Annotated in this window: 48 protein-coding genes; 46 read left to right on the top strand and 2 right to left on the bottom strand. The window is 50.8% G+C overall.

Going from position 1 to position 44,694, the window contains the following annotated elements:
• The first annotated feature begins 123 nt into the window (after positions 1-123).
• From ETA_RS00540 to ETA_RS00550, 5 genes are all read left to right on the top strand, one after another.
• Positions 124-954, top strand: coding sequence for a DUF932 domain-containing protein (locus ETA_RS00540; RefSeq protein ID WP_012443462.1), 831 nt, complete (start codon positions 124-126; stop codon positions 952-954).
• A gap of 77 nt (positions 955-1,031) precedes the next feature.
• Positions 1,032-1,343 (top strand): hypothetical protein, encoded by a 312-nt coding sequence (locus ETA_RS00545; RefSeq protein ID WP_012443463.1) that lies wholly within the window; start codon positions 1,032-1,034, stop codon positions 1,341-1,343.
• 62 nt (positions 1,344-1,405) lie between these two features.
• Positions 1,406-1,531 carry an antirestriction protein ArdA gene (locus ETA_RS20250; protein WP_162012980.1) on the top strand — a complete coding sequence of 42 codons (126 nt, stop codon included), beginning with the start codon at positions 1,406-1,408 and terminating at the stop codon, positions 1,529-1,531.
• Positions 1,532-1,590: 59 nt separating this feature from the next.
• A complete protein-coding gene (locus ETA_RS19575; RefSeq protein ID WP_012443465.1) occupies positions 1,591-1,797 on the top strand; it encodes a hypothetical protein in 207 nt (68 codons plus the stop codon).
• A gap of 9 nt (positions 1,798-1,806) precedes the next feature.
• Positions 1,807-2,058, top strand: a complete 252-nt coding sequence (locus ETA_RS00550; RefSeq protein ID WP_012443466.1) for a hypothetical protein — start codon at positions 1,807-1,809, stop codon at positions 2,056-2,058.
• A gap of 33 nt (positions 2,059-2,091) precedes the next feature.
• Here the strand turns inward: ETA_RS00550 and ETA_RS00555 are convergent, their stop codons facing one another.
• Positions 2,092-2,613 carry a lytic transglycosylase domain-containing protein gene (locus ETA_RS00555; protein WP_012443467.1) on the bottom strand — a complete coding sequence of 174 codons (522 nt, stop codon included), beginning with the start codon at positions 2,611-2,613 and terminating at the stop codon, positions 2,092-2,094.
• A 762-nt stretch (positions 2,614-3,375) separates the two neighbouring features.
• Between ETA_RS00555 and ETA_RS00560 the strand changes: the two genes are divergently transcribed.
• Positions 3,376-3,762: a hypothetical protein gene (locus ETA_RS00560; protein WP_012443468.1), complete on the top strand. Its 387-nt coding sequence runs from the start codon at positions 3,376-3,378 to the stop codon at positions 3,760-3,762.
• A gap of 49 nt (positions 3,763-3,811) precedes the next feature.
• Here the strand turns inward: ETA_RS00560 and ETA_RS00565 are convergent, their stop codons facing one another.
• A complete protein-coding gene (locus tag ETA_RS00565) occupies positions 3,812-4,432 on the bottom strand; it encodes a hypothetical protein (RefSeq protein ID WP_012443469.1) in 621 nt (206 codons plus the stop codon).
• 304 nt (positions 4,433-4,736) lie between these two features.
• Between ETA_RS00565 and ETA_RS00570 the strand changes: the two genes are divergently transcribed.
• The 40 genes from ETA_RS00570 (at position 4,737) to ETA_RS00750 (ending at position 44,200) form a co-directional block, all read left to right on the top strand.
• The gene (locus ETA_RS00570; protein WP_012443470.1) at positions 4,737-5,054 is read left to right on the top strand and encodes a type IV conjugative transfer system pilin TraA; all 318 of its coding nucleotides are present in this window, start codon (positions 4,737-4,739) and stop codon (positions 5,052-5,054) included.
• Positions 5,055-5,060: 6 nt separating this feature from the next.
• Entirely contained in the window at positions 5,061-5,363 is a 303-nt protein-coding gene (gene traL, locus ETA_RS18940; protein WP_012443471.1) for a type IV conjugative transfer system protein TraL, read from the top strand.
• Between the two features lie 3 nt (positions 5,364-5,366).
• On the top strand, positions 5,367-5,933 hold the full coding sequence (locus ETA_RS00575; protein ID WP_012443472.1) for a TraE/TraK family type IV conjugative transfer system protein: 567 nt from the start codon (positions 5,367-5,369) through the stop codon (positions 5,931-5,933).
• A gap of 11 nt (positions 5,934-5,944) precedes the next feature.
• Positions 5,945-6,691: a type-F conjugative transfer system secretin TraK gene (gene traK / locus ETA_RS00580; RefSeq protein ID WP_012443473.1), complete on the top strand. Its 747-nt coding sequence runs from the start codon at positions 5,945-5,947 to the stop codon at positions 6,689-6,691.
• Positions 6,684-8,057, top strand: a complete 1,374-nt coding sequence (gene traB, locus ETA_RS00585; RefSeq protein ID WP_012443474.1) for an F-type conjugal transfer pilus assembly protein TraB — start codon at positions 6,684-6,686, stop codon at positions 8,055-8,057. Before traK ends, traB begins: the two co-directional genes overlap by 8 nt.
• Positions 8,058-8,076: 19 nt before the next feature.
• Positions 8,077-8,610, top strand: coding sequence for a type IV conjugative transfer system lipoprotein TraV (gene traV / locus ETA_RS00590; RefSeq protein ID WP_012443475.1), 534 nt, complete (start codon positions 8,077-8,079; stop codon positions 8,608-8,610).
• A gap of 63 nt (positions 8,611-8,673) precedes the next feature.
• Positions 8,674-11,322, top strand: coding sequence for a type IV secretion system protein TraC (traC, locus tag ETA_RS00595; RefSeq protein ID WP_012443476.1), 2,649 nt, complete (start codon positions 8,674-8,676; stop codon positions 11,320-11,322).
• Complete coding sequence (locus ETA_RS00600) at positions 11,301-11,714, top strand: TrbI F-type domain-containing protein (RefSeq protein ID WP_012443477.1); 414 nt, start codon at positions 11,301-11,303, stop codon at positions 11,712-11,714. The genes traC and ETA_RS00600 overlap by 22 nt, the downstream gene beginning before the upstream one ends.
• Positions 11,711-12,322, top strand: coding sequence for a type-F conjugative transfer system protein TraW (gene traW / locus ETA_RS00605; protein WP_012443478.1), 612 nt, complete (start codon positions 11,711-11,713; stop codon positions 12,320-12,322). The genes ETA_RS00600 and traW overlap by 4 nt, the downstream gene beginning before the upstream one ends.
• Complete coding sequence (gene traU / locus ETA_RS00610) at positions 12,319-13,344, top strand: conjugal transfer pilus assembly protein TraU (protein WP_012443479.1); 1,026 nt, start codon at positions 12,319-12,321, stop codon at positions 13,342-13,344. Before traW ends, traU begins: the two co-directional genes overlap by 4 nt.
• Complete coding sequence (trbC, locus tag ETA_RS00615) at positions 13,329-13,922, top strand: type-F conjugative transfer system pilin assembly protein TrbC (RefSeq protein ID WP_042958429.1); 594 nt, start codon at positions 13,329-13,331, stop codon at positions 13,920-13,922. Before traU ends, trbC begins: the two co-directional genes overlap by 16 nt.
• A complete protein-coding gene (gene traN, locus ETA_RS18740) occupies positions 13,885-15,777 on the top strand; it encodes a type-F conjugative transfer system mating-pair stabilization protein TraN (RefSeq protein WP_157861764.1) in 1,893 nt (630 codons plus the stop codon). Before trbC ends, traN begins: the two co-directional genes overlap by 38 nt.
• Positions 15,777-16,565 (top strand): type-F conjugative transfer system pilin assembly protein TraF, encoded by a 789-nt coding sequence (gene traF, locus ETA_RS00625; RefSeq protein WP_012443482.1) that lies wholly within the window; start codon positions 15,777-15,779, stop codon positions 16,563-16,565. Before traN ends, traF begins: the two co-directional genes overlap by 1 nt.
• A 7-nt stretch (positions 16,566-16,572) precedes the next feature.
• Positions 16,573-17,205: a type-F conjugative transfer system pilin assembly thiol-disulfide isomerase TrbB gene (locus tag ETA_RS00630; protein WP_012443483.1), complete on the top strand. Its 633-nt coding sequence runs from the start codon at positions 16,573-16,575 to the stop codon at positions 17,203-17,205.
• A gap of 6 nt (positions 17,206-17,211) precedes the next feature.
• Positions 17,212-18,582, top strand: coding sequence for a conjugal transfer pilus assembly protein TraH (traH, locus tag ETA_RS00635; RefSeq protein ID WP_012443484.1), 1,371 nt, complete (start codon positions 17,212-17,214; stop codon positions 18,580-18,582).
• A gap of 3 nt (positions 18,583-18,585) precedes the next feature.
• Complete coding sequence (gene traG, locus ETA_RS00640) at positions 18,586-21,606, top strand: conjugal transfer mating-pair stabilization protein TraG (protein WP_012443485.1); 3,021 nt, start codon at positions 18,586-18,588, stop codon at positions 21,604-21,606.
• Positions 21,575-22,048, top strand: coding sequence for a hypothetical protein (locus ETA_RS00645; RefSeq protein WP_042958431.1), 474 nt, complete (start codon positions 21,575-21,577; stop codon positions 22,046-22,048). The genes traG and ETA_RS00645 overlap by 32 nt, the downstream gene beginning before the upstream one ends.
• A gap of 130 nt (positions 22,049-22,178) precedes the next feature.
• Complete coding sequence (traT, locus tag ETA_RS00650) at positions 22,179-22,910, top strand: complement resistance protein TraT (protein WP_042958456.1); 732 nt, start codon at positions 22,179-22,181, stop codon at positions 22,908-22,910.
• A 45-nt stretch (positions 22,911-22,955) separates the two neighbouring features.
• A complete protein-coding gene (gene traD, locus ETA_RS00655) occupies positions 22,956-25,322 on the top strand; it encodes a type IV conjugative transfer system coupling protein TraD (RefSeq protein WP_012443488.1) in 2,367 nt (788 codons plus the stop codon).
• On the top strand, positions 25,319-31,261 hold the full coding sequence (gene mobF / locus ETA_RS00660) for a MobF family relaxase (protein ID WP_042958435.1): 5,943 nt from the start codon (positions 25,319-25,321) through the stop codon (positions 31,259-31,261). The genes traD and mobF overlap by 4 nt, the downstream gene beginning before the upstream one ends.
• A 1-nt stretch (position 31,262) precedes the next feature.
• Entirely contained in the window at positions 31,263-32,042 is a 780-nt protein-coding gene (locus ETA_RS00665) for a DsbA family protein (protein WP_012443490.1), read from the top strand.
• Between the two features lie 430 nt (positions 32,043-32,472).
• A complete protein-coding gene (gene repA, locus ETA_RS00670; RefSeq protein ID WP_012443491.1) occupies positions 32,473-33,369 on the top strand; it encodes a plasmid replication initiator RepA in 897 nt (298 codons plus the stop codon).
• A 933-nt stretch (positions 33,370-34,302) separates the two neighbouring features.
• Positions 34,303-34,581, top strand: a complete 279-nt coding sequence (locus ETA_RS00675) for a type II toxin-antitoxin system RelE/ParE family toxin (protein WP_012443492.1) — start codon at positions 34,303-34,305, stop codon at positions 34,579-34,581.
• On the top strand, positions 34,581-34,892 hold the full coding sequence (locus ETA_RS00680) for a HigA family addiction module antitoxin (RefSeq protein ID WP_012443493.1): 312 nt from the start codon (positions 34,581-34,583) through the stop codon (positions 34,890-34,892). The genes ETA_RS00675 and ETA_RS00680 overlap by 1 nt, the downstream gene beginning before the upstream one ends.
• A 330-nt stretch (positions 34,893-35,222) precedes the next feature.
• Positions 35,223-35,492, top strand: coding sequence for a hypothetical protein (locus tag ETA_RS00685; RefSeq protein WP_157861767.1), 270 nt, complete (start codon positions 35,223-35,225; stop codon positions 35,490-35,492).
• Between the two features lie 161 nt (positions 35,493-35,653).
• The gene (locus ETA_RS00690) at positions 35,654-36,007 is read left to right on the top strand and encodes a hypothetical protein (RefSeq protein ID WP_012443495.1); all 354 of its coding nucleotides are present in this window, start codon (positions 35,654-35,656) and stop codon (positions 36,005-36,007) included.
• Between the two features lie 152 nt (positions 36,008-36,159).
• A complete protein-coding gene (locus ETA_RS00695; protein WP_042958441.1) occupies positions 36,160-36,348 on the top strand; it encodes a hypothetical protein in 189 nt (62 codons plus the stop codon).
• A gap of 67 nt (positions 36,349-36,415) precedes the next feature.
• Positions 36,416-36,613 (top strand): hypothetical protein, encoded by a 198-nt coding sequence (locus ETA_RS00700; protein WP_042958443.1) that lies wholly within the window; start codon positions 36,416-36,418, stop codon positions 36,611-36,613.
• Positions 36,614-36,813: 200 nt separating this feature from the next.
• Positions 36,814-37,098: a hypothetical protein gene (locus tag ETA_RS18945; protein WP_231853268.1), complete on the top strand. Its 285-nt coding sequence runs from the start codon at positions 36,814-36,816 to the stop codon at positions 37,096-37,098.
• Positions 37,099-37,216: 118 nt separating this feature from the next.
• Complete coding sequence (locus ETA_RS19775; RefSeq protein WP_157861768.1) at positions 37,217-37,363, top strand: hypothetical protein; 147 nt, start codon at positions 37,217-37,219, stop codon at positions 37,361-37,363.
• A gap of 38 nt (positions 37,364-37,401) precedes the next feature.
• Positions 37,402-37,812 carry an H-NS family histone-like protein gene (locus ETA_RS00710; protein ID WP_012443499.1) on the top strand — a complete coding sequence of 137 codons (411 nt, stop codon included), beginning with the start codon at positions 37,402-37,404 and terminating at the stop codon, positions 37,810-37,812.
• Between the two features lie 179 nt (positions 37,813-37,991).
• Positions 37,992-38,921: a tyrosine-type recombinase/integrase gene (locus tag ETA_RS18630; protein ID WP_012443500.1), complete on the top strand. Its 930-nt coding sequence runs from the start codon at positions 37,992-37,994 to the stop codon at positions 38,919-38,921.
• A gap of 482 nt (positions 38,922-39,403) precedes the next feature.
• Positions 39,404-40,372, top strand: coding sequence for a plasmid segregation protein ParM domain-containing protein (gene parM, locus ETA_RS00720; RefSeq protein ID WP_012443501.1), 969 nt, complete (start codon positions 39,404-39,406; stop codon positions 40,370-40,372).
• A 3-nt stretch (positions 40,373-40,375) separates the two neighbouring features.
• Positions 40,376-40,750, top strand: coding sequence for a plasmid partitioning/stability family protein (locus tag ETA_RS00725; RefSeq protein ID WP_012443502.1), 375 nt, complete (start codon positions 40,376-40,378; stop codon positions 40,748-40,750).
• A 66-nt stretch (positions 40,751-40,816) separates the two neighbouring features.
• Positions 40,817-41,290 carry a helix-turn-helix domain-containing protein gene (locus ETA_RS00730; protein ID WP_042958447.1) on the top strand — a complete coding sequence of 158 codons (474 nt, stop codon included), beginning with the start codon at positions 40,817-40,819 and terminating at the stop codon, positions 41,288-41,290.
• A gap of 263 nt (positions 41,291-41,553) precedes the next feature.
• Positions 41,554-41,937, top strand: coding sequence for a hypothetical protein (locus ETA_RS00735; protein ID WP_042958449.1), 384 nt, complete (start codon positions 41,554-41,556; stop codon positions 41,935-41,937).
• An 80-nt stretch (positions 41,938-42,017) separates the two neighbouring features.
• Positions 42,018-42,182, top strand: coding sequence for a succinate dehydrogenase flavoprotein subunit (locus ETA_RS19780; RefSeq protein WP_157861769.1), 165 nt, complete (start codon positions 42,018-42,020; stop codon positions 42,180-42,182).
• A gap of 43 nt (positions 42,183-42,225) precedes the next feature.
• Positions 42,226-42,912: a hypothetical protein gene (locus ETA_RS00740; RefSeq protein ID WP_012443505.1), complete on the top strand. Its 687-nt coding sequence runs from the start codon at positions 42,226-42,228 to the stop codon at positions 42,910-42,912.
• 32 nt (positions 42,913-42,944) lie between these two features.
• Positions 42,945-43,814 (top strand): ParB/RepB/Spo0J family partition protein, encoded by an 870-nt coding sequence (locus tag ETA_RS00745; RefSeq protein ID WP_012443506.1) that lies wholly within the window; start codon positions 42,945-42,947, stop codon positions 43,812-43,814.
• An 8-nt stretch (positions 43,815-43,822) separates the two neighbouring features.
• Positions 43,823-44,200, top strand: a complete 378-nt coding sequence (locus ETA_RS00750) for a hypothetical protein (protein WP_012443507.1) — start codon at positions 43,823-43,825, stop codon at positions 44,198-44,200.
• The last annotated feature ends 494 nt before the right edge of the window (positions 44,201-44,694 follow it).

The following is a 44,694-nucleotide window of genomic DNA, read 5'->3' on the forward strand; positions in this document are numbered from 1 at the left end:
GAAAAAGTCCAAATAAAGTAACGAAATGGCTTGCATGAAGTCACGAAATGGCGTATTATTTAATACATGGAAGGGCGCGGTGCCCGACCAACAAGGCCGGAAACGGCGATTTCAGGAGACTTTATGAACTATTCACGCCTTGCCACCAAGTTTGCCAGCGGTAATTCACTGCGTTCTGACGTGCCGCTGACCGACTCGCAGATCATGCGCGTTGCCCCTTCGATTTTCGCAGAAAGTGAGCACGAAAGCCGCTCTGAGCAGTATACCTTTATCCCGACTAACCTGATTCTAGACAAGCTGCGCCAGGAAGGTTTTCAGCCCTTCATGGTGTGCCAGACTCGTTCCCGCATCGAGGGGATGCGCGATTTTACCAAGCACATGATCCGCCTGCGCCACGCCAACCAGATCACGGGCAAGCAAGCAAATGAAATCATCCTGATTAACTCGCACAACGGCGCGAGCAGCTATCAGATGAAAGCGGGTGTGTTTCGCTTCGTCTGCCAGAATGGTTTGGTTGTGGGCGAGGATATCGCTGATATTCGCGTGAAGCACAAGGGAGACATTACCGGGAACGTCATTGAAGGCGCTTATGAGGTGCTGGATACTTTCGATCGCGTGGATGAATCCCGCGAGGCGATGCAGGCGGTGGCCCTATCTGACGAAGCGCGGCACGCCTTTGCGAGCGCCGCCCTCACGCTGCGCTGGGATGAAAACAAGCCCGCACCCGTGTCTCCTACGCAGATTCTGCGTGCGAACCGCACGGAGGACGTGAGCAATGACATGTGGACAACGTTGAACTGCGTACAGGAGAACTTGATCCGTGGTGGCCTGCGCGGACGCGATGCCAAAGGCAAGCGCACCACGACACGAGCCGTCACCGGAATGGATCAGGATGTAAAACTTAACCGTGCATTGTGGGTACTTTCCGAAGAAATGCGAAAAATTATCGCCTGATGAAATAACCCGCCACGCTGTGGAGTAACAGCGTGGCGATCACAAACAAAAAGGCACTGTAACAGCGGGGGTAGTAGATGGCTCTTGACCACGGTATTTTAAATGTTCCGCTTGATAAGCGCGGCAACTTTCACAAAGAACTTGATGACTATTTAGCAACAGAGAAGCGCCGTAAAGAAGATGAAATCTTCTTGAGAAAGACAGCTTTTAATGAGGCCAAGTCTCTGGCGAAAAATCTGTATCTTCAGATGAATACAGACCTGATCAGAGCCGAAGCAAAGCGCAGGGGAATGAAGCTCAGCGAACTGCGAGAATGTCTCAAGGACATACGAGATTGCAGGCCAAAGCAGGCACCGATAGTTTTTGCACAATTCATTAAACCCGCGTAGTGCGGGTTTTTACAGCCACCACAGGGGAAGGTATACGGGCCGCGCTGACGCGCCGCCCGTATATGGATGCATTGCTAGAACCTCTGCCGGAAGGTTTGCGCGGCTATTTTGACTTTGAGGCTTACGCCCGCGATATCTTCCTGAATGAGTACGATCTCTTTAACGGGTTTGTTTACCGTAAAGTATGAATTATGGAGTCCCGGTATAAAAGCCGGGTATTACTAGTTGCATTGCGTGGGGATGAATTATGGGACTTTTTGCAAGTAACACTCAGGAAATGAAAGAAAAGCTGGCAGCAATCAAAAAGGCCGTGAATGATAAACGGGCTGGGGCGGGGCTGAGAACCATCACGAACGAACATCTTATTTTTGAATTAGTCTGCGCAGCATTTCATCGTGCATCGAATGGCAGCGGCACAGGGCTTTATATCAGCAATATGTTCATTAAGGTCTGAGGGGGCAGCGTGATTGTCAGACTATTAACTCTGGAAGACATGCGCGGAATTTTCGAAGAAGGCTGGCTATTCAACTGCCACTTGAACATGACACGCGCTGAATATTTTAAGAAATACGGGTATGGGGACGATTTAGGCGGCTATGGTTTCCCGCTGGCGGAAACGGTCGGCAGCGCTGGAGAACTGATAAAAATTACCGACAGCTCTGATCTTCGCATAAGGGAAGGTATTGCGCTGCAATTTTCGGACGCCGATTTTTGAAAGCTGATTACCGCAATGGATCGGCTTTAAAATTTACTTATGCGTTTTATTATCATTAAAAAGGGCGAGTGATTTTTCACCGCCTTCCTTTTTTTCCATTTTGATAACCGTATAAATCCCCCGGATAGACCTGGCGTAGTTCGCCCGATTTCGGTTTGGTACTGGGGAATTTTTCACGCCCGCGTTATACATCCCGACAGTGTTCCAGCTCCTGCCGTATCGCTGAAAAAACTTTGCAAGAACCCACGTGCCGGAATATATACAGGTACAGGGCTGATGCGTCAGCTCCTTCAGGTTGATTCCAAAATCTTTTAATTCGTCTGTGTGAATCTGATTGACCTGCATCTGGCAGTAATCATAACTGCCTTTGTTGATCGCTTTATTATTTAGGCGCGATTCTTGAATCCCGATAGACAATAACAGGTCGGGATCAATACCGTAATCCCTGCCAGCGCGTTCGTAGCACGCGGAAACCTCAACGGGCGCTGCAAATACAGTCTGCGCCATTGAGGCTGTTAAAACGGCCACCAATACCCCCACCACCTGATATTTCATATCGCGCACCCGTTCAATCTCTTTCCTGATTAGCAGCACTCTGATTTATATACTACAGGGCAACTACCCTCCTGTCCACGTCCAATTCAAACCACACACCTTACGCAAGATTGTTCCTTTCAGGAAAATCATGCAAGAACAACAAGATAGGAGTAAATAGAAGATGCAATGTTTTTTTCGATTTGAAAGAAAAAAAATAGGAATGCTATTACGAAACCATAGGAATGCTAGTGCTAAACTATAGCATTTCTATGGTTTATTCATAGAAATGCTATGTCAAAATCATGGTTTATCTATGATTAAACCATAGACATTTCATGAATGAGTAATAGTAATCCTATGCCTAATCAATGGTTTTACTATTATTTTATCATAGGATTGACATAGAAAAGCCATTGTAAAACTATTGCTTGTGCAAAAAGGGACTATGGTTTTCTATGTCAGAATCTATTGTTTGCTATGACTTATTCTATTGTTTGCTATGAGCATTCCTATGGTTTATGATTAGTCTTAACGAGTGCCATGAGGGATTTTCTACCTTTGGGTGTAAAGTTTTGAGGCATTCCCTTGACCATTTATTGTTCAGTTTTGCAGAGGGGCGGAGCTGTGCCAAGAGCGTAATTTTAAAGATCAAATTCGATACTATTGTGCATTAATAGTTTTTTTAGAATAGCTAAAGCCTATAGATTTCATATTTTAATAGATTTTACCTATCAGTTCTTTTCGTGTTGAAGTTGGGTTTTAATAAAAAAAGGTTTTTATATGAGTTCAAATCTCAATGTGTGGATCTCTGATGAAGCAAAGTCGAAACTTGATGAGTTGCTTTCAAATAATAAAAATGGATACCAAGACGAATTCCTTTCTAATGACAGGATAACTAGGTTTCGCCAAATTCTTATGCGTACAACTATGTCAGGACTTGCGGGAGAGTTACTGTTGCTGGGTTTGATGGTTCTTGAGAATAATATGAAAGATTCTGCCGGGAAACACAAAGTGGATATGATCGAATATTATGAAAAGCTTTTATTTGATATCTCTGTTTGCAGGAAATTGCTTGAATCGGCAGTGGAAAGCGGTGAAATTAATCATGATGAAATTGAAAAGAAAATGAACCGGATATTCCGTGGTAGTGCGGATAAATACGAGTAGGAAACAGAAAGGGGCGGATTTCTCCAGCCCTTTTCATCTGCTGATGCGATCAAATTTTTCTCATTTTATGCTGTATGTAAGACTCGCTGAGTAACAGAAGTAACTGCAATTTCGTTATCTTTTCAACCTCATTCTTATCGGGGTAATCAAGATTTAAACTGCGAGCGAGTCTGGAGATAATTTCAGCATTCACGGATCGTTTGTGCAATTGTGCCGTCAGTTTAATATCATTGAAGACGATGGTATCTATATGTAGGTTCCCAACCGTCACATTTTCATCTGATTTCTGAAAGCTAACATTATACATAGAAGCAGTCATGAATTTTATCAGGGAATTTTCATTTTCTTGAGTCAAGGTTTTTTTATATTCATCCACTGAAATTATAAAATCTTTAGCCATTTCATCTATGATATTATACTTGTTTATCTCAGGTTCGACTTCCCGTTTTTTGATAAAATATACACAAAGCCTTCTGATTACTTCATCTCTAAAATCGAGTTTTAGCGTATTGGCGCTGTTTTTTATTCTCATCGTGATTTCTTCTGGAATTCTATAACGAACCAGCTCAGACCCAAAATCCCCGTAACCACTTCCGGCTAATTGCTCTTGTAACTTGCTTTTTACAGGATGTACTAACTTACCTTTTCTCATATTTTTATATAATTCCATTATTAATTAACTGCTGTTGTACACGGTACGCTGCACCTCTTAACAATGCATCCTAGTGCCGTGTATACAGCACATCAATCTAAACCCTGCCTGTGAGAAGAAAAAAATTATTTTAGCGTCTTTTTGAGATAAATCTTGAAGGATCGTGTGATATGCATTAAATTATTCAGTGTCACTATTTTGTGTAATTACCTACAGTAAGTTTACGTTAAGTTACCTAACTATATGTGTTTTTTGGATATGTACAGTGTACATAAGTCAAATCACATAATCAGGGCTTTCACACATCCTCAAAGGAATCAACATGAAACGCGCTTTAAAAAGTATTTTGAACTTTTCAAGGGCCAACAAAAAGAAATTGTCGATTGTTATGGCGGCTGTAACAGTTTGTATGCTGCCTGAAATTGCGTTTTCCGCCGATAGCTCAACTGATTTGCTTCAGGCTCAGCAAGCAACGATAAACAGTACTTTTGGGCATGGTAGTTCTCTGGAGAAATATTTCTATATTGCGGAAGTATTTATGTCGCTAATAGCGTATTTCCGTGCGCGAACCCCAATGGTATTCATTGGGCTGATTATGGTAATTATTTTTACCCGCATTGCCTTCGGGATTATTGGTTGATTTGCTATGTCCGGGACATTTGATAAATATACTTTCCCGGAGACGATAAACGAACAAAACCGCATTTTCGGCTTGCCAGTCGATGAAGTCGCAGTGATTGCAACGCCAGTTATCTGTGGCGTTGCCTATTCTTGTGCAGGCGCTATGTGTTTGCTGGCTGCCTTATTGTGGGTGCTTCTTCGTTATCTGAAGAAAGGGAAAGGTTCTCAGTTTATGGCTGATTTTCTGTACTGGAATCTTCCCTACTTTTTATTTAGACCATTCTTCAGAAAAATCCCGTCTTCTGGAAATAGGCATTGGGTGAATTAATAAATGAAACTTTCAACGAAAAAGGACATTGATAAAAGAACCGCCGTAGCATTTCTTGCTATGGCAGGTCTACTGAGTGCGTCTCTCTTAACCAGCGTCGGAGCAATCGGGCTTGCATGGAAATTCCACAACACCCAAGAGCGTATCACCGTCCCTATGGGTTTTGATAAGCCTTTTGTCTCATCCAATCAGCGCGGGGATGCAAATCTGAATTCGATGCTGGTACGTGCTTTAGTTAGCTTGCGTCTAAACGTGACCCCCGAAACCATAGACCCGCAGCAGAAAGAACTTCTTTCTTATACCGACTCCGAAAACCGTGCCGAGCTAAAACGTGCTCTGGAAGTGGAAGCTGATTACATCCATAAAAATGATGTTAGTGCCCAGTTCCTCATTGAAAAGTTCGATTACAACCCGGAGACAAATGATACGGAAGTGGCTGGCCAGCAGTTAGCCTCGACTTCGGGCGGGAAACTCAAGCTGCCTGATTCATCGAAACATTACATAGTCAATGTTTCTTACGTTAATGGCATGGTGAAGCTCAACAAATTCACTGAAGTTCTGCCTAACTGAGTGGATGCACAATGATAAACAAAAAGTATTTCTTATCGCCCGCTTTACTCATCGCCGCTGCTTTTCAGACTCATGCCGCAGTGGTGCCCGGTGTGAAGGAAATTAGTTTCGGGCCAAACGCTCAGGTTAATGCGGCATTTAGTCAGGTCAGCCCAAACCGAATTATCGTCCAAGGTGAGAAAATCACCGACATTTCCGGGCCGGGGGGCGCTTTCGATTCTCAGAAGCAGCCTGATGGCGGCGCATTAATCAGTCTTGCGCCGGGCGTTAGCCAGTCTTTCACCCTCTTTGTTGTAACGGACAAAAATTCTGCGCTTTCCATCGAGATTATCCCCAAGAGCATTCCAGGGAAAACGCTCAGCTTTGTCCCTCAGACTGCGCCTATGAAGGTGAAACCTGAAGAAAAGAGCTGGGAAGAAGGTCAGTCATACGAAAAGACGTTAGTAGACATTTCAAAATCGATCATCAACGGCGTTATCCCGCAGGATTTCTCAGAGTACCCGGTCAGTCGTGTGCAGGCGTACAGCCCCGCAGTGGGCGTCACGCTGAGGGCCGATAAACATTTCATCGGCCCTCACATGCGCATTGTCCGCTACATTATGAACAATCCATCGTATCTGAATCAGGATCTGACTGAAAAACAGTTTTATGCGCCTGGCGTTCGTGCGGTGATGCTCAGCACCCGTAACCTCTATTCACACGGCGAAGGCTACGCATACGTCATCTTTGACGATGCGCAGGGGGGTGCGCATGGGTAACATTAATATGCTGACGAAGCGTAAGCAACTCGCCACGCTAATCGGTGTACTTATCGCGGGCAGCGTTGGTGCGGGCATAGTCTATCTCACGGCAGGTGATAGTAAACCCGCCGCGCAGGCGATAAAACCCCAAAGCGCGCCCGTTTCCGGCGTGGTTACTAATGCCTTCACAGAGCAAGTTCAGAAAAGCGTTTTGCAGCAGCAGCAGGAGAGAACCGCGGTACTGGAAAAAGAGTTGGATGATCTCAAAAAGCAGGTGAGCAATCAGCCATCAGGTGAATCAGCAGATGTTCAGGTGCTTAAAGCCACGGTAGATGCTTTGTTAAAAAACCAGAAGGCGAGTGCTGAGCAGAACAATGGCGCTCATGCTGTTGGTGAGCCAGAAGTTAAGTGGAACGTCCAGGGTTCAAATAGTTATTCCAGTCCCCCGGTGTTCCCAGTAGGCCAGGGTGGCAATAATTACGTCCCACCCAAAAATGATCCACGTCCTCAGATTGGCGGCATACAGCATACCTCTTTCTCATGGGAGCACCCAAAAGTAAAGGGTAATCCACTGCCGTGGATTTCGTCCGGTTCATTCATCAATGCCAGTATGATCGAAGGTGCAGATGCGAACGCCAGCGTCACCGGGCAGCAGTCATCTACACCAGTTGTGTTTACGTTACTCGGCAACGCCTCGCTACCAAACGGACATAAATACAACCTCGATCAATGCCGTGTAACGGGTGAAATCTACGGCGATATTTCAAGCGAGCGCGGCGAAGTCCGCACCGACCATATTTCCTGCAACATTTCGGGGGATCGCCACGTTGATATGCCATTCAAAGGGCACGTCAGCTATCAGGGCAAGGAAGGCATTCGCGGGAAGCCAGTGATGCGTAACGGAAAAATCATTGCTTACGCAGGAGCCGCAGGCGTGCTGTCAGGGCTAGGTTCAGGTATCTCTGAATCGGGTACGACGTCAGTAGGCATCGGTGCTACGGCAACGCCTGCCGCAGGTGAAATTGCCCGGCAGGCATTTGGCGGCGGTGCATCTAAAGCAGCAGATACGTTATCGCAGTACTGGATAAAACGTGCCGAACAATATCACCCAGTCATTGATATTGGCGCAGGTAATGCCGTTACCGTTGTCTTCCAGGAAGGCTTCCAGCTCACTACGATTGAAGATGAAATTGCCCGCAAATCGGAATCAGCGGCAGGGCAAGTCGTTGATAAAGTAGCAGGTAACATGTCGGCAGATGATGGTGCCCGTACACTCAGCAGCCTTCCTCCTTCCGGTCAACAACACGGAGCCATCATTAATCCCGACGATGTAATCCGTAAAGCTAAAGACCTCGATTTGGGCAGCACCGTAACAAGTCAGTAATTTCAATTAGGACACGAATATGAAAAAAATTATTTTTTTACTTAGCACCACTGCACTACTTTCTGGCTGCGCAGGCATGAACGACGATTTCGACTGTAATAAAACCGCGACTGACCAGTGTCTTACGATGGAGCAGGCACAAGGTCTAGCTTCGCAAGGTAAATCACTTGACGATCTGGATGCGTCTAAAGGTGGTTCCGAAAAAAAGGTTGTTTCTGAAACGGTAGCAACTAAACCGCTTTCAAACAATAAGCCCGTTATCAATTCCTATATTAATCCTGTTGAATCAGGAAGTACTGTTAAAAGCAGTTTATTCCCGCAGCAGAATGTACACCCAGTGATTTCAACCACTCCAATGCGTGTAATTGAAAAAGTTAATCCTAATTCGGCGGGTAGCGTAAATTCGGTTCGATACCAGGATGTTACCCAAAGAATTTGGATTAGCCCGTGGGTTGATAAAGATGACAGTTTTCATCAGCCTTCTATTGTGGAGTTTGTGACTGAGCATTCATCATGGAAGAAAGAATTTAATTCCATCGGTAATGGCGGTTAAAAATAAAGCACCCCTGACCCGCAATGTGCAGATATATTTCAATTAATCCAAAAGGTTATCACAATGGGATTGCTTAATACCGTCTCGAAAATTATCAGTGGTCTGTCCGGCGTTGAAGATTATAAAGCTGCAAATAAATTATTGCAGACTACCGCAGGTTATCCATCGCTCACTGCGCTTTTGCCGTATCGTTATTATGATGATGAGACAAAGATGTTTATCAACGCTAATAGTGTGGGGTATATCCTTGAGCTTGCGCCGCTCTCTGGCGCGAATCAAGATATTATGGCGAGCCTGGATGAAGCATTCAGAAAACGACTGGAAAGAAACGTTCCGGTTACGTTTTACATGATGGCAAGCAAATGCGTATCAAATATTCTTGACGCAAACATGAATTCAAAAATGTGGCAGGGTGAACTTGCACCTGGCCTGAATAAGATAACAAAAGCCTATTATGAGCGCGCTGCGCTCAAAGGTTTTGAAACAACCGAGGAAGTGGACTATCCGCTGTACCTGAGAAACTACCGCGTGTTTGCGGTGGTGGGAAAAAGAAGAATGCGCAGCGACAAGGGATCGCTTAATATCTTAGCCGCTTCCCGTGAAAGTTTTGTCTCTGCATTGCGCGGGGCGAAAATAGGAAGTCGCGTAGTAAACGTAACGGAATTTCTCTCTGCCTTTCGTGAAACGGCAAATTATCGTCCCGGACAGGTTGTGCCCTCCGATGGTGATTATGATGATTTTGAAAATATCAGTCGCCAGTTACTAGAAACCACTAACGAAATAGAAGTACATGAAGATTATTTGCGTCAGCGTATGCGTATGCGCGATCATGATAAAATTGTTGACGTGCCCGGTGAAGATAAAGAAAATGGCATTGTTACCAGCAGAATAGTTAACCTGAATATTAATAAAAATCCGAAAGCCTTCGCGCTCTGGCAGTCAGCAGATAACCTGCATAACTTAGTTAACCCTGCATTCGGTATCAGTTGTCCTTTTGTTATTACGTTCACAATTGAAATTGAAGACCAGGTGAAAACGCAGAATGAAGCGTTCCGCAAGGAAACAGACCTGGCGAAGAAGGCCAATTCTGCTTACGCCAAACTGATCCCTTCTACAATACGCGCTTACAATGAATGGCGGGGTATTCGTGAAGAATTATCTAAAAATGAAGGTTCACTGTGTAAGTATTATTTTAACGTTACGCTCTTTACGCCGGATGATGATATTGCCCTGCAAACCTGCGAGCAGGAGGCAATCACACTGTACCGTAAAAACGGTATTCAGATTCAGCCTGCTAAATACCAACAGATGCGCAACTATCTCACCACGTTACCGTTTATGATTCAGGAAGACCTGTGGGATGATCTGAAGAAGACCGGGGCTGCGCTGCGTTCTACGGCATTCTCGGCGCTGAATCTGCTTCCTGTTGTCAGCGAGAGCACGCTGTCGGGATCGGGTTCCCCTATACCGTCCTATCGTGGACAGGCCGCGTTCCTGGATATTTTTGATGACAATAGTGAAGCATCAAACTTCAACGTCGCGGTAACGGGGACATCAGGGGCGGGCAAATCCTTTATGATTCAGGAAATGCTGCGTCAGGTTCTTAACAGCGGCGGTTTTGGTGTCGTTATTGACATTGGCGAAAGCTATAAAAACTACTGCCTGCAAGCGGGGGGGGTATATCTGCAAGGTGACACGCTCAGGTTTAATCCCTGGGCTGATGTGGAAAATATAAAAGATGAAAGTGAAAGTATTGGACGCCTTATGGCGGTTCTTGCTAGTCCATCAGGTGAAATAGATGATGTAAGCCAGGAAATTCTTAATAAAGCAGTGGTTTATTCCTGGGAGAAAGGCAATGGTAAAGGTAAAGTGGATTATGTAGTTGAATATCTCTCGAATAAAGACGTATTGGAAAACTACAAGGATAAGCCAACTATTCTTTCCCGTATGGCAGAGTTGTGCGAATTATTAGAACGTTACTGCACATGGGGAAGTGACGGCGAGTTTTTTAACTCAGATAATCCTACCTTAAGCCATGATACTAAATTTGCGGTGCTTGAACTGGGGACGCTGGAAAGCCGACCGAAATTAATGTCAGCCGTTCTGTTTTCCATCATTCTTGCCGTGCAGCATAAGATGTACAGAACATCTCGTAATTTTAAAAAGATTTGCATCATTGATGAAGCCTGGAAATTACTTGCAGGTGATAATGAAGCGGCCTCAAAATTTATAGAACAAGGCTATCGTACCGTGCGCCGTCACAATGGTTGCTTTGTGACGATTACTCAGGGTATCAGTGACTTTGTGGGTGTGAAAGATAAGGCACCGTCTCCGGCAGCGAGTGCCGCATGGATGAATTCAGGGACGAAAATTACTCTTTTACAAAGCAAAGAAACATTTGTTGAATTTCTTAAAGACAATCCTGATTTTTACACTGAACAGGAAAAATCTGTTATTGAAGGATTCAGAAAGGCGAAACTTCGTGGCTTCAGTTCGGTGCTAATCCAGTCGGGCGGACACTCCAGCTTCCATCGGTTGTTTGTCGATCCTGTAACACGCGCCATGTTTTCATCTGCGGCGAAAGACTTTGCTTTTATGTCAGAGAAGCAGGAAGCCGGGGCCAGCTCCGAAGAAGCAGCACTGATGTTGGCAGAAAAGATTTTTGGGCGAGAATTAAAGGAACTTGAAAGATGGGCGAATATCAACAACTGAGCAATAACGGCGAAGAACAAGAAAAAGGCATTTATTTTTTTATAAAAGGATACTGGATTCTAATTCTCTCAGCTGTATTTTTTATCTTCATTATCAGCTTCGTTACTGCGACCGTTATAGTAAGAGTGAATCAGCCGAAAATTGTCACCTTTGATTTAAAAAGCACCACGGATGATTTTGTACAAAAGACGGCTATGCTGGGAAAAAAAGCAACACCAAAAGACGTAGAGGAATTGACTGCTATTTTTAAACAGTCTATGCAGGACACGCTCGACATGTATGAAAGACAGGGATATATCGTGATGGTTAAACCCGCCGTAATGAAAGGTGCAAAAGATATTACCGATGAAGTACGGGAAAATATATACCGGAACATCAGAGGCGAACAGTGAAGCTTAAAATTCTCATCCTGTTAACGACCGTTTCGATATCCGTGATGGCTAAAGATATGGGCACCTTCGGTCAATTATTTCCGATTGACGAGCCGGACATGATGGATTTAATCAACGGTCGCTTGAAACACATGGATGAAAATGGCGAAATGGCCCGCATCCATGAAAAAGCTGAAAAGGACGTTAAAGCCCACGCGGTACGTCCTCCGCCAGTCTCAGGTGTTTCTGAAGCACGCCAGGATAAAACCTGGCTTTTCGACCCGTCATTTGTTGCAGACCGGGATATTACGGACGGTCGCGGTCATTATATTACGCATAAAGGAGACAGGAAAAACCCGCTGGACTTTATCCCGTTCAAATCCACGCTGTACTTCATCAACGGGGATAACCCGGCAGAACTTCAGTGGGTGAAAAACAAGATTAAATACTCAATCAATTTCAAGATTATTTTGGTTAAGGGGAGCGTCCCGGAAACGAGTGAAAAGCTCGATGAACAGATTTTCTTTGACCAATACGGCGTGATGGTGACGCGTTTTGGTATCACGCATACCCCTGCTGAAGTTTTTCAGGAGGGCGATATGCTCAGAGTCAAGGAGCAGAAACTATGAATCGCTTTATCAGAGCAGCGGGCGCAGTGATGGCGTTTTGCTTCATGTTGATGTTCTCTATGCAAAGCCAGGCTGCTTCGGTGGATAAAGCTGGCGCTGAGGGACGATGGGTAAACCCGATCACAGATACATGCTGGCGCTGTATTTTTCCTCTTTCAATTGGGAGTATCCAGGTAGGGAAAGGCGGTAATGGCCTGAGTGACACAAATAACCCGTCTTCACCGATTCAGCTTTGCCCTGTAGGCATTCTTTACCGCATTGGGCTTGCCATCGGTTATTGGGAACCTTTCGCCGTCACAGATGTTACCCGTGTTCCGGGCAACATGGTGAACATGGGAGGGATACAGATCAATTTAGGCAAAGTTGGCATGGGCAAAGGCGGCCAATCCGATCAGGGCGCTGAAGGGGCTGGCGCGTTCTATCACGTTCACTGGTACAAATACCCGCTTATCGAATGGCTGAACATTATTATGTCAGCGGGTTGTCTTCAGGGCGGTGACATGGATATCGCGTATATGTCGGAAGTCGATCCGATGTGGTCTGACAGCACCCTTTCACTGTTAATTAATCCTGAAGCTGCGTTGTTTGGGAATCTGATCGCGCAGTCAGCTTGCGCACTCGATGCAGTATCCAGTAGCGTTGCGGGTTATCCTCTAGCCCCGCTTTTCTGGTGTGCTGGCGCACAGGGCAGCATGTATCCCTTTACTGGTTTTGTGAGTAACGAATTCTCACCGCTTGAAGCCAGCGTGCTGCTGTCTGAACGAATGGACGCCAAGCTGCACCGAGAAGGAATTGTCTGGGACTCCATCGGAGTTAATACATCCGTCTGCTACGAATATCCATCGCCAATTATTCCGAAAGACCGCTATCGCTATCAGATGGTCAATATGATCCCCGATGCGCACCAGTGCCATGCATTCGGAAGCACAACTCAGTTGTGGGGTAGTTATCATAATCTGCCTACAAGCAAAAAAAACTTTGGTTATCTGATTTGGAGAAAAAGAAATTGCGCATATCTCTGATAATTTTTTCACTTTTATTTTCAACGGCAACCTCTGCGGCAGACTTAACGAAAAATGATATGGATTTTATGAAGCAAAAGCAGGCAGAACTAAAAGATTTTAAAGAAAAACTGTCGGGTATGAATATCAATATTCCACAGAGTCAGCAGTCTCTGGTAGACAAAAACAGCGCGGAGATCACCAGCCAGCAGAAGCAGGCTGTTGAGGAAAACCAAGAGCCAAAATTCATATACTTTCTGAGTTTTTCCATACCCAATGTAGGCTTGCTAAGTATGGTTAATGATGCAAAGAAATATGGAATTACGCCGACAATGCGGGGGCTTGTTAATAACGATTTCCGTGAAACGGCAAAAAAATCTTTTGAGTTGAGTAAAGAAGATAAAGACTTTGGATTTATAATTGACCCCTTTTTGTTCCGTGATTATGGCATAAATGCCGTGCCAGCAATGGTTATTACCTGTGGCGAAAAACATGATTTAGTGTATGGGAGCCTTCCGGTTAAGGAAGCGCTGGGGAAAGTTGCCAGAGAAGGTGATTGTAGTGAAATTGCTAAAAAAATTCTTGCCGCAGATAAGTAAAAAAAAATTGTTCCTCGCTTCTATTATTGCCTTTGCAGGTATAGCAATTCATGCTGATGCTGATGATATGGATGCTGCATTCAGTGCAGGGAGTAGTATATCTGGCAACTCTAAAGACCAGGGGAATAACGCCCTCTCTCAGAGTGGAGTAACGAATACCGTACCTTCAGCAACATCTAACCCGGCAGAAGCCGGATACTATGGAGGTGTTAAGGGAAGTAGTAGTTCGCTCGATTCGGCTAAAGGATCAGTACCGTCAACAAATGAGGCTTATCAATCAGTCTCCAATGCCGATAGAAGTAATCCGCCACCTACTATCGATCCAAATGCTGACTTTATTCAAAATGGTGTTAAAAATGAAGCTGGTAGCGCTTCGATAGTTGGCAGCACCAACAGTCACTGCACAACGAACGTAGTATCTAAGTCTGTTTTCCAGAATTACACCTGTGAAAAAGATCTTGCCGAGTTGCAGACTTGCGCCCGTACAGGCAGCATTACTTTCACGGGGTCGAGTCATACGGAAACTCGAACGCTGAAATTGCAGCTTAAAAACGCATATCGTGATGGAAACCAAGTGAAGGTAGATTTCACTTTCCCTGATACGGCAACTTTTATTAGTGGCTCTACACAACTTGTCTATACGCCAGCCCCGTATTACTCAATACCATTTGACTATTACACGAAAATTCTAGGTAGCAGTGTGACACTTCAGTACGGAAAGAGTGCTGATTCTTTGAGTATCGCAGGCGTACATGCAGATGCTGGGCAAACATACTCAGCGGTTATCACGATGAGCACTACTTCAGGAAGTAACAGCGAAGCGGCGTATAACACGCTGATTAAATATATTAACGATGGCACGACTGTATTTCATCTTGACGTGACATATCAGATTACCGTTTCAGACAAACAGGCCGCAACGACCTGGGCGGAAACCTGCAACTTCGACAAATCTACTGCTACTGCATCCGCCGATTCAGTCTGCACCGATCCGGGGGGGACTCGCACTGTGACTTCAGAAGGTCAGACCTATTCGCAGACGCAGAGCTGCTGGCAATACTCGGATTCATACGTTGTACCCGTTACATCAACGGGTAATTGTAGTTCGTTGATTGCAGATAAGAACTGCACGGTCGCGGGACGCAGTTGTACTGATTCACAGAATGGAACCTGTATGCACGAGCAGGATACCTACCAGTGTCAGAAAACATACACTTCCGAGGGGCAGATTTGCGGTGGCAACTACTTCTGTCAGTCTGGTGACTGTGGTAACACGCAGGCAAGCGGTGATAATGAATTCGGACAAATTGTAGCCGAACTGGCTGCTGTTGCCGCTGCGGGTGATGACAGCAAGAAAACTTCACCAGACATCAGTATTTTTACCGGAAAGGCCGTGGTGTGTCGTAAGGCAATGGCAAATTTTGAAAACTGCTGTATCGATAGCGGATGGGGCGGTAGTGTAGGACTTGCACACTGTAATTCTGAAGAAAAAGCAATTGCAGAAGCGAAAGAGAAAAAAGTTATTATCAAAGTCGGCGCATATTGCGGAACCCGCGTATTAGGTGTGTGTGTACAGCAAAAAGAGTCATACTGTCAGTTTGAGGGGAAACTGGCAAAAATAATTCAGGAGCAAGGAAGATTTAAGCAACTTAATATTTCCTTTGGTAATTCGGAAAGTCCAGATTGCCGTGGCCTGACTGTTGATGAATTACAGTCAGTTAACTTCGACAAAATAGATTATGCCGATTTTTATTCTGAAGTTCAGGGGAATGTGAAACTCCCTCAAAATCAGGAGACAATAGATCGCATTAAAGCTAAAATAAACAATCAGGTTAGTAATATGGGGGACCAGTAATGGCTAGGTGTGCTCTCGTTGGTTTTATTTCTGCGTGTTTTGTTTTTTCAAACATGGTGATGGCAGATGAAGTTATTGATGGTGAAAAACCTTTTACGGGCTGGCACTGGTATAACGAGCCAGTCAATAAATATGAGGCTAAAAAAAATGAAAAGCCAAAAAGTGACATTGCCGATATAAGCAAAATGCCGATTCAGGAACAGGTTAAGGTTTTACAAGGATATACAAAGGATGCGCTGGCAACGGCCATCCTTTATCCACACGATATAGAGGCGAATGCATCATTTCAGCGCTGGCAAAAATTCTGGACAGATCACGCGGGTTATTTTTCACAGGCGTTTTCTGTAGCGCAGCTTAAATATCCTGACCTGGACTATAACCTTGAACACAGCCATTACAATTCTATTGCCAGTCTGGAATCAGCTAAACAGCAAAGTAATGAAGATAAGGCAATTCAGAAAATAGCCGAGAATTACGGCCTGTTTCTCTTTTATCGAGGAAGCGACCCGGTGGATACACAGATGGCGGGTGTAGTTTCCGCATTCGCGAAGGCAAAAAATATTTCCATCGTTCCAATCAGCGTTGATGGCGTGGTCGCAAGCACGCTGCCGGAAACTCGCCCGGACACCGGGCAGTCAAAAGCGATGCGCATTACGCATTACCCCGCACTTTATCTGGTTGAACCTAAAAGCCGGAAATATGAGCCAGTGGCCTATGGCTTTATGACGCAAGACGATCTTGCCACCCGCTTTATGTATGTAGCAACTGGCTTTAAACCCAACTTCTGAGGGCGATATGAAACGCAGAATCCCAATCGCAATGGCGCTGATGACCGTATTCACGACCAGCATATATGCAGCGAATCCGGCGCTGGAGCAATTACAGACGCTGGAAAAAAACAAAAAAGAGATCCACGAAAAATACATGCAGGATCTCTTCACTGATAATGCTGTCGTTGCCGTGAAGCCCGTTCGTGAGCATCACTATTACACGATGCCGGATGGTACAGAGGTAGATTTTAACGACTATGCCTTTGTCGTTTTCATGCAGCAGCACTGCCCGTACAGCGCAAAGTTTGACCCCATAGTCAAAGCGCTTTCTGAAGAAACAGGGATTAATGCTTATGCCTATACGCTCGATGGTGGGGGAGACAGCTCGTTCCCGCATCCGATGATCCCGACCAAAGTTGATCCCCGCGAAGCGCTGGCGGGTGAGATCATGACTTTCTTTGGAAACGGCTTACCTATCGCAACGCCGACAACATTCATGGTGAACGTCAATACCTTGAAAGCGTACCCGGTTTACCAGGGGCAGACAGAAGCTAGTGAACTGATGAACCGCGCCCGCGACATCATCATGGTGGATATCGGGCATATGAATGCCGAGCAGTTGGGTGCTGTCCCGACTGGTAATGTGACCAAAGGCTGACAGTAAATGAAAAAAATATTTTCTCTGATGATCGGGCTTGCTGTTGCGGGCGTTTCCCTGCCCGTCGCTTCAAGTGTGGACGGTGATCTTAATAGTTTCTATGGCTCGATGAACTTTGACAGCAATGTTTCAAAGGCGCAGGCGTGGCAGGGGCAGGCCGCAAACTACATGACAGGTGGCAGCGTCTATCTCCGCAACAAAGTGAAAACGGTTCAGCTTGTTTCCCTCCAGGTGCCGTCCCTCAATTCGGGGTGCGGCGGGATCGACGCTTACCTGGGTGCATTCTCATTTATCAACGGGGCGCAGATTCAACAATTCGCCAAGCAGATTATGTCCAACTCTGTGGGCTATGCCTTTGACCTGGCCCTTCAGACAATGGTGCCCGAACTGAAGCAGGCGAAGGACTATATGGAAAAGCTGGCGAGTGATATTAACTCATCCAACATGAGCAGTTGCCAGGCCGCACAAGGTATTGTTGGTGGACTGTGGCCGCGCACTCAGGTGTCGCAGCAGCTTATCTGCCAGGATATTGGCACGGGAAACAACATGTTTTCAGACTGGGCTAAAAGTCGCCAAGAATGCGGTTCAGGCGGGCAGATTAATTCGGTTAACAGTAACGCCCCAGATAATAAAAAAGACCAAGTGGTCATTAATAAAAATCTTATATGGGATGCGCTGGGGAAAAACCGCCTGTTTGATGGTAACTCCGAGCTGAAACAATTCGTTATGTCCCTTGTCGGCACCATCGTGTTCGATGCAAAAGGCAAAGTGACAGTCCTGGCCCCGATGGTCACTGACCGTGCCGTTCTAAATGCGTTGATGCAGGGCGGTAGCGCCAGTATCTATGTATGCACGAGTTCTGACAGCGACAAATGCCTCAGCCCGATCGTGGGTAACGTCACCATTTCAAACGCCAACGGCCTGGTGCGTCAGGTGATCTCCATGATTGATTCAATTGATAACAAAGTTAAAAGTGGCGGCGTGGGACTGACCGACAAGGAAAAGGGATTTATCAACACTACGGGCATTCCGGTGCTTCAGTTTCTGATGCAGTCAAACATGCTGGGCGGACAGGCCAGCTCGTACCTGCTCACCGTTTCTGACTATATCGCCAAAGATATTATGTTCCAGTACCTCAGCGAACTGGTGCAGCAGGCGCAGTCGTCATTGCTGGGTTCCAACTATCCTGAGGAAGCTGCGCAGCAACTGCGTGAAAATATCGTAACGGCGCAACATCTCGTACAGCAGTTAAAGGTCGAGTCCAACGCTGATATGACCACACTACAGGCCATCAACACCCATCTAACGTACCTTCAGCAGCAGACCTCAACAAAAGTGGGAACTATGTATTCAGCCAACTACAGTTTCGGGGAATAACGCATGTTTACGATTTATGTAACGGCAGCCGGTGATATGTGGCGCGAAGCAATGAACGGTACGGTCGCAATACTGGGTTCGGGGTCATTTGACCGACTCATCCGTATCGCGGGCGTCTTTTCGGTCATCAGCGTACTGATGTTCTGGCTGAAAGGCAGGGACTTCACGGCTTTCATCAAGTGGTTGGCGGTGTTTTTCATCATCACTATTATCTGCCTTGTTCCCAAGCGGCCCGTGCAGATTATTGACCTATCTAACCAGGCCGCTGTGTATGAAGTAGATAACGTCCCTGTGGTACTGGGCTTCATTTCATCCTTCGCAACAACCGTAGGCTACGCTGTGGCTTCCAAGTTTGACGAAGATATCAGCCTGCCGGATGCGCTACAGTACAGTAAGACAGGCATGGCGTTTGGAGCCGATCTTGTTGTAGCGCAACGTGACATACCAAGCTACAGCTTTCCGGTGTCAGATAACCTGCTGGCCTACATGAACAAGTGTGCGGTGCCCGCACTCCTGATTAACAATCAGTACCACGTTCACGACATTCTGGAGGCGCAGGATATCTCACAAGTTATATTCCAGAATCCGAGCCAGATTGCCTCAATGCCGTACACCGACAACAGCGGTAACGTCACGATCATCACTTGTTTCGCTGCCGCATCGCAGATTCAGAAGGCGCTTAATTCGCCGCTTGTCACCTTTCAGAAGGAACTCAAATCGTGGACGCAGCGGGTATTTGGTACCAACAGCACTGCTTCAAACCAGATGAATGATTACATTCAGGACTCGTCACAGTTCTTCTATGGTGTGGGAAAGTCTCAGACAGACATTTTGAAGAAAAGAATTTTGCAGACGGCGGTTAACCGTTCCGTTGGCACGCTGGCGGCGGAAGACCGCAATGATTCACTGGCTGAAATCATTGCCGAGCAGCAGACGGCAATGAAGACGAATATGCAGGGTAAGGTGGAGCAGCATATCGGCGCACGTTATATGCCACTGCTTCACTCCGTGCTGGAATTGATCCTGGTCTGTATCTTCCCGTTGGTGATTGCCATTTCGCTGGTCAGCCATGAAACCTTCGGCCTGAAAACAATAATGACGTATGCGGGCGGATGGCTGTACCTCCAGATGTGGCCCATTATGTTTTCGCTTGTTAACTTTGTGGCGATGTACTCCTTGAAGGGACACACCGTGGCGCTGAGTGGCGGAGATTCTTTATCTGCAAGATACGAAATCGCAGGTTATTACACTGATATGGCTGCGGTTGCTGGTTATTTATGCCTGGGCGCGATCCCCGTGCTGTCGTATCTTATCACTAGAGGCGCAGCAGCTGTGGGTTCTCAAGTTGTGGGCGCAGTTACTGGTGGCGCAGCGCTGGCATCCGGTGCGAGTGCAAGCCTGGCGGAAGACGGTAATTGGTCATTCAATAACTTATCGCAGGATAACGTCAGTGCGAATAAATGGAATACCAACGCCGATCACCGTGAGGGCATGACTACTACGCAGATGAGTAACGGTGCGTTAACGTCTACTACGGCAGACGGTTCGCACGTACTCGACGGTACGGGTGCGGTGTCGAAGCTGGCAACTAATGTCAACTTTGCCAGCAACATGAGCGATTCACTGACGCAGGGCGCAAGACAGGCCAGTACGCAGGCCAGTTCGCACCTGCAAGGTTTCAACCATGCAACGGATACCGCCTACAGTCAGATGAATGACCTGAGCCACGGCACAAGCCGCAGTAACACGGCTTCGCACGGTTCTGAAGCGTCAGACAGCGTTTCACAGAGTCAGACGGCTTCACATGTGATGGATATGGCACATAACTATGCGCAGCGCTGGGGCGTCTCAGACAAGGAAGCATTCAACAGAATGTATTCTCAGGCTGACAGCGACAATTACCATGCGGACGCCGGATTCCAGACTTCCGCAGGGCTTGAAGTTGCGGGTAACGGGGGTACGGTGAAAGCGGGTGCCGGAGTGTCTGCTGGTCGTACTTATGGTGAAACAGGAATCACTACTAAAGGCAGCGACCGTTCCAGCGACCATATGCAGGATATGTCCGCAACGGATAGAAAAGATTTCCGCGAGAGTTTGGATACGCTCAAGCAGGCCCGTGACTATAGCGGAGGTAATACGGCAGAGGCGCAGACAGACGGGCGCTCAAACCGTCTGGAAAGCTCACTCCGCACGGCAGACAGCGAATACAGCCAATACACAACCAGCCAGACGAAGGCTAATGAACTGAGCCAGCAGGCGCAGAGAGCGCAGACCGACAGTGCGGGCTTTAACGCCAACATGAATCAGGAGTTTGTGAACTGGGCACGGGAACGTGGTGCAACGGATGAGCAGCTTACAAACGTAAGCCAGCAGACGCCGCTGGCGGCAGAGTTCGTGAGAGAGCGATTCGGTCAGAATATGGAAGTCGGCCATGAGCAGAATATGCAGCAGGCGATGAGCCAGCCAGTCGGGAAAGCCTTCCCTGCTGGAGGCAGCAACTTGGGAGAGAACTTCGGCACCAGCGGAAACGCGAATATGCCGTCAGGCCGCAGCGAGTTCCCGGCAGAAGGGAGCAGTCAAAGTCAGCACAGTGGCAGTGTCAATCAGCCGCAAGCACGCGGCATAACGTCTGCCGCGAGCGAACCGCAGGGCGTGAGCCAGCATAATGCACAGGAGCCGTCAGGCCGCGGCGAGTTCCCAGCAGAAGGGAGCCGTCAGGGGCAGAACTTCAGTGACAATAACGCGAGACTCAACGCAGCGGCGCACGGACATGAAATCCCCGAAATGGTTAGCGAACCAAAGCCGCTGAATACCGCGCCGTCAGATACGGTGGGTGCGCAGAAAAAAGAGATCGAAAAGCAGCAGGAAATGCTCAAAAACAGCGGCGAGATTCGCCAGCATGGATTCGGTGATCAGTTAGAAAACAATAAACAGGCGAACAAAGAGCCAACTATAAACCTGCCGACGATGAATACAAAAGAGGTGTTGGAAAATGCGAAACGTTATAGCGGATACAGACGTTAGCCGCACAGAGAAGGTGATACGCAAGGCAGGTTCTGCTGCCGTTGTGATGTTATTTCTGCTGAATGAGGGCTTACATTTCGGCATACGATGGGGCTTCCTTGTTGCATTCCTGGCGGTGATAACTGCCCTTGGTGGGTTCATGAAGGCACGCACGTTCAGCCGAGGTGAGAACCTGTTCGGGTTCGTCCTCTTGGCAGTGGTTGGTGTCAGCAAAATATTTTTCCATGCCGGAGACGGCACGTTTGAACTCGCTATTCCGTGGTTTATCGTAATGTACTTGTGGTGCGGTGTCCGGGTGTGCAGCCCGGAGGAATCCCGTCAGATATCTAAAGATCAGCCACTTGATACCGATGAAATAAAACCGGACATGTACGAATATCGCCCTGGGCCGGATGGGACAGCGGGTTATTACCGTAATGGGCAGCCGATTAAATTTGATTAACTAGCGCGTAGGCCGTAATCAGGTGCGTAAGTGCCCGGTTCGGCTTCAGTGAAATTCCGCTTCCTCGCTCGTTCGCTCACTGTGTTCGGTCACGATTCTGCGGCGAGCGGTTTTGAAATAAATGATTGGGATATCTATGAAAAAGCAGTTACTGGTTACATTATGCGTTGCTTCCGCCGTTGCACTGTCTGGATGCAGTGCTGTTAACACAGCAATATCCAAGCGTAATCTCGATGTGAAGACACAGATGAGTCAGTCAATCTGGTTACAGCCAAGCTCCGATAAATCGGTCTATATCGACGTGCATAACACCTCTGACAAAGACATGAGCGACTTGCAGAGCAAGATTCAGTCCCAGCTCCAGGCCAAGGGCTATCACTTGGCGTCACCGGAATCAGCCGAATACTGGGTGCAGGTGAACGTGCTGAAGGCCGACAAGATGGACGCCCGCGAAGCACTGTCCATGATGAACACGGGCTATCAGGGGGCCTTTACCGGGGCGGCGCTGGGCGCAGGCATTGCCGCCTTTAACGGCGTGGGCACAGGCGGTGTCCTGGGCATTGGTGCCGCATCGGGCCTGCTGGGTGCCGTGGCAGACGGCATGGTGAAAGATATCAACTACTCAATGATTACCGATCTTCAGATTTCACAGAAAACTGAAGGGGCCGTGGACACCACGCGCAGCGCCAGTCTGGCGCAGGGTACGGGCAGCAACCTGAAGCAGTCGGTTAAGACCACAGGCAACCGCATGACGTATCAGACCCGCATTATGTCTAACGCCGAGAAGGTCAATCTGGAATTTCCTGAAGCCAAGCCCGTGCTTGAAGCGCAGCTGGCCAAGTCTATCGCCGGAATTCTTTAATCCACAACCAGGCAACGGACTGCCCGGACTTACCGGAGACGCTGTATGTCATTCAGACCGTCAGATATCACCAAGGGCGGTCAGATTACCGCCTATCGCGTCAAGATGTTCAACCAGGTTAACAACTGGTTTTCCTTCTGGATTGTGACTGTTCTCATGGGCGCAAGCCTGCTTGCTTTCTTCCTCGTTACCCCCCCGGAAATTATCAGCAACGGCCTGACGTACTGGATTGCCCGCAGCAGCGAATCTTTCCTGGGGCTGGTCGTTAACGACACGGCAAAAGCCTTTTCCTATGCCATCTATCGCGGTGATTTGAAGCTGTCTGAAGTGCCGTTGACGCTGGGTGACGTGCTGCGCTCACAGATTATGCGGGACGTGGGGGATGTGTTCCTCATACGGCTGGAAATGTACGCCGGAGTCGGGGCCACGCTGTCACTGATCATCTATTTTATTCTCATGTTCGGCGTGGCGCGGATCGGTAAAAAAGAGACGGCAGACGAATATATTTCCGGCATGACCCGCACGGACAGCCCGAAAGTCGTGAACAAGATGCTTGCACAGAACAGGGCGCTGTCACCGATAAAAATTGGGCCGCTGCATATGGTGAAGAATGCTGAAATCCAGAACTTCCTCATCCACGGCACTATCGGTACGGGGAAATCAACCATCATCCGTTACCTGCTCGATTACATCCGCAAGCGCGGAGACAGGTTTATTGTTTTTGATCCAGGCGGCACGTTTATCAAGACTCACTTTAATGCCCGGCGTGATTTCATCCTCGATCCGCATGATGCCCGCTGCGCGAACTGGGATTTATGGCATGAGTGCCAGACCGTTGTTGATTACGAGAATTTTGCGTCCTCTCTGATCCCGATTGAAGGTAACTCTGACCCGTTTTGGGTATCCTCAAGCCGCACCATCTGCGCGGACACAGCAATGAGAATGAGCCGCAAAGAGAACCCGACGATTGAGGATTTCCTGCACACGATACTGTCCCTTTCCCTCAAGAGCCTGCGTGAATTCCTGAAAAACACGCCTTCTGCAAACCTGGTGGAAGAAAAAATTGAGAAGACCGCGATCTCTATCCGTTCGGTCACGACCAACTACGCCAAAGCGCTGCGTTTCATGCAGGGCGTGAACCAAGGGCAGGACAAATTTTCCATCAGGGAGTGGATTCAGGATAATCGGCAAAGCCATTCCGGCCTGTTTATCTCCACCAATTTCCTGCGGTCAACCCGCTCGCTGATCTCCATGTGGCTCTCGATGGCGACCACACTGTTACAGTCGATGGGCGAAGACCGTAACCGCCGCGTCTGGTTCATTTACGATGAAGTCGCGTCCCTTCAGAAGATTCCCGGCTTCCGCGAAACGCTGGCGGATGCGCGTAAGTATGGCGGCTGCTTCGTCCTGGGCATTCAGAACATGGCGCAGATGAGCGATACCTACGGGCGCGACAATGCCAAGGCGGTACTCGATCTGGTTAATACGCGGATATACGGACGATCACCGTCATCTGACATGGCAACGGACGTGCAGAACGAACTGGGCTATCAGCGCCGATGGGAATCAAAAGAACAGAACTCCTTCGGTCTTGACCAAGTGCGAGACGGTATATCCATCGGACGTGACAAGGTGCATGAACCTGTCGTGGACAAAGAAGAAATCATGAGCCTGCCTGACCTGCGTTTCTTCTTCAGGCTGCCGGGTGAATATCCGGTGATCAAGCTGGCAGTGCCATACCGTGATTTACCTAAAAAAGCAGAGAGCTATATCGAGCGCAGTTTCCATGACTCGCTGAGTCCGCTGATTGAAAAAATCATCGAGCACAATGAATCTGAAATCCCCGCCGACTTCACCGAGGCCACACCCGCGCAGGCGGTAGGCCAGAGCAAAGCCGCACAGGAACAGCCCGCCACAGCGGACGAGTTGCCGGATATGCCCGTGCCCGCGCCGTCAGTTCCTGCACCTGGTGCGGCGAAGGCGGACACGGCTGCGCCTGATAACGTGACCGACATTTTTGCCAGGGTGAAGGATAAAGTGCCTCAGACACAGCCGGGCCAGTCTGCCGCTGCCGAAATAACCCCACCGCCTGTCCGTGAGGCTGAACCCGGCCCGGCAGCCCGTGTCAGTGAGCCAGCGCAGAACCCGGCAGCCAGCGCAGAACCCGCCCCGGTGAGTAAGCCGCTGAAACTGAAGTTGAAGAAGCTGGGCAACCAGAGTGACAGTGACAGCGATACGCAGGAGCAGAGCCACGCGCCCGTGATGTACCAGGATGAAGATAAACTGATTGTGTTAGATGAAAGCGAAATCGGGGAAGACGGCAGGATCGTTGACGCGATGGCGGAAGAAGAAAAAAACATTCTCGTACACCGCCAGCCCCTGGCGGATACCCATGAGGAACCCGAACTATGATGTCAGTTCAGACCCTGTCCAGCTCATCCGGCGCGGCAGGCTATTACAGCCAGGCAGACAACTATTACTTTGTGGGGGAACTGCTGACCGGGTGGCACGGTAAGCTGGCGGAAGAAATGGGGCTGTCCGGCAGCGTGGATTTGAAAACCTTCGCCAGCCTGCTGGACGGCATAACGCCGGACGGCAGGAAGATGGGTAAAAATCACCGTCCCGGCCTCGACCTGACGTTTTCCGCGCCGAAAAGCCTCAGCGTTCTGGCGCTGGTCGGCGGGGATGAGCGTCTTATCCAAGCGTTCCAGGAGTCGGTGCGCGATACCATCACCGAAATTGAATCCTTTATCTCGACCCGCGTCACGAAGGACAAACAGACGTCGATAGAGACGACCGGGAAGGGCATTTTTGCCACTTTCGTACACGATACCAGTCGCAATCTCGATCCGCAGTTACACATGCACGTCCTGACCATGAACATTACCGAGAAGAACGGCAAGCTGTATTCCCTGTCGTCTGATAATCGCTACGGCAACGGGTTTATGGAAATGGTGTACACGCACCATACGCTTTTCGGCACGATTCAGCGCAATATCCTGGAGAAAAAGGTCACGACGCTGGGCTATCAAACCCGGCCCACCGAAAAAGGGCTGTGGGAAATCCAGGGTGTTCCGGTAAGCCTGCTGGGGCATTTTTCATCGCGCAGCCGCGATATCCGCCGTGCGGTCGGGGATTCTGCTTCATTTTCAAGCCGCAGCATTGCCGCGCTCGATACCCGTTCGCCCAAGCAAGTGCCCGACCGTTCGGAACTGCTGAACGAATGGAACGCCGCCATTCGCGATCACGGCTTTGATATGGGTGAGTTCATCAGCACCGCCAGAGAGCAGGCGCAGGACGGCCCGGCACTGGGCCACGATGACGCCCGCCCGGCAGACGCGGAGCAGGAGCAGGAGCAGGAGCAGGAGCAGGAGCAGGGCGGCGATACGCCAAGCAACCCCGCACCGCAACAGGATGAAGCCGCAGCGCGTCAGAAACAGGCAACGCCCGGCACTCCCGCAGTGCGCCCGGAAGACACGACCCAACTGGCACAGCGTGAGCATCAGGCGGAAAAACAGCCGCATATGCAGACCGTTAGCCAGAAGGAAAAAAAACCGGACGCGCCGCCAAGAAATCTGGAGCAGGACGACCGCGTGATCCACACGGCCCTGTCTTCCCTCAGCAACCGCAAGCGTGACTTCAGCTATACCGATGTGGTGCTTGAGATTGCCGCCAGTACCGAAAACGTGGTGTCACTGCGATACGGCGAGCACCTGATTGACCGGGCCATCGAAACTGGGAAGCTGATCCCACTGAACGATGAGAAGACCCGATTCACCGCGCAGACCCTGCTGATTGATGAAAAAGTGGTTGTGGAACTGGCCCGCGACCACGTTGCCAATGGCCTGGTGTCCGGTACTAAAAAACCGCTGGAAAACCTGCTGCCCGAACTGGCAGACCGCCCCGTGACCATCTTCACTGCCCCCTCGACGGTGCGGGGCGTGAAGGCGGTGATCGATAAGGTTATCAGTGACCAAGAAGACCGTGGGCGCAGCGTGACGGTGCTGTCCCCGACTGCCAGCCGCCGCGATCAGATTGCCTTTGCGACCGAAGAAAAAATGATTTTCCGCGACCTGAGCGAGCCTGAAACCACGTTTGCCCGGAACTCCACGGTGATCGTGGATAACGCCGAGCGGATGAGCGCCCGCGACTCGATTAACCTGCTGAGCCACGCACGGGAAAACAACCTGCAACTGGTGCTGATTAACACCGCAGGCCGCAGCTCGCAGACCAACGTGCTGAGCCTGTTTGAAGACGGCGGGGCGTCAACCGGGAAGGTGAAAACCGAGCATGAAAGCCTGAGCGTGAAGGTTTCGCACGCGCCTGATAAGGCGCAGCGCGGGAAGGACGTTGCCAGCGAGTACGCGGCTGCCTTTGCCGACACGGTGCGCCCGGTCGTCGTGGCCCCGACGGCGCAGGACAGGCGTCAGATTACCGACGATATCCGTGCCTCGCTGAAGGAGAGCGGGGGGATTGACGGACTGGCGCAGGGCGTCATGGTGGAAGCCCGTAACGAAGTCTTTATGACCATTGCCGAAAAGAAAAAGGTCGCTAGCTGGCGTACCGGATACGTCATTGAAGACCGCACCGAGCGCAAGCCGCAGGTGTACACTGTAGGGAGCATTGCGGAAGAAACGAAGTCCCTGATCCTCTACAACGACAAGGGCGAGAGATCGACCGTCAAAGCGTCCGCAATGGGGCGTAAAGACGTGCGCGTGTTTGAGTCCACCATGATTGAAGTCGTGCCCGGCGAAGTGCTAAAAGCCTCTGCCGCGCTCAAAAATCAGGGTATCCGGGCGAAAGACAGCCTGCGCGTCCATGAGGCATCCGGGCGGGAAATCACTGGCTTTAACGAGCGCACGGGCAAAGAGTTCACGCTTTACACCCAGGAACCCGTGTACGCGGCCTATGGCTACGTCAGCGGCATGGGCGAAGTGAACCGCGCCGAAGGCACCGTGATCGCCGCGCTCAGCAAACGCGACCTGAACGCCAACAACATCAATTCACTCAACATGTCCGGCAGCAGCCTGTCCATCTATTCGCCGCTCGATGAGAAGGCCACCGTCAGCAAAATTCAGAACATGAACCTGCGCAACACGGTCACGGAGTACGTGATCAGCACCGCGCAGAAGCCGGACATTGACGCCGCCACCACCTACCTGAAGGAGCATGTGGCCACACCGATGGCCATCGCGGTCAATCGCGCTATTGCGGGCGTCCAGGAGGTATCTGTTTATGCGACAACCCTGCTCAGCAGCGCCCTGAAACTGGACAGGCGTCTGACGGCGGCAGAGGTGAGAAATGAAATCGACAGCCGCATTGCGACCGGCGACCTGATCAGCCTCAATGGCGGCACGACGACGACTGACAACCCCCGTGTTGTACCCCGCGCCACGTATGAGGTGGAGAAAGACATTTTAGGCATGGTCACTGCCGGATACGCCACCAAGCAGCCGCTCGTCATACGCGTTGAAGAGGGCAAGCTCGATCACCTGACGGCAGGCCAGAAAGGGGCTACGGGCGACATTCTGACGGGCACGGACACCTTCCAGTTCGTTCAGGGCTTCGCGGGCGTGGGGAAAACCACCAAGCTCACCACGCTGCAATCGGTGCTCAATGAGTTGTTACCCGGTCTGGAAATTCGCGGGATTGGCCCGACACACCGCGCCGTGGGCGAAATGTCCGGGGCTGGCATCCACGCACAGACGGCAAAATCCTTTGTACTGGACTCACTCAAGGATGAAGCCAACGGCGTGAAGCAGGATCACCGTAACACGCTGTTTATCGTGGATGAGGCCAGTATGGTTGGCAACAGCGACATGCGCGACACGCTGGGCCTGATTGACCGTGCCGGAGGCCGTGCCGTGGTCATCGGCGACCGACAGCAGTTTCTTCCCATCGAGAGCGGAGCACCGTTTCAGCTCGCCCAAGAGCGCACACCTGCCCGCCTGTCCGTGATGCAGGACATTGTGCGCCAGACCAACCTGGCGCTGCGTGAGGCCGTCTACAGCACGATTAACGGCGATCACAGCGGCAGCCTTCGCCAGCTAGAAGCCATCAGCAACGACCTGGTGCCGCGCCGTGAGGTATACCGCGAAAATCCGCGCTTCAGTGGCGCGTCCCTTCAGGGCAATGCCTCATCCTCGACCGTGGCGGAAGATTACCTGAGCCGCACCGACGAGGCCCGCGCCGGTACGATGGTGATCACGGGAACCAACAAAATCAGGCGTGAAATTAACGACCTGATCCAACAGGGGCTGGTGCAGGACGGTAGCCTGTCAGCCGCCCGCCACGTCGATGTGTCGGTGTACTCACAGATACTGCTACCCAGCACGGCATTTCACGATCCTGATTCGTGGATAAGAGGCCGGGTGGTCATCAACGACAGTGCTTATTTTCGGGTAGAGAAGGTCGGCAATGAAGGCGTGACGGTAAGGCACATGGACAGCGGGCTGCATCAGGAATGGGACTATCGCGGACTGGACAGCACGCGGATGGAGATGTTCGACGTTGAGCAAACCCGCTTCCTAGAGGGGGATCGCGTACTGCTGCGCAAAACGGATATCGACACCGGAAAGACCAGCAACGAGGCATACCGGATTCAGGCCATCCGCGATAACGGGCAAATCGTGCTTGAAGGCAAATCCGGCGTGCGCCAGATCGATCCGGCCTTAACCGCCCAGGACAGGCACATTGACCTGGGCTATGCCGTGACCAGTACGGGCGCACAGGGGGCCAGTGCCCGCTACGATATCGGGTTTATGGGCACTGAGGGCGCAGAGTCCCGCCTGACCAACGCCCGCGCCTACTACATCCTGATTTCACGCGCCAAAGAGCACGCGCAGATTTACACCGACAACACGCCCGCGAAGCTGGAGGCGGCTATAGGCATCAACCGCGAGCCGAAGCACACAGCCCATGACCTGCTGCACGCCCGGAAGGACGCCAGCCACGCACAGACGTTGTCTCAGTTCGCCGCGTCACTCGATACCTTCTACGCCGGGCGCGTGCTGGCAGAGTCGTTCAGCCTCGATATCGGGACCAGCGCACTGAAGCTGCTTTCCCGCACGCCGACCGCGCCGCTGCGCGTGATGCTGCCTGCCTATGACTATAACGGCAAGGTATCCGGTGTGAACACCTGGGCGCTTGCCGCTGCGCGGGGCGAGTTCAGCCTGGGCGAACAGCAGACTCAGACCGAAAGTAACACCCTTTTCAGCGTTGTGCAGCGGGGCAACACGCCGGAGGTGCTTTCGGCAGGCACGCTGTCTGACGCCCTGACTCTTGCCGGGAAAAACCCGCAGGCCAGTGTGATTCTCGCGCCGGAAGGCTATGAACAGCACAGCGTGGTGCTCGATGTGCTGAACGTGGATCGTATCACATCAACGATGATTGATGAGGTTACGCGCTTCACAGAAGAAACACCTGAGCAGACGGTAAATGCCGACGATCTGCCTGAGCCTGCACAGATTACAGCCGATACCACTTATGACATGCCCGCTGAAAACGATACAAATAACGGGCAGGCGATTGATACGGACATGCCGGATTATGGCGATATGAATGGCTACGATGACGCGCCGGAAATGGATACGGACTGGCAGGAATACAGCGACATAATGGATGACAGCACGCCGGAACTGCCGGACACCGACCTGCCGGAGCCGCAGGCACCGACCGCGCCGGATACCACGCTGCCGGAGCTGCCGGGTGCAGACCTGCCGGAACTGTCACTGCCGGAGCCAGACGCCCCGACCGCGCCGGATACCACGCTGCCGGAGCTGCCGGGTGCAGACCTGCCGGAACTGTCACTGCCGGAGCCAGACGCCCCGACCGTGCCGGGCCTGCCAGACACCGCGCTGCCGGAGCTGCCGGGTGCAGACCTGCCGGAACTTTCCGTGCCGGAACTGGCGACACCCACCGCGCCGGACGTGGCGGACAACCTGCCGGAATACAGCGTGACGGAACTGGCGGACACCGCGCTGCCAGAGCTGTCACTGCCGGAGCCAGACGCCCCGACCGTGCCGGGCCTGCCAGACACCGCGCTGCCGGAGCTGCCGGGTGCAGACCTGCCGGAACTGACCGTGCCGGAACTGACCGTGCCGGGACTCAGCAGCATGGAAGGGCCAGACATTGCCCTGCCAGCCGGAGAAGTTTCAGCCCTGAGTGTCGGTGATCTAACGCTGCCGGAACTGAACGCCCCGGCACCGGATATCAGCCTGCCTGAGTCCGCCCCGGAGTCGTTGGACAGCATCACCGCGCTGGGGCCGGACGAGCGGGAAAATTACGATCCAACGCTCAGGCATGACCTAGGTGAATTCGAAATCAGCAAAACCATAGACAAGGACATTTAACGTGAAAAAACTTTTAGCCCTCGCTATTGCCGCCTCACTGTTACTCAGCTGCACAGCCCTGGCAGACACGGGCACCACTTTCAGCCCGGCACAGCAGCAGGAAATTCAGAAGATCACCGAGCAGTGGCTGACCGCCCACCCGGAAATCCTAATCAAGATGGGCAAGAAACTTCAGCAGCGCCAGCAGAAGGCGCAGCAGACCCAGCTCAGTGACGGCGTGGTGAAGCTCGCAGCGCAGCTACAGCAGGTGAAGGGGATTCCCCACGCCGGGCCGGAGGATGCCAGCGTGATCGTCACCGAGTTCTTTGACTACCAGTGCGTGTACTGTCACCGCGATGCGCGGATTGTGGAAAAGCTGATACAGGACAATCCGAAGGTGAAATTCGTCTTCCGCGACTGGCCTATCTTTGCCGGGCAGTACCCGCTCAGCAACACGGCTGCGCTCACCGGGATCGGGATTTACCGCGAGGCTGGCGCTGACGCCTATCTGAAGTACCACAACGGCATTTTTGCCACGGGCCATGACGAAGGGAAGCTGAGGGAGCAGGACATTGCGGACGTGGCGGCGAAGGCGATGGGCAAAACCCCCAAGCTCGATGACCTGAAAAGCTACACCGCGACCATTGATAAAAACGACATGCTGGCGAAGGCCATTGGGGCTAACGGTACGCCGCTGTTTATCGTGATGCCTGCAAGCAACCCTACGGCGGAAAATATTACCGTTATACCCGGCGCTGCGTCCCTTGATGTACTACAGACCGCGATTAATCACGCCCGCTAATCAGACGTAAGCGGGAACGGCGGACGGTATCGGAATGGGGTATCTTTCGATGCCGGGCCGCCGTTGGGCAAGCCACAGGCGCGACAGTTTCTGTGATTCAGTGTCACAGGATCGAGAAAATAAGACTGGATCGTATAGGCCAAGCGGTGTATCTTGCTGTACACGTTTACATAAGCTCGCGCTAAGAGTTATTTAAGCCAAATACCTGATTTATTTGACTTAAATTGCCGGAGTGAACGGAAAAGAACAAGGGCGGCATCGGGTAAAAGCAAATTACCGGGTGTCAGAAAAGGACAAAGCCCCGATAACACAACTTTCAAACTTGGCGGGATGAAAGTGCTATCGGGGCTTCTAAGACAAGAGAAAGTATATCTCATGAGTTTTGGAAAGCAAGCTTCAAATTACCTGACCGCCATAAGCGCAGTCAGGTGTGACCACTGAATCCCCGAAAAAATCACTTAAATCGGCAGGTTGCCACTGTCCAACCCCCGCTTATCGTCGCCCGCAAAAATTTGCAGCGCTGCGCGGGGAGCACGGCAGACTCTATAACCTCTGGACACGCCAGGTGCCTAATGCCGCGCCGGGTGTGCGTGAAGCCTCCCGCAACTTCTCAGATAGCGCTTTTTTCCGCATTGACGTACCCTCAATGCCGTGTCGTGCCCGTGCGCCGCGCCAGGAATCCAGACGCCTGACGGATGCGGTGATGCAGCTCATGCTGAGTACAGTGAACATTGCAACGGACGTGGTGCCGCTGTGTCTTCAGGAAATAGCTAAGCAGGTGAGCGTGCGCGATGCACAGGGCAATATCACGCACGTTGTCACGCCCTGCCGCATCAGTCGTAAAATGAAGGAATTGTGCAATCTGGGCCTGATTGCAATGAGCAACGCCGTGGTGGACAGGATAGATCGCATCAATCTGACGCAGTACGTGCGTGTGACGCCGCTGTTCTGGCGGCTGGCGGGCGCATCGGAAGATGCACTACTGAGGCAGAAACTGGCCCGGCGCAAAAAAGATTTCCCGCACTTCAGCGATCATGCCAGCAACAGCGCCGTTGAACACATGCGTTATGAATACGTGGCCTCGCTGCGCGAGCGGGTAATCCTGAGCCGTATTGACAGGCATCAGCCCGCATTTCTGGCCCGGCTGTTGCGTGCCAGCGCCAGCCAGGCTGACCGCGTAGATGCGCTTTACCGGGCGGTGATGGCCCGCATGTACGATCTGAAATTCTTCGCCAGCCGACAGCGCATCATTCCCGCCGCTGACCGCTTGATTGCCCGTGTTATGGCCCGCCTGCCGCACACGATCCCTATACCGCTCTCAGACTAATTTCAGCAGCCGGCTAATTTCGTTATCTCTCGCCTGTCCGGGCTGTATGTCCCGTGCCCGCTATCCAGTTTTTCCTATTTTTGCCGTGCCATCGCATCTTCTCATGGACGTAAATTCGTGATTTTCTGTCACTTGCACCATCCCTTGATTTCCATTCCCCGCCCGATTGCCACTGGCAACCGCTCAATTATTTTTATGCACCCTAAATGCACAGGAAATATTTTTTAGCCGCAATATTCCTGTTATTAGCTGCACCATGTTCTAAAAGAAAAAAAAAAACAAAAAGAAACATTATCCCTGAGCCGTTTGTGGAAAAGCTGTAGTCCATAAGATCGAGCGTTAAACAGGTGTGTAAGTGCATAAATTAGCATCTGACGCCTTTCCGCTTCCTCGCTCTGACAGACTTCGCTAGTCAGAGACTCCGGCGAGCGGTACTAGATAACGTAATGGAATTGCTTTTCCGATATATGTATCAACAGAGGGTGGACTCATCCCAATAAGTGATGCATCAGCGAATTTTTGAAGAAAAAAGCAAACATCACCGCTGGCGAAGTGATGGATAAAATGTATTTTGAGCAGTACGGGCTACGAAAGGTTATTAGGGGTTTGAGGGCCAACCGTACGAAAACCTACGGTAAGAGGAAAATTATCGTCTGAAAAATCGATTTATAGACAAGATTGTCCGTTAAATGCCAATTTTCGATTAAAAAGACACCGTTTTAAGGGCTTTTTCAATGTCCATTATGTTCTTATATATCAGACAATTATGCCACTAACGTACGATATCGTTCCATTGGCCCTCAAACCCCAACCCGGATTATGAAGATAATTAGTCGCGTTTTCCGGGCAGAAATTAGCCCAACACCGCGCTCATTTGTTGCATGTTGTGCATTGCGCAACTATAATGGCTTTAACGTCTTAAAGGAAAAAAAGATGATTAAATCCTTCAAGCATAAGGGGTTAAAACGTTTCTTTGAAACGGGTAATACTGCTGGGGTGATGAATGAACATGGTGACAACCTCCGCAAGTGCCTAGCGTCTATTCACCAGGCTGAGAATATCACTGACCTGAGCCTGCCGTCACTGCGGCTTCATCGCCTCAAGGGCGACCGCAAAAATGTCTGGTCTGTAACCGTGCGGGCAAACTGGCGTATCACCTTTGAATTCACGGACGGTGATGCCTACATTCTTAACTACGAGGATTACCACTGATGAAGATGCACAATCCGCCCCATCCGGGCACGGTCGTTGCGGACAACATTGCCGCGCTGAATCTCACCCTACGTGACGTGGCAAAGGCGCTGGACGTATCCCCGTCCACGCTTCAGCGCCTCACCAAAGAGCAGATCGCAATCAGCCCCGAAATGGCGGTGCGCCTGTCCACGGTCATCGGTAGTTCGCCTGAGTGGTGGCTGCGGATGCAGGACGCATGGAGCCTGTACCACGCGGAGCATAACCTCGACCTTACCCGCCTTACCCGGCTGACGCCGCCTGCCGCCAACCTGGACAGCGCCACGGTTTAACCGCTACAGGGTTTATTCACATGGAAATGTTGAATAATCCGGGAAAGCGTCACCTCCGGCCACACGTTTCGCGATCTACTTGGGGCTTTTTGCCTTCTTCTACACGCACAATTCTGCTGTTTTCAGCAATCCGATCTGGCAGCATTGCTGATAATCGTCCTTCTGGCGGTGCTGTTATGCAGCCTGATACCGAAAGTGAGTAATTTTATCTGTGTAGAAGGTGGCAGTTACACGCGCTGTCTGTGAATGTGGAGATCGTCCAGGTCAGAATGCTGTGACGTGGTATTTAAACCAGAAATGAACGTCAGCAAAAATAATGAAGGAGGGAATATGTCTGGATGGTGGATGCCCGCAGGGCAACTGAAAATTCTGCGCCGCATGGCGACAGGCGAGGTGCTTTTACACGACAGGAATAAAAGGATTTTTTACTGGGAGAGTAACCCCAAAGAGCGGGCCACCGTTTCAGCTAAAGCGCTACATAACAAAAACCATATCAGCCCGGAACTGAATTTTAATTATCCGGCTGGCGTGGTGAAAATGAATATCACGCCGACCGGGAAAAACGAAATGGGGTATAACCGGGGCATACATCTGGAATAATATTTTCTGGCTGATTTAATCAGCATGAAATATTTCTTATCAGGTAATTACGCGATATCTGCCCTTTGAGGACGCGATCATGGTATATAAAATGACACTGAATAAATCCGATATTGTGTCGATAAACCCCTGGTGCGGGATAATAAAAAAGGATGTACCCCATGAATAAAACGCCCACGGGCCTGATGATTACCGCAGCTCTGCTGCTTGCCGGTTGCGATGAAAGCCAGAATGCCCAGGACGGCGCAGCACACCTGGTCAGCGTGCTGCCGTCCGGCTTTCAGATAAACGATCACGGCAAACGTGCCTATATCCTGGGCGAAAGCCGCTGCCCGGACAGCACCCAAGAGGGCTGCATCATTGTGAATGATCAGGTCAGCACGGTGGCGGTGTCCGTCTGGACATACGGGACAGGCGCGCCCCGCACGGAAGCCTGGAAGATTGAGCGAAGCGGGGCATATACGAATGAAATGACCCGTCTGAAGCGCCCGGACAACAGTGACGTGCAGCCCTAGTCTGAAGATTAACCCTGTAGGAGTACCACCATGTCCTCCAGGTCACCTACGCACAGGTGACTTGGAGGCGCAGAAGGCGGGCTGGAAACTGGTGCACGGCGTGTGCTGGTTCTGCCCAAGTGAACGGTAATTTATCAAAATGGAAAAATCATATGAACAATATTTTTAATGAAAGATCGCTTTTTTTTATTCGTGCCGAAACCCGTGATTTCGACAATTTAGGCCCCGCAGAGAAAGAAGCAATGGCCTCGGCAGCAATAAATAACTGCTCATTCAAAATCATGCTGGCAGATCGCCCTGGAGACCACGCTGCACAAAAAACGCACTCTAACCAGCCGTAAGCAGATCGTGGGGTCTGAAGCCCAACCGCGTGGAAATCTGGCCCCAACGCCTCACAGGGAGAAAAGCATGTTCAGACGTACCCGTATTTTTATCGCTTTTGCTGTGGGCCTGGCCCTGATCTGCATGGCCCTTACCTCGCAGGATTCAGGCACGCAGCTGAGAATCTACTTTGCCGGAATGCTGTGGTTCTTCTTCTGTATACAGGTCGGGCGCATGATAGAAAACAGCCAGGCCGGTAAAGTAGAAGATGAAAAGAACAAATGACCTTGCAACCGCGTCCTGATTTTTGGCGAACCGGGATGCCTGCCCGCTTTTTCAGTCATCAACAGGGGCTGTGGATCGGGCGATTACGCTAATTCGCATCGGCTTTGACAAAAGGGGCAGTCTGTCCAATGCCCGGAAATCACGAAATGGCTTACCGGGAATGCACTTGCTGCATTCAGACAGAATAGGTGAATGAAACTATGAACGATTTACGATTTTACGGAATGCGCACCGTAACAGTAACGCAGAGGCTGGCGGACTTCGGAGTGAAGCTCGACGAGGATGGCAAGCTGGTACGCATCGACGGCAGTCGTATTAAGCATCACCATGCGTTTAAAGACTGGCACCACCGCCTGAAGCGCGGCGAGAAGCTGCCACGCGGGCGGTTCTTCCGGGGGAAACAGCCCGGACGCCGCCCCGTATTTGTGGATGAATTGCCCACGAAGTGGCGCGTTTTTAATTTTCACAATTATTTCTTTTATTAAAAATACACCGTTCTGAGTACGTTTTTCACTGTCCATAATATTTTGATTTATCAGAAAAAAAAGCCTTATCGGGTGTGCCACGCTACACAACATTGACGCCCGTCTTGCAGAACTCAACATGAAGCTGAGCGTCCCGCAGGTGAAGGGTTGCTCTGACGGACAGCATGTTTACACGGAAGGATACCGCGTCCAAATCGGTCAGGGTTATTTCCGCTGTGACGTGGTGGAAAATCGCTTTAAATGGGTATCCATCAACGGTTACTGACCGTGGGATGCTCACATTTTAACTCATCAGGAGTGTGTATGACCGACAGCAAGACCAACCCCTTTCAGGGGCTGAATAAAATCCGTGTAATGCGCGCCGCCGCACGCGAAATGCCCTATGAAATGATGGAGGAAATCCGCGAGAAGCTGAACGCCATCGTCGACGACCTGCGCGATGAACACCAGGCCCGTGCCAGCCAGGAATCCGAGCGTCTGGAGAAACTTGAGAAGTACCGCGAAATGCTGCTTCAGGACGGTATCGACCCTGCCGACCTCGCGGACAGTGAGTTGCCGCGCAAGCAGAAGGCGTCCCGCGCACCGCGCCCGGCAAAATACCGCTACACCGATACGGACGGCAGCGAAAAGACCTGGACGGGCCAGGGCCGTACCCCGCTGGCGATGGCAAACGCCCTGGCAGCAGGTAAGAAGATCGAGGACTTCCTGATTTGATTCACCCGGTTATCCACAGAAACGGTGGATAACTGTCCTGTTTGACAAAACCGGAAATGAGTACGGTTTTGTCAAATATCCCCCTATCTCCCCCTGTCCCCTGATTCCCATTAACGGCACTCGCCGTTCCCGTACCGCCATGTCAGACTGTTTGTACGCTTTCCTTATCAGGAGTCTGCATGAACCTCACCCCGAAAAACATTTTTTCCGGGCCTGACGCCCGCACTCTGTCCTGTCAGCTACGGATGCGCTCGCTGGCGGCATCGATGGAAGGCGGCGTGCGATACCTGCTGCCCGTGGAAGTCAGTGCGCTGATCGGCTACGCGGGCAGCCATGAACAGAAAATACTTTTTCGCCTGCTGTGGAATACGGGGATGCGCGTGAGCGAGGCGCTGGCCCTGACAGCGCGTGACTGCATACTGACGCAGGACGATGAGGTACGGCTGATGCGGCGGCGCGGCGCACGAAAAAGTGACGCGGTCACAAAAGGGCGACCGGACGGCCCGCTGCGCGACAGCGGCGGAAGCCCGCTGCTGCCCCAGGTGATCCCCGACGACAGCTATCAGGCTGCGGTGCTGGTTCGCTCGCTCAAGCGCCACTGTGGCAGCGCCACGCGGGGGAAACCGACCGAGGCGGAGCGCCGTGCTGAGAATGCCGCCAAGCGGCTGATCCCGCTGCTTGACCCCGCCTTTGCGGCAGACCTGAAGTCTTACCGGGACGGCGTGCTGTTTGGCCCCGTGCGCCGTGCGCTGGATGAACCGCTGTGGACAGTTAGCTCACGTCAGTCGGTGCTGAACTGGATCAACGCCGCCGTGACCCGTGCCGCTGCGGACGGCGTGCAGTTCTCCGTACCCGTGTCGCCGCACACGTTCCGCCACAGCTACGCCATGTATATGCTGAACGCAGGCGTGACGGACAGGCTGCTGATGGCGCTGATGGGGCACCGTTCGCTAAAGACGTTGGGGATTTACACGCGGGTATTTGCGCTCGACAGGCTTTCCGGCAGCTACCTGCCGTTTGACTGCCCGGACGCCCGCGACCTGCTGAAAAATGTTTTTCTCGTGGGGGATTACCCGCAGGAAAGGTGCCATATCTTACCTGAAGAATAGTTAGGTACATTGCTTAACACTATTAGGATGATTTATGACGGCGCAAAATCTCCTTAAATGGTAATCATAAAATCAACATTAAGGTGATATATGTAACCTTTTTAGGTTTTCTTAAATTTCTTTTTTGCCATTTCGTCAGCAGAAGTGCGTTATTTGATGTTCATTTTTCAGACTTAAGCACCAGTTAATGTGTGGTAATATCTAGATATATCAAGATTATAATCTCTTTTTACTTCGAGATTATTGGTATCGTAAATAACCATTCTGGAACCTATAATGGTTTCATATGGGGAATTATTTGGTTTTTTAAGTTACCTTTTTATTGGTTTTTATTTTACTTTTTTTGGTGTTTTAGGTTGTGTTTTAGGTTGTGTTTTAGTTTACATTAATAAATCAGTAAGCTACTATCATGATTCAGGTTGTGAAAGGCCAGATGTACACGTTCACAGCTATCACTCACACGAGCTAAGGGATACCGCACCATGACAACGACCACAAAAGTATTTATTGATGAAGGCACCACCCACGTTAAGCTGGGCTGGAAGGACAACGACGGCAAGCTGCACCTGAACATCACGGCTAACGGCATCATTGCCGGTCACATGCCGGAATCCGGTATGCCGCAGGCAAATTACACCATTAATGGCCAGCAGTACGCCTTCTCTCCCGTGTCGGCGGGCACGCTGCCAACCACGCACGTTTCCTTCCAGTACAGCTACCTGAACGTGCTGGCGGTGCATCACGCGCTGCACGAAAGCGGCCTGGAGCCACAGGAAGTGGACATTGTGGTCACGCTGCCCCTGTCGGAATACTACAATAGCGATAACGCCCGCAATCAGTTCAACATCGACCGTAAAATCAAGATTTATGCGGAAGCGGTGGATAAGATGAAAGCCCAGCCTTTTACGGTGAAGACCGTCGAGGTGCGCCCGGAAGCCATTCCAGCCGGGCTGCTGCACGTTGATATGCTGAAGGAAGGCGATTCGCTGCTGATCATTGATATCGGCGGCACCACCGTTGACCTGGCGCATGTGGCGCACGATATGTCGAGCGTGTACCGCATGTCCTGCCTGAACGAACTGGGCGCAAACAACATCGTGCAGGCGCTGAAAAACGACCTGCTGAAGCACGGCGAGAACCCGTCTGACGTGCGCCTGCACACCATCATCAAGAGGCGTGCAGAAACCGAGTGGCTGGACAGCATTTTCAACAACCCGGAGTCTGCCTGCACAGTTGAACCCGTGATCGACAAGGCAGCGGCTGACCTGATGAAAAAAATCAGCAACGCCATTACCCACTACAGTGGTTATTCGCACGTAGCGCTGGTCGGCGGCGGCGCTGACCCGGTAGCCCCGCACGCAGCGGAGGCGCTGGGCATACGCAAGGAACGAATTTTTATCAGCGATGAGCCGCAGCTTGAGCTTGTCAAAGGTCTGATCCAACTGGGGTAACAGATGAAAAGCGCAACTATCAAAAAACTCATGGTCAACCTGAAGCCCGACGACAAGCCGGGCGACAGGCTGATTTGTGACGGCGTGGAGAGCGTTCCGCTCAAAGAACGTGGCACGTTTTTTCGTGAATCTCTGTTGCTGGGTGCGCTTTTCAGAAAGAGTCACCCGGAAGTGCTGAAAATCGCGGCGCTGGTTGCCTCGATGCACGACGATCCGACGATTGAAACTGTGCTGAACACCTATGCGTCCATGAACGGCGGCAAAGGCATTGCATTTGACGGTGGCAGCGCCTCCGCGCCCACCGGAAAAGGGGCAAAGGTGCAGGAGGCCAGCCCGGCGACAGAGACGGCAGCAAAAAACCTCAAGGGGATTATGTGAAACGGGGCCTGGGCGGCTCGCTCATCCGCCTCTGGTGTGGTTCAATCTTTATCGGATACGTGCTTTATGCAGAACACAAAAATCGCAGCCGCTGATCTGCGCGGCGAACTGATGGACTGGTTAGCAAAAGATATTCTGAACGGGAATATCCCGCAGATTGCCCGTGCGCTGGGGATCAGCGTCAGGACGCTCAGCCGTAAGTATGACGGTTCCGGCGACAAAGACGCCTCATCCATCCGAGAGGGAGACGCCCGCCTTATCCGCACCATCCGCTATAACGAGGACGGCTGGCTGTCCGCGCCCGTGCAGGACGGGGATGCCTTTGCGCGCTTCTTCGTGTATGACGTGCCGCCGATTGAGGTTATCGAGGGGATGCGTATGCAGCACGGGCTGAAGCAGGAAGTCATGGCATCGCAAATCGGATGCACTCCGGGTGCATATCGTAACCGAGTGATGCGCAATACCGCCACGCTGACCCCGCCTGAGTACAATCTTTTCCTGCTGTCGAACGGGCTGCACCCTAACGCGCAGAAGGTCTGATACGCCGCAGCCGCCATTTCACCATACCCCAATTCTGTCATCTGGTTCATCACTGACGGCGTAACGCGTCCCAGCCTGTCCGGCAGCGGCGCGTAAGTGCTTGATGTGGCTGTAGTGACGTTCCGCTTCCTCGCTATGACAGACTTCGCTAGTTATAGTCTGCGGCGAGCGGTGCAGATTTAAATATTTTTATATCACGATATGGCTTGATTATTATCACGTTATGACTTATAGTAAAATCTAACTCAAATATGAGGTTTCCTATGAATAACGTAATGACATGCTACGTCCCTGCCGTAAAAAAACATTTTTCACCAGTGAATGATATTATTTCCCTGAGCAATGCACAGGCGGAGATTCACCTCGATGAATTCTGCCCTGAATGGGTTTACGGTCTGAAAACTCGCCGTGATGCTATTGAGTCGCTGATGGAATCGGGATATCAGCCTGACTTTATTCAGACCACTGACGGTAGCACGGATTATCGTCTGGCTGCTTATGACGGACGTTATTTTTCCATAACTGCGACCATGTTTGAATATGCGGTTTCACTACAGGGTCGCGACACAAAAGGATTTTATTTTCATAAGATTTTGGCAAAAGAAGGGAAACAAATTGAATATAATCACGAAATGGCTTATTGTTGAGTTGTTCAAAATATGCCGAAGGGAAAGAGGCCAGTCTTCCCCTTCGGATATACCTTCACTCTTGCTAAGAGGCACTACCCATGCACTCTGATATTATCTTTACACATGCCACGGCCTTTGTAAACTCTATGCGTTCAAACGGACGAGCCAGCGTTCCTGCCATGAAAGCCAGCGACTTCCAGCATTTTATGACGGAAGTTTATTATCAGCTCAATATGCGCCCACTGGGCGATTTTCAGGCATAAAGAAACCGCCAGCTTCGCCGCTGGCGGTTCCGAGGAAAACCGCGTGAATAACGTTTATTTCTCAGAAAAAATACAACAACTGATTGACGCAGCAGGTCGTGAATTCTTTTCACTCTATTCTGAAAAGCCCGTTAATTTCTATTCCAGAAAGATTTGCGGTGACTGGTATATTATGCCAGATGTGTCCAGTGATGTTTCCCTAATTTCCGTCTTCAGCTTTATAAAGACCACGCCTGACATGGCAGGAAAACTCGCCACGCTTTACGCTTACGATAAGCTATCATCCGCTGCCGAAAGTTGTGGTATTTTGTTGCTCACTGCGCGATGCCGTGAGCAGATACGAAAAATCCGCCATGAACTCAGCGCACGGTCAGATTTGTTTTACGTGGGTATTGAGGCCCCGGAGGGTTTTTTGAATTTTCAGGAAATGCAGCTAAAGGATATTGCCCTGTTTGGTGATAACTGGGTTTACCATGACAAATATAAGCGCGGGAATAAACGTTTTGACGTGTTTATCTACGAGCGGGAAGGCACTTTCCATATAGTCTTTCGCCGTAGCTACAGCAAGAAAAACACAGAAGGCATCAGGCAAACGTTCGTGAATCATCAGGCGTTTGTGACGGTCTCGGCGGCGCAGCTCCCTAACGCTGATCTTACCGTTCAGGGCTTTGGATTCATGGCGGAACGGCTAACTAAATCTGACTGGTTTATCCGTAACACAACACGCTAACAGGGCCGGGAACGGCAATTTAAGGAGAAAACATGACTTCACTTTCAAAAATTTATGCTAGTAAAGACGGCACCGACACCACGATAAAAACACAGAAAACTTACTTTGTGGCACCGGGCGCGATCCACATCGAGGCAGGGTACAATGTCCGTGATATTGACGAGGAACACGTTGAAGAATTCCGTCAGGCTTACCTTGCCGGGGAGTTTGTGCCTGCCCTTGTCGTGATGGTGACGGAAAAAGGAATTCGCGTAATGGATGGCCATCATCGCCTAATGGGCGCAATGGCGGCATTGCCGGACGTCCCCCATCTGATGCTGGAATGCAAAGATTTCAAAGGCACCGAAACTGACCGACTGGCTTTCATGATCACCAGCTCGCAGGGCCGGGCACTGACGCCTGTTGAGCGGGCACGGGCATATCAGCGGCTGAGCAATCAGGGACTGAGTCCGAAAGAAATCGCAGTGAAAGTGAAGCGTTCCAGCGTTGATGTGGACAACCACCTTAACCTGCTGTCTGCACCCGATGAACTGATCGATATGGTGAAGCAGGGCGAAGTGGCGATGACCACTGCGCTTTCGATGACCCGCGAACACGGCGCGTCAGCGGCAACCGTGGCGAAAGAAAAACTGACAGAGCAGAAGGCGAGAGGTAAAAACAAGCTGACCAGCTCCGCCGCCAGCACGAAGTTTAGCGCCAAAAAATCCGCCCGCATCGTGAAACTGGTGGCGCAGCTTGCAAAGGTATCCCGCGAGGCAGACAGTATTACCGTTTCCTCCTCCACGGATGAGTTTCACAAGGAACTGTATGCGCTGATCTGCGAGGCGCAGGACTTCTATTCCGACGATGACGGCGCAGACGCGGACAAGGCTGCACCTGACGCCGGAAACAACGATAAATAGGACACCAAATGACCGTATTCCTTATGCTGGGCAGCCTGTTCAGCGTTGTCTATATGGGGGGGACGCGTTGGTATTTCCCTGGTGCATCGGAAGGGATCGCCTGGTACTTCGGATACATCGTCTGTTACGCGCTGGCGGCGATGATCGGGTTTAAAACCCCGGTCAACTCCGCAAGTGAAGTGCTGATTATCGCGCTCAAGGCTCTGCTGCCCGTGTCTGGTCTGCTCCTGTTTGTGTACGGCCTGTTTCTTCAGTTTATGACCTCCACTGCGCCACTGGGCAACGGGGACGTACTGGACACCACGACATCTATGTTGGGGACGCTGTGCATCGTAACTGGTATTGTGATGGTGATTATTTCGCTGTGGGCAATAAGGAAAAACTAATGAAAGCAACTATGAGTAATTACAGCGCTAATTAGATAGCGCTGGCAATTTTCTCCGCCATTATGGCAGTCGATTTGAGCCTGCTGGCTCTGTGTTTGCATAAGGGCTACACCGGTCGTTCCCCCCACTGAGCCAGCAAGCCGTCTCACCCCGTCCGGGGAGGGGCAACTCACAACTGCCAGGGCAATATGCCCCCCCTCCGGGGCTTTTATGCCAGCCGCTGCCGCGGCTGGAAGGCCGTCAGTGCGTCAGCATCCGTTATGGTCTCACCACCACCGCCAGCTCGCCTTTCCGGGTATACCGTGCCGCTCAGGAACCCGCAAGGGGCCGCTAAAGCTGTAAACCCCCTTGCCGAACCCTGAACGGCACACCCGGATTTGTCAGGCGAGCGGGACGGAGGTGATGAGACGGAAACAGGGGAGCAGCGTGCCCGGAAAGCCAGGTCAAGGTCAAGGTCAAGGTCAGGCTCACGAACAAAGATGATGATTTAAAAA

It is taken from the genome of Erwinia tasmaniensis Et1/99, assembly GCF_000026185.1.
Classification (GTDB): domain Bacteria; phylum Pseudomonadota; class Gammaproteobacteria; order Enterobacterales; family Enterobacteriaceae; genus Erwinia; species Erwinia tasmaniensis.

Coding starts and splice junctions, on each gene's coding strand:
- ETA_RS00540 (WP_012443462.1), top strand. CDS start 124: ATGAACTATTCACGCCTTGCCACCAAGTTTGCCAGCGGTAATTCACTG.
- ETA_RS00545 (WP_012443463.1), top strand. CDS start 1,032: ATGGCTCTTGACCACGGTATTTTAAATGTTCCGCTTGATAAGCGCGGC.
- ETA_RS20250 (WP_162012980.1), top strand. CDS start 1,406: ATGGATGCATTGCTAGAACCTCTGCCGGAAGGTTTGCGCGGCTATTTT.
- ETA_RS19575 (WP_012443465.1), top strand. CDS start 1,591: ATGGGACTTTTTGCAAGTAACACTCAGGAAATGAAAGAAAAGCTGGCA.
- ETA_RS00555 (WP_012443467.1), bottom strand. CDS start 2,613: ATGAAATATCAGGTGGTGGGGGTATTGGTGGCCGTTTTAACAGCCTCA.
- ETA_RS00560 (WP_012443468.1), top strand. CDS start 3,376: ATGAGTTCAAATCTCAATGTGTGGATCTCTGATGAAGCAAAGTCGAAA.
- ETA_RS00565 (WP_012443469.1), bottom strand. CDS start 4,432: ATGGAATTATATAAAAATATGAGAAAAGGTAAGTTAGTACATCCTGTA.
- ETA_RS00570 (WP_012443470.1), top strand. CDS start 4,737: ATGAAACGCGCTTTAAAAAGTATTTTGAACTTTTCAAGGGCCAACAAA.
- traL (WP_012443471.1), top strand. CDS start 5,061: ATGTCCGGGACATTTGATAAATATACTTTCCCGGAGACGATAAACGAA.
- ETA_RS00575 (WP_012443472.1), top strand. CDS start 5,367: ATGAAACTTTCAACGAAAAAGGACATTGATAAAAGAACCGCCGTAGCA.
- traK (WP_012443473.1), top strand. CDS start 5,945: ATGATAAACAAAAAGTATTTCTTATCGCCCGCTTTACTCATCGCCGCT.
- traB (WP_012443474.1), top strand. CDS start 6,684: ATGGGTAACATTAATATGCTGACGAAGCGTAAGCAACTCGCCACGCTA.
- traV (WP_012443475.1), top strand. CDS start 8,077: ATGAAAAAAATTATTTTTTTACTTAGCACCACTGCACTACTTTCTGGC.
- traC (WP_012443476.1), top strand. CDS start 8,674: ATGGGATTGCTTAATACCGTCTCGAAAATTATCAGTGGTCTGTCCGGC.
- ETA_RS00600 (WP_012443477.1), top strand. CDS start 11,301: ATGGGCGAATATCAACAACTGAGCAATAACGGCGAAGAACAAGAAAAA.
- traU (WP_012443479.1), top strand. CDS start 12,319: ATGAATCGCTTTATCAGAGCAGCGGGCGCAGTGATGGCGTTTTGCTTC.
- traF (WP_012443482.1), top strand. CDS start 15,777: ATGGCTAGGTGTGCTCTCGTTGGTTTTATTTCTGCGTGTTTTGTTTTT.
- ETA_RS00630 (WP_012443483.1), top strand. CDS start 16,573: ATGAAACGCAGAATCCCAATCGCAATGGCGCTGATGACCGTATTCACG.
- traH (WP_012443484.1), top strand. CDS start 17,212: ATGAAAAAAATATTTTCTCTGATGATCGGGCTTGCTGTTGCGGGCGTT.
- traG (WP_012443485.1), top strand. CDS start 18,586: ATGTTTACGATTTATGTAACGGCAGCCGGTGATATGTGGCGCGAAGCA.
- ETA_RS00645 (WP_042958431.1), top strand. CDS start 21,575: ATGCGAAACGTTATAGCGGATACAGACGTTAGCCGCACAGAGAAGGTG.
- traD (WP_012443488.1), top strand. CDS start 22,956: ATGTCATTCAGACCGTCAGATATCACCAAGGGCGGTCAGATTACCGCC.
- mobF (WP_042958435.1), top strand. CDS start 25,319: ATGATGTCAGTTCAGACCCTGTCCAGCTCATCCGGCGCGGCAGGCTAT.
- ETA_RS00675 (WP_012443492.1), top strand. CDS start 34,303: ATGATTAAATCCTTCAAGCATAAGGGGTTAAAACGTTTCTTTGAAACG.
- ETA_RS00680 (WP_012443493.1), top strand. CDS start 34,581: ATGAAGATGCACAATCCGCCCCATCCGGGCACGGTCGTTGCGGACAAC.
- ETA_RS00685 (WP_157861767.1), top strand. CDS start 35,223: ATGTCTGGATGGTGGATGCCCGCAGGGCAACTGAAAATTCTGCGCCGC.
- ETA_RS00690 (WP_012443495.1), top strand. CDS start 35,654: ATGAATAAAACGCCCACGGGCCTGATGATTACCGCAGCTCTGCTGCTT.
- ETA_RS00695 (WP_042958441.1), top strand. CDS start 36,160: ATGAACAATATTTTTAATGAAAGATCGCTTTTTTTTATTCGTGCCGAA.
- ETA_RS00700 (WP_042958443.1), top strand. CDS start 36,416: ATGTTCAGACGTACCCGTATTTTTATCGCTTTTGCTGTGGGCCTGGCC.
- ETA_RS18945 (WP_231853268.1), top strand. CDS start 36,814: ATGAACGATTTACGATTTTACGGAATGCGCACCGTAACAGTAACGCAG.
- ETA_RS19775 (WP_157861768.1), top strand. CDS start 37,217: ATGAAGCTGAGCGTCCCGCAGGTGAAGGGTTGCTCTGACGGACAGCAT.
- ETA_RS00710 (WP_012443499.1), top strand. CDS start 37,402: ATGACCGACAGCAAGACCAACCCCTTTCAGGGGCTGAATAAAATCCGT.
- ETA_RS18630 (WP_012443500.1), top strand. CDS start 37,992: ATGAACCTCACCCCGAAAAACATTTTTTCCGGGCCTGACGCCCGCACT.
- parM (WP_012443501.1), top strand. CDS start 39,404: ATGACAACGACCACAAAAGTATTTATTGATGAAGGCACCACCCACGTT.
- ETA_RS00725 (WP_012443502.1), top strand. CDS start 40,376: ATGAAAAGCGCAACTATCAAAAAACTCATGGTCAACCTGAAGCCCGAC.
- ETA_RS00730 (WP_042958447.1), top strand. CDS start 40,817: ATGCAGAACACAAAAATCGCAGCCGCTGATCTGCGCGGCGAACTGATG.
- ETA_RS00735 (WP_042958449.1), top strand. CDS start 41,554: ATGAATAACGTAATGACATGCTACGTCCCTGCCGTAAAAAAACATTTT.
- ETA_RS19780 (WP_157861769.1), top strand. CDS start 42,018: ATGCACTCTGATATTATCTTTACACATGCCACGGCCTTTGTAAACTCT.
- ETA_RS00745 (WP_012443506.1), top strand. CDS start 42,945: ATGACTTCACTTTCAAAAATTTATGCTAGTAAAGACGGCACCGACACC.
- ETA_RS00750 (WP_012443507.1), top strand. CDS start 43,823: ATGACCGTATTCCTTATGCTGGGCAGCCTGTTCAGCGTTGTCTATATG.